This is a genomic window from Andreprevotia chitinilytica DSM 18519 (assembly GCF_000711875.1).
Lineage (GTDB): Bacteria > Pseudomonadota > Gammaproteobacteria > Burkholderiales > Chitinibacteraceae > Andreprevotia > Andreprevotia chitinilytica.
The window spans coordinates 345,152-402,683 of record NZ_JONM01000002.1 but is presented as its reverse complement, the minus strand read 5'-3'; the positions used below and the strand labels follow the sequence as shown (position 1 = coordinate 402,683).

54 protein-coding genes and 2 pseudogenes (2 of these 56 cut by a window edge) are annotated in these 57,532 nt (G+C 59.6%); 19 read left to right on the top strand and 37 right to left on the bottom strand.

Features of this window, described 5'->3' with window-relative positions; translation table 11 throughout:
- The 3 genes in view from BR41_RS04595 to cyaY are tightly spaced (at most 23 nt apart) and all read right to left on the bottom strand, a layout consistent with a single transcriptional unit that may run on beyond the window.
- Positions 1–952, bottom strand: partial view of a M48 family metalloprotease gene (locus BR41_RS04595; RefSeq protein ID WP_035053297.1) — the 5' portion only. The gene continues 524 nt to the left of window position 1, outside the view; 952 of the gene's 1,476 nt are visible here — the first part of the coding sequence; it begins with the start codon at positions 950–952; its stop codon lies beyond the left edge, outside the window.
- A gap of 19 nt (positions 953–971) precedes the next feature.
- Positions 972–1,364, bottom strand: a complete 393-nt coding sequence (locus tag BR41_RS04590; protein ID WP_245615808.1) for a YqaA family protein — start codon at positions 1,362–1,364, stop codon at positions 972–974.
- 23 nt (positions 1,365–1,387) lie between these two features.
- Positions 1,388–1,699 carry an iron donor protein CyaY gene (gene cyaY / locus BR41_RS04585; protein WP_035053293.1) on the bottom strand — a complete coding sequence of 104 codons (312 nt, stop codon included), beginning with the start codon at positions 1,697–1,699 and terminating at the stop codon, positions 1,388–1,390.
- A 64-nt stretch (positions 1,700–1,763) separates the two neighbouring features.
- Here cyaY and lptM point away from each other — a divergent pair, with 64 nt between their 5' ends.
- Complete coding sequence (gene lptM, locus BR41_RS23995) at positions 1,764–1,922, top strand: LPS translocon maturation chaperone LptM (RefSeq protein ID WP_156970562.1); 159 nt, start codon at positions 1,764–1,766, stop codon at positions 1,920–1,922.
- A gap of 33 nt (positions 1,923–1,955) precedes the next feature.
- Here the strand turns inward: lptM and BR41_RS04580 are convergent, their stop codons facing one another.
- Both BR41_RS04580 and hpnC read right to left on the bottom strand, forming a co-directional pair.
- Positions 1,956–2,567, bottom strand: coding sequence for a thermonuclease family protein (locus BR41_RS04580; RefSeq protein WP_035053292.1), 612 nt, complete (start codon positions 2,565–2,567; stop codon positions 1,956–1,958).
- 13 nt (positions 2,568–2,580) lie between these two features.
- A complete protein-coding gene (hpnC, locus tag BR41_RS04575) occupies positions 2,581–3,414 on the bottom strand; it encodes a squalene synthase HpnC (protein WP_035053289.1) in 834 nt (277 codons plus the stop codon).
- A gap of 87 nt (positions 3,415–3,501) precedes the next feature.
- Here hpnC and BR41_RS04570 point away from each other — a divergent pair, with 87 nt between their 5' ends.
- Together BR41_RS04570 and BR41_RS04565 are read left to right on the top strand one after the other, a co-directional pair.
- The gene (locus BR41_RS04570) at positions 3,502–3,822 is read left to right on the top strand and encodes a ComEA family DNA-binding protein (protein ID WP_035053287.1); all 321 of its coding nucleotides are present in this window, start codon (positions 3,502–3,504) and stop codon (positions 3,820–3,822) included.
- 134 nt (positions 3,823–3,956) lie between these two features.
- A complete protein-coding gene (locus tag BR41_RS04565; protein ID WP_035053284.1) occupies positions 3,957–4,295 on the top strand; it encodes a P-II family nitrogen regulator in 339 nt (112 codons plus the stop codon).
- Between the two features lie 73 nt (positions 4,296–4,368).
- On the opposite strand, the gene BR41_RS04560 is transcribed toward BR41_RS04565, so the two are convergent.
- The gene (locus tag BR41_RS04560; protein ID WP_035053282.1) at positions 4,369–5,457 is read right to left on the bottom strand and encodes a PepSY-associated TM helix domain-containing protein; all 1,089 of its coding nucleotides are present in this window, start codon (positions 5,455–5,457) and stop codon (positions 4,369–4,371) included.
- A 288-nt stretch (positions 5,458–5,745) separates the two neighbouring features.
- On the opposite strand from BR41_RS04560, the gene BR41_RS04555 reads away from it, so the two are divergent.
- Entirely contained in the window at positions 5,746–7,827 is a 2,082-nt protein-coding gene (locus tag BR41_RS04555) for a TonB-dependent receptor (protein WP_035053280.1), read from the top strand.
- A gap of 235 nt (positions 7,828–8,062) precedes the next feature.
- Positions 8,063–9,202 (top strand): ABC transporter substrate-binding protein, encoded by a 1,140-nt coding sequence (locus tag BR41_RS04550; protein WP_035053277.1) that lies wholly within the window; start codon positions 8,063–8,065, stop codon positions 9,200–9,202.
- An 85-nt stretch (positions 9,203–9,287) separates the two neighbouring features.
- Here BR41_RS04550 and BR41_RS04545 read toward each other — a convergent pair.
- From BR41_RS04545 to BR41_RS04510, 8 genes and pseudogenes are all read right to left on the bottom strand, one after another.
- Positions 9,288–10,723: pseudogene (locus BR41_RS04545) on the bottom strand (L-lactate MFS transporter).
- Between the two features lie 237 nt (positions 10,724–10,960).
- The gene (locus BR41_RS04540) at positions 10,961–12,595 is read right to left on the bottom strand and encodes an alpha-keto acid decarboxylase family protein (RefSeq protein ID WP_211251657.1); all 1,635 of its coding nucleotides are present in this window, start codon (positions 12,593–12,595) and stop codon (positions 10,961–10,963) included.
- A gap of 292 nt (positions 12,596–12,887) precedes the next feature.
- Entirely contained in the window at positions 12,888–14,615 is a 1,728-nt protein-coding gene (argS, locus tag BR41_RS04535; protein WP_051710138.1) for an arginine--tRNA ligase, read from the bottom strand.
- Positions 14,616–14,642: 27 nt separating this feature from the next.
- On the bottom strand, positions 14,643–16,805 hold the full coding sequence (locus BR41_RS04530) for a primosomal protein N' (protein WP_035053272.1): 2,163 nt from the start codon (positions 16,803–16,805) through the stop codon (positions 14,643–14,645).
- Positions 16,806–17,113: 308 nt separating this feature from the next.
- Positions 17,114–18,190, bottom strand: coding sequence for a uroporphyrinogen decarboxylase (hemE, locus tag BR41_RS04525; protein WP_035053269.1), 1,077 nt, complete (start codon positions 18,188–18,190; stop codon positions 17,114–17,116).
- A 43-nt stretch (positions 18,191–18,233) separates the two neighbouring features.
- Positions 18,234–19,952 carry an ABC transporter ATP-binding protein/permease gene (locus tag BR41_RS04520; RefSeq protein WP_035053266.1) on the bottom strand — a complete coding sequence of 573 codons (1,719 nt, stop codon included), beginning with the start codon at positions 19,950–19,952 and terminating at the stop codon, positions 18,234–18,236.
- A 91-nt stretch (positions 19,953–20,043) separates the two neighbouring features.
- On the bottom strand, positions 20,044–20,445 hold the full coding sequence (locus tag BR41_RS04515; protein ID WP_035053264.1) for a hypothetical protein: 402 nt from the start codon (positions 20,443–20,445) through the stop codon (positions 20,044–20,046).
- The gene (locus BR41_RS04510; RefSeq protein WP_035053262.1) at positions 20,445–22,133 is read right to left on the bottom strand and encodes a glutamine--tRNA ligase/YqeY domain fusion protein; all 1,689 of its coding nucleotides are present in this window, start codon (positions 22,131–22,133) and stop codon (positions 20,445–20,447) included. Before BR41_RS04510 ends, BR41_RS04515 begins: the two co-directional genes overlap by 1 nt.
- Positions 22,134–22,328: 195 nt before the next feature.
- On the opposite strand from BR41_RS04510, the gene BR41_RS04505 reads away from it, so the two are divergent.
- Complete coding sequence (locus tag BR41_RS04505) at positions 22,329–22,898, top strand: YIP1 family protein (protein ID WP_084186834.1); 570 nt, start codon at positions 22,329–22,331, stop codon at positions 22,896–22,898.
- Between the two features lie 90 nt (positions 22,899–22,988).
- Here the strand turns inward: BR41_RS04505 and BR41_RS04500 are convergent, their stop codons facing one another.
- Both BR41_RS04500 and upp read right to left on the bottom strand, forming a co-directional pair.
- Complete coding sequence (locus tag BR41_RS04500) at positions 22,989–24,233, bottom strand: uracil-xanthine permease family protein (protein ID WP_035053259.1); 1,245 nt, start codon at positions 24,231–24,233, stop codon at positions 22,989–22,991.
- A gap of 74 nt (positions 24,234–24,307) precedes the next feature.
- Positions 24,308–24,943, bottom strand: a complete 636-nt coding sequence (upp, locus tag BR41_RS04495) for a uracil phosphoribosyltransferase (RefSeq protein ID WP_035053257.1) — start codon at positions 24,941–24,943, stop codon at positions 24,308–24,310.
- A gap of 222 nt (positions 24,944–25,165) precedes the next feature.
- On the opposite strand from upp, the gene BR41_RS25380 reads away from it, so the two are divergent.
- Together BR41_RS25380 and BR41_RS04485 are read left to right on the top strand one after the other, a co-directional pair.
- Complete coding sequence (locus tag BR41_RS25380) at positions 25,166–26,248, top strand: L,D-transpeptidase Cds6 family protein (RefSeq protein WP_035053255.1); 1,083 nt, start codon at positions 25,166–25,168, stop codon at positions 26,246–26,248.
- A 167-nt stretch (positions 26,249–26,415) separates the two neighbouring features.
- Positions 26,416–27,645 (top strand): L,D-transpeptidase family protein, encoded by a 1,230-nt coding sequence (locus BR41_RS04485; protein ID WP_169741248.1) that lies wholly within the window; start codon positions 26,416–26,418, stop codon positions 27,643–27,645.
- 90 nt (positions 27,646–27,735) lie between these two features.
- On the opposite strand, the gene BR41_RS04480 is transcribed toward BR41_RS04485, so the two are convergent.
- Together BR41_RS04480 and BR41_RS04475 are read right to left on the bottom strand one after the other, a co-directional pair.
- The gene (locus BR41_RS04480) at positions 27,736–28,476 is read right to left on the bottom strand and encodes a beta-ketoacyl-ACP reductase (protein WP_035053253.1); all 741 of its coding nucleotides are present in this window, start codon (positions 28,474–28,476) and stop codon (positions 27,736–27,738) included.
- Between the two features lie 207 nt (positions 28,477–28,683).
- Positions 28,684–28,971, bottom strand: a pseudogene (locus BR41_RS04475) (DUF3579 domain-containing protein); the annotation flags it as partial.
- A 206-nt stretch (positions 28,972–29,177) separates the two neighbouring features.
- On the opposite strand from BR41_RS04475, the gene argF reads away from it, so the two are divergent.
- The 9 genes from argF to BR41_RS23460 all read left to right on the top strand — a co-directional run bounded on the left by argF (position 29,178) and on the right by BR41_RS23460 (position 35,962).
- Positions 29,178–30,092: an ornithine carbamoyltransferase gene (argF, locus tag BR41_RS04470; RefSeq protein WP_035053248.1), complete on the top strand. Its 915-nt coding sequence runs from the start codon at positions 29,178–29,180 to the stop codon at positions 30,090–30,092.
- A 7-nt stretch (positions 30,093–30,099) separates the two neighbouring features.
- The gene (leuE, locus tag BR41_RS04465; RefSeq protein ID WP_245615797.1) at positions 30,100–30,726 is read left to right on the top strand and encodes a leucine efflux protein LeuE; all 627 of its coding nucleotides are present in this window, start codon (positions 30,100–30,102) and stop codon (positions 30,724–30,726) included.
- Positions 30,727–30,845: 119 nt separating this feature from the next.
- Positions 30,846–32,063, top strand: a complete 1,218-nt coding sequence (locus tag BR41_RS04460) for an argininosuccinate synthase (RefSeq protein WP_035053245.1) — start codon at positions 30,846–30,848, stop codon at positions 32,061–32,063.
- An 83-nt stretch (positions 32,064–32,146) separates the two neighbouring features.
- A complete protein-coding gene (locus tag BR41_RS04455; protein WP_245615796.1) occupies positions 32,147–32,368 on the top strand; it encodes a DUF2788 domain-containing protein in 222 nt (73 codons plus the stop codon).
- A 34-nt stretch (positions 32,369–32,402) separates the two neighbouring features.
- Positions 32,403–32,714, top strand: coding sequence for a pyrimidine/purine nucleoside phosphorylase (gene ppnP / locus BR41_RS04450; RefSeq protein ID WP_035053242.1), 312 nt, complete (start codon positions 32,403–32,405; stop codon positions 32,712–32,714).
- Between the two features lie 18 nt (positions 32,715–32,732).
- Complete coding sequence (locus BR41_RS04445; RefSeq protein WP_035053239.1) at positions 32,733–33,269, top strand: metal-dependent hydrolase; 537 nt, start codon at positions 32,733–32,735, stop codon at positions 33,267–33,269.
- 2 nt (positions 33,270–33,271) lie between these two features.
- Entirely contained in the window at positions 33,272–33,757 is a 486-nt protein-coding gene (locus BR41_RS04440; RefSeq protein WP_035053233.1) for a YajQ family cyclic di-GMP-binding protein, read from the top strand.
- A gap of 57 nt (positions 33,758–33,814) precedes the next feature.
- Entirely contained in the window at positions 33,815–35,701 is a 1,887-nt protein-coding gene (locus BR41_RS04435; RefSeq protein WP_035053231.1) for a sensor domain-containing diguanylate cyclase, read from the top strand.
- Positions 35,702–35,791: 90 nt separating this feature from the next.
- Positions 35,792–35,962 (top strand): DUF3149 domain-containing protein, encoded by a 171-nt coding sequence (locus BR41_RS23460; protein WP_084186833.1) that lies wholly within the window; start codon positions 35,792–35,794, stop codon positions 35,960–35,962.
- On the opposite strand, the gene BR41_RS04430 is transcribed toward BR41_RS23460, so the two are convergent.
- The 9 genes from BR41_RS04430 to flgJ form a co-directional block, all read right to left on the bottom strand.
- Positions 35,956–37,620 carry an ArnT family glycosyltransferase gene (locus BR41_RS04430; protein WP_051710130.1) on the bottom strand — a complete coding sequence of 555 codons (1,665 nt, stop codon included), beginning with the start codon at positions 37,618–37,620 and terminating at the stop codon, positions 35,956–35,958. The genes BR41_RS23460 and BR41_RS04430 overlap by 7 nt on opposite strands.
- A gap of 96 nt (positions 37,621–37,716) precedes the next feature.
- The gene (locus tag BR41_RS04425; protein ID WP_035053230.1) at positions 37,717–37,980 is read right to left on the bottom strand and encodes a type B 50S ribosomal protein L31; all 264 of its coding nucleotides are present in this window, start codon (positions 37,978–37,980) and stop codon (positions 37,717–37,719) included.
- Between the two features lie 87 nt (positions 37,981–38,067).
- Positions 38,068–39,324, bottom strand: a complete 1,257-nt coding sequence (gene rho / locus BR41_RS04420) for a transcription termination factor Rho (RefSeq protein WP_035053228.1) — start codon at positions 39,322–39,324, stop codon at positions 38,068–38,070.
- Between the two features lie 200 nt (positions 39,325–39,524).
- A complete protein-coding gene (trxA, locus tag BR41_RS04415) occupies positions 39,525–39,854 on the bottom strand; it encodes a thioredoxin TrxA (RefSeq protein ID WP_035053226.1) in 330 nt (109 codons plus the stop codon).
- Positions 39,855–40,020: 166 nt separating this feature from the next.
- The gene (gene radA, locus BR41_RS04410; RefSeq protein WP_035053224.1) at positions 40,021–41,373 is read right to left on the bottom strand and encodes a DNA repair protein RadA; all 1,353 of its coding nucleotides are present in this window, start codon (positions 41,371–41,373) and stop codon (positions 40,021–40,023) included.
- Between the two features lie 72 nt (positions 41,374–41,445).
- Positions 41,446–41,823, bottom strand: a complete 378-nt coding sequence (locus BR41_RS04405) for a hypothetical protein (RefSeq protein WP_156970560.1) — start codon at positions 41,821–41,823, stop codon at positions 41,446–41,448.
- A 104-nt stretch (positions 41,824–41,927) separates the two neighbouring features.
- Positions 41,928–43,304, bottom strand: coding sequence for a flagellar hook-associated protein FlgL (gene flgL, locus BR41_RS04400; RefSeq protein WP_035053220.1), 1,377 nt, complete (start codon positions 43,302–43,304; stop codon positions 41,928–41,930).
- Between the two features lie 23 nt (positions 43,305–43,327).
- Positions 43,328–45,520 (bottom strand): flagellar hook-associated protein FlgK, encoded by a 2,193-nt coding sequence (flgK, locus tag BR41_RS04395; protein ID WP_035053217.1) that lies wholly within the window; start codon positions 45,518–45,520, stop codon positions 43,328–43,330.
- Between the two features lie 37 nt (positions 45,521–45,557).
- Positions 45,558–46,505, bottom strand: coding sequence for a flagellar assembly peptidoglycan hydrolase FlgJ (gene flgJ / locus BR41_RS04390; protein ID WP_051710127.1), 948 nt, complete (start codon positions 46,503–46,505; stop codon positions 45,558–45,560).
- Positions 46,506–46,687: 182 nt separating this feature from the next.
- Here flgJ and BR41_RS04385 point away from each other — a divergent pair, with 182 nt between their 5' ends.
- A complete protein-coding gene (locus tag BR41_RS04385) occupies positions 46,688–47,674 on the top strand; it encodes a hypothetical protein (RefSeq protein WP_169741247.1) in 987 nt (328 codons plus the stop codon).
- 75 nt (positions 47,675–47,749) lie between these two features.
- On the opposite strand, the gene BR41_RS04380 is transcribed toward BR41_RS04385, so the two are convergent.
- From BR41_RS04380 to BR41_RS04340, 9 genes are all read right to left on the bottom strand, one after another.
- Positions 47,750–48,841: a flagellar basal body P-ring protein FlgI gene (locus tag BR41_RS04380; RefSeq protein ID WP_035053212.1), complete on the bottom strand. Its 1,092-nt coding sequence runs from the start codon at positions 48,839–48,841 to the stop codon at positions 47,750–47,752.
- A gap of 71 nt (positions 48,842–48,912) precedes the next feature.
- A complete protein-coding gene (locus tag BR41_RS04375; RefSeq protein ID WP_035053210.1) occupies positions 48,913–49,602 on the bottom strand; it encodes a flagellar basal body L-ring protein FlgH in 690 nt (229 codons plus the stop codon).
- Between the two features lie 9 nt (positions 49,603–49,611).
- Positions 49,612–50,397, bottom strand: coding sequence for a flagellar basal-body rod protein FlgG (flgG, locus tag BR41_RS04370; protein WP_035053208.1), 786 nt, complete (start codon positions 50,395–50,397; stop codon positions 49,612–49,614).
- A gap of 192 nt (positions 50,398–50,589) precedes the next feature.
- A complete protein-coding gene (flgF, locus tag BR41_RS04365; protein ID WP_035053206.1) occupies positions 50,590–51,327 on the bottom strand; it encodes a flagellar basal-body rod protein FlgF in 738 nt (245 codons plus the stop codon).
- A gap of 13 nt (positions 51,328–51,340) precedes the next feature.
- Positions 51,341–52,666 (bottom strand): flagellar hook protein FlgE, encoded by a 1,326-nt coding sequence (gene flgE / locus BR41_RS04360; protein WP_035053204.1) that lies wholly within the window; start codon positions 52,664–52,666, stop codon positions 51,341–51,343.
- 56 nt (positions 52,667–52,722) lie between these two features.
- A complete protein-coding gene (locus tag BR41_RS04355; RefSeq protein ID WP_051710120.1) occupies positions 52,723–53,421 on the bottom strand; it encodes a flagellar hook assembly protein FlgD in 699 nt (232 codons plus the stop codon).
- 19 nt (positions 53,422–53,440) lie between these two features.
- Positions 53,441–53,848: a flagellar basal body rod protein FlgC gene (gene flgC, locus BR41_RS04350; protein ID WP_035053202.1), complete on the bottom strand. Its 408-nt coding sequence runs from the start codon at positions 53,846–53,848 to the stop codon at positions 53,441–53,443.
- Between the two features lie 26 nt (positions 53,849–53,874).
- Positions 53,875–54,282: a flagellar basal body rod protein FlgB gene (flgB, locus tag BR41_RS04345; protein WP_035053733.1), complete on the bottom strand. Its 408-nt coding sequence runs from the start codon at positions 54,280–54,282 to the stop codon at positions 53,875–53,877.
- 292 nt (positions 54,283–54,574) lie between these two features.
- Positions 54,575–54,901, bottom strand: a complete 327-nt coding sequence (locus BR41_RS04340) for a DUF2325 domain-containing protein (protein ID WP_035053200.1) — start codon at positions 54,899–54,901, stop codon at positions 54,575–54,577.
- A 299-nt stretch (positions 54,902–55,200) separates the two neighbouring features.
- On the opposite strand from BR41_RS04340, the gene BR41_RS04335 reads away from it, so the two are divergent.
- Complete coding sequence (locus BR41_RS04335; RefSeq protein ID WP_035053197.1) at positions 55,201–56,784, top strand: mechanosensitive ion channel family protein; 1,584 nt, start codon at positions 55,201–55,203, stop codon at positions 56,782–56,784.
- Between the two features lie 157 nt (positions 56,785–56,941).
- Here BR41_RS04335 and BR41_RS04330 read toward each other — a convergent pair whose 3' ends face one another.
- Positions 56,942–57,532, bottom strand: the 3' portion of a protein-coding gene (locus BR41_RS04330; protein ID WP_035053195.1) for an NAD(P)H-quinone oxidoreductase. 369 nt of this gene lie beyond the right edge of the window; the window shows 591 of its 960 coding nt (coding positions 370–960); the start codon falls outside the window, past its right edge — the gene reads right to left on this strand; it ends in the stop codon at positions 56,942–56,944.

Below are 57,532 nucleotides of genomic sequence, written 5' to 3'. Positions count from 1 at the left end.
GCGCCAGCGCCAAACCATACAAATGGGCTGGCAGGTTGGTGTAGCGCTTTTCGATCAAGGACTTCTGGTAGTACTCGACCAGCTCCTTGGCCTGTCCTTGCAACACGCGGGCCCGCTCACGCATGAACAGGAAATCGGCCGAATCGGGGTATTGCTTGTAAGCACGATCCTTGAGCCGCGCCTCGGCATCCGCGATCCGCTTGTAGGTCACCGGGTGGGTGCGCAGGAATTCTGGCGCATTGGATTCGAACAGCCGGTTGCTCTTTTGCAGGCGCTCGAAGAAGGTCGGCATCGCGGCCGGATCAAAGCCCGATTTGGTCAGCGTTTGCATGCCGATGCGGTCGGCTTCCTGCTCGAATGCATAGGTGAAATCGAGCTGCTTCTGAATCGCCAAGCCCTGCCCTGTCGCAACCGCAGCCATACCAGCATCGCCATTGCCGGCCCGGGCCGCGAGGATGGCCAGGCCCAGCGAGGCCAGCATCATCCACGGGGTAAAACGCAGCCCTTCCACCATCCGTGCCAGATGATGCTGGGTGTTATGCGCGATTTCGTGGCTCAACACGGCCGCCAGTTCGGACTCGTGCTGCGCCATGACGATCAGCCCCGTATTCACGCCGACATACCCGCCAGGAATCGAGAAAGCGTTGACCTGTTTGTTGTCGACCGGGAAGAAAGTGAACTGGATATCGGAGCCCGAGGCATCCACCAGCTTGCTGCCGAGTGCGTTCACGTAGGCTTGCACTTGCGCATCATCGAGCAATTCGCCACTGCGGCGGATTTCCCGCATCGCCGATTCACCGATCTGTCGCTCCTGCGCGCCAGTCAGCCCTTCCTGCGAGCTAGCGCCCAGATCAGGCAGGCTAGGCAAGGTGGTGTTGAGATCATCCGCACCGGCCGGCAAGGCCAGCGCTAAACTCAGCGCGATCGCGCTCAGGCAGCGAGTGGATTTCAAGCGAACTCCTCGTTTCAAATCAATGAACCAGCCATGCATGGCTGGCTAAAGCAATCAGGCCGTAGCGGGCAAATTTGCCCAGAATCAGCCAAGGCCAGATCCGCCGCCACGGCCAACGCAACCAGCCGGCGGCCAGGCAAAGCGCATCACCGATCACCGGCAACCAAGTGCCCAGCAACAGCACCGAGCCCCAGCGTTGCAGCAGCTCGACGCGACGAGGCATTTGGCCGGTCGGAATCCGTCGCCCCATCCAGACCGTCACTGCGCCGCCCAGGCTATTGCCAACAGTTGCGATCAGCAGGGCTGGCCAGAGTTGCTGCGGCCACTTGAGCAGATAGGCGGCCAGCGCCGCCTCCGAGTTCCCCGGCAGCAAGGTCGCGGAGAGAAAAGCCGAAGCGAACAAGCCGCCCAGCCAGCCCCAATCTGCGAGCAGGCTCAGAACTGAAACGCCTCACCGGCGTGCAGGCTGACCGCAGCGGCGAGATCAGCAAAAAATTCGCCCTCGTCGCGCGTATTGCGCCAGGTTCCATCCACGTTGCGGTAATGGAAGCCACCGCTCTTGGCGGCAATCCATAGTTCCTTGTTCGGCACGTGACGGTTGACGATGATCTTGCTGCCGTCATCGAACTCGATTTCGAGCACATTGCCCGCCAAGAGGGTCTCGGCGTCCACGCCTGCGGTTTCAAGCGCGGTATCGATGCGGGTAAAGACGGCGTCGGTCAGATCGAGGAATTCGGATTCAGTCATTGGGAAGTCACATGAGGGAGGGAGGAGCGGCGTATCATGCCGATTTTGCCATCATTCCACGACCATGCGTGTTGTCATCCCCACCGTCTCTCCGCTGATCACACTCTTGATCGCCACTGCATTCATCGCCGGTTGCGGCTTCAAGGGCGACCTTTATTTGCCGAAGAGCCCGGCCCCGGCCAAGACCGCAAGCGCACCGGCATCCGCCCCGGCGAGCAAGTAATCCCGCAAAAATCCCTCGGCAATCCCTTGGTAATCAATCCGCGCTGCGCTGTGCGCGGCGGTAGTCCCACGGGGGAGTCGGATTGGCATCCTGCCACAGACCGGATTGCTGTTGTCGCGCGGTGGATTCGGCGACTTCAAAACGATCGAACTCGCCTGACGACTGCTTGCCCCGCGCATAGCGCTGATAGTGCCAAGCCAGCCCCGCCGCGACCTGCGCATAGTTCGCCGATGCACCGGCCACGTCGATCACGGCCACACCGCGCTGATAGCGATCCACATCGATCACCGTCGCGCTGACTCGCTTGCGATACACCAGATCGGATAGATGTTGCTTGGCGGCTTGGCCGAAAGGCTGGCTTTTCTCCGGCGCATCGATAAAGGCCAGGCGCAGCTTGTATTGCCGCTGCTCCCCATCCAGCAAGGTGACGGTATCGCCATCGGTGACCGAGACAACTTCCCCGCTCAGCACCTGCCCCGCCGCCATTGCGCCTGACGTGGCTGAACCGCTGCCGTGGTTCCACCAGCCCCACGCGAAGACCACCAGCACCACGATGGCACCGATACGCGCCGGCCAGCTACGCCCGGTCAGCAGTGTTTGCACCGCGCGAATTTCCCGCGTGCCAATTTGCCCGTTGCGTGCCATTACTTGCACTCCATCATTTGCGGGTGAGTGCGCGCCAGAACATGCGCGGCCAGTCGCCGGCGACGAGTTTGGGGCGATGGTTGAACATGTCGTAGCCGGATGCCTCCAGCTTGTCGAGAATCGCCGCGCCGCCAAGCACCGTCAGCCGCAACTCCAGGCCAATCCGCCCCGGCAGAATGTTCGCCAGCGGCGCGCCCGCTTTCAGCATCCGCCGCGTACGGTCGACCTGGAACGCCATCAACTGCTTCCAGTGCCCATCGACCTGGCCGCTGGCGATCTGCGCTTCGCTCACGCCAAAACGCGCCAGATCGGCTTGCGGCAGGTAAACCCGGTCTTTCTGCCAGTCCACCGCGACGTCTTGCCAGAAATTGATCAGCTGCAGGGCCGTGCAAATGCCGTCTGACATCGCCAGATTGCGCTCATCGGTCGCGCCGAAAATATGCAGCAGGATGCGCCCGACCGGATTGGCGGAATGGCGACAGTACTGCACCACCTCGCCAAAATCGGCATAGCGTGTTTTCACCACATCCTGCTCGAAGGCGGTGAGCAAGTCGCCGCACAGCGCCAGCGGCACGCCGTATTCCTTGATGGTCTGCGCCAGTGCCTGATAACGGGCCGTCTGCGGCATTGCGCCCGCATCGATCAGCGCCAGCTCGGCCCGGCATTGCGCCAGCCCGGCCAGGCGCTCGGCCGATGTTGCATCGCCCTCATCGGCGAGGTCATCGGCATGACGAGCGAAGTGATAGATGCTGGCTACCGGCTTGCGAAAGCATTTTGGCAGTAAAACGGAGCCAACCGGAAAATTCTCGTAATGAGAAACCGACTGTCCTGCGGAAATATTCACCATATGAACTGAATCGAAGCTGACACGTACTAATATTCGCTCCACGCGCAATTGCCGCGTGCAACCCGCAATGACATTGGAGTCGTAAAAATGAAGAAATGGTTTATCGCGCTGATCGGCGCATTCATGTTGGCCGCCGGCGCTTTCGCCGCGGTGGATATTAACACCGCTACCGCACCGCAACTGGAGGCCATCAAGGGCATCGGCCCGGCCAAGGCCAAGGCGATCATCGATTACCGCACCAAGAACGGCCCGTTCAAGACCACGGAAGACCTGCAGAAGGTGCCGGGCATCAAGGAAGCCACCTACAAGAAGATCGCCGCTGAAGTCAGCGTTGGCGGCAAGGCCGGCGCGGCACCGGCAGCACCGGCCAAACCGGCGGCATCGGTCACCCCGGTCAAGAAGAAGTAAACGCCACTTCGCTGCAGCTTAATCCGGCTGCAGTTGGTCAGCGTAAAACGGCGTCGCTCGACGCCGTTTTTTCTGGGCGCGCTATACTGCTTTCACCGCCAATTGACCTGTCGCCAACGCGCAAGGAGATAACAATGAAAAAAATCGAAGCAGTGATCAAGCCGTTCAAACTCGACGAAGTGCGCGAAGCGATTTCCGAGTTGGGCATTTCCGGCCTGACCGTGACCGAGGTCAAGGGCTTTGGCCGCCAGAAAGGCCACACCGAGCTGTACCGTGGTGCGGAGTACGTGGTCGATTTCCTGCCCAAGACCAAAGTGGAAGTCGTGGTTGCCGACAATCTGGTCGATCAAGCCATCGAGGCCATCGTGAAAGCGGCCCACACCGGCAAGATCGGTGACGGCAAGATTTTCGTAACGCCAGTTGAACGCGTCGTCCGCATCCGCACCGGTGAGACCGACGAAGCCGCGCTGTAATCAGCGGCATGCCTCACCAGAAGCCCGGCCCAATGCCGGGCTTCTGCCATTTCAGACCCTCAAATACGCCCGATCACGCCGCAACGTGCTGCTGGCCTGCCAGCGATGCAGTTTTGCGACGGCGACGCGCCCACCACATCCACAAGCCAGTCGCGCCGAAGTAAATGCCAGCCAGGGCGCCGGCAAACATCAGGCAACGCAGCAGCAGCCCACCCAGTTCGCCGGTGTGCAGCGGATACACCCACTGCGTCAACCGCCGGCCAGCTGGCGCGCGGTCGATCGGCTCGCTACGCAGCACGTGGCCGTTGGCCGGATCGATCTGTACCACGCTGAGCCCGTTCGGGTGCATCTCGCCCGGCAATTTCTTGCGGAATTGCCACGGCTCACCGGGTTTGGCTGGTATGCGGATATCGACCAGCCGCCCGCCCGGCAACGCTCGATCCGCACTGGCGACGAGTTCCGACAGTGGCAGCGCCTTGCCCGGCGAGGCCTTGAGCCTGGGGGCCGCTCGCTCACCAGCAGCTTGATCGATCCAGCCTTGTACCGGCTTCGAGAACACCAGCAGCGCGCCGGTCAGCGCCGACATCAACAAGAAAACCGCCGCCAGCGCACCAGCCGACCGGTGCAGGCTCTTGTGCCAGGACAACGAACCGGTGTCGGGATGCAGGCGTAGCGCGCCACGCCAGCGGCGCGGCCACCAGAAGATCAAGCCGGCCAGCACGCAAAGCAGCAGGCCGATGCCGATGATGCCGACGGCCGTCTTGCCCTCCTCGCCCAACAGCAGGGCCTCATGCAAGGCGAGCAGCCACGGAAAGAAACCGTCGCCAGAACCGGCATCGTTGAGCACCGCCCCGGAGCTCGCCACCAGCGTCATCACCCGTTTTTCTTCGCCGACGCGCACAAACGCGCGCACGGGAGCCCCCGGATCAGCGGCGAAACGCAGGTTGATCGTGGCATGTGGGTAACGGGTCCGCACGGCATCGAGCAGTGCTTGGTAGGCAGGCGCTCCAACGACGGAAGCCGTAACGGGAGTCCCCAAGCGCTGGATTTCCGGCTTGAACACCATCAACGCGCCAGTCAGCCCCAGCACGATCATGAACAGTGACAGATACAAGCCCAGCTGCCGATGCAGCCACAGCGCAGCGGGCTTAAGCGCCTTCATGACGCAGCTCCTGGCTTGCATGACAGACGGGGAAACGGGGTGGGCGGGATCGGGCGGCGGTAACGGGCAAGAAGCGGGATAAGGATCTGGATGATTTCGCGAACATGATTGATTGTAATATTTGCAAATAGGAATTATTCCCATTACATTCTGCGCCTTTGCCGGCCCGAAGAAAAGCCGCAGTAACCCGCACAGGTTCGCCCTTCCAGGGCTGTATCGGCTGCAAACACCGGCGCCAGCCCGCTGCACATCCATTCCAGAAAGCCCGATCCCAAGGTTCATCGCAACATGAAAACCCGCCTGCATCCCCTCGCCCAAGCCATTGCGCTGGGCTTCACCCTGTTTCCCTGCGTGGTCCATGCCGAAGACACGGCCCTGCCGGAAGTCCACGTCACCGCCCAGGCCAACGGCAGCTATGCCGAGCCGGTCAGCAGCACCGCCACGCGCATTCCGCTGGAACTGAAAGACGTGCCGCAAACCGTGAACGTGATCAATCAGGCGCTACTGCACGATCAGAACGCCACATCGATGCAGGATGCACTCAGCAACGTGGTCGGCATTGGCCAGAGCGTCGGCGACGGCCAGCGTGACCAGATCACCATCCGTGGCTTCACCGCCATCAACGACCAATTCATCGACGGCGTGCGCGACGACGCGCTCTATTTCCGCGACTTGTCCAACATCGAACGCGTCGAAGTCCTGAAAGGGCCGGGCTCAGTGCTGTACGGGCGCGGCTCGGCGGGCGGCCTGATCAACCGCATCACCAAGAAACCGACGGCCACGCCGGAACAGACAGTCGGCGTGCAACTCGACGAGTTCGGTCAAAAACGTGCCGAAGTCGATGTCGGTGCCGCCGGCAAAGCCGCCCAGCTCCGCCTGACCGGCGCATACGAGCGTAGCGAAGGCTTCCGCAATCAAAGCTTTCTCGATCGCGAAGCCATCGCCCCGTCGCTGGCGCTACAGCTGACCGACCGCACCCGCCTGCTCGTTCAAGCCGACTACCTGCACGACCGTCGCCTGGCCGACCAAGGCGTACCGGGCTACCACGGCTGGCCGGTCGATGTGCCGATCGAGACTTACTACGGCTCGGCCGACGGGCGCGACGATACCTTTATCGACTCCAAGGTGACCTCGCAAACCGCAACGCTGGAGCACGATATCGCGGCGGAGACGCACTTCAAGCAGCTGGTGCGCCACTACCAATACGATCTCTCGCGCAATTACACCAATATCCAGAAGATCACCGATGGCGCCACGCCAACCGTCACGATCTCGCAGTCCAAACGACTGCGCGCCGACAACGGCTGGTTCAGCCAGTCCGAACTCAGCCACGCCTTCGACACCGGCGGCCTGCGCCATGATCTGCTGACCGGCATCGAACTCAGCCAGCAAACCAAGACCGAGCGCTTGTGGAGCAAGAGCAACGTGGCGACGTACAACTTGTTCAATCCGCAGCTCAAAGTGCTTGGCCCGATGTCGACCACTGGCAAGCCGTCCAACGACAACGTGACCGATATCGATGTCAGCGCCGCCTATCTGCAAGACCTGATCAGCGTCGGCCACTGGAAAATCCTCGCCGGCGTGCGCTTCGACCATATCCGCCAGAAACGCGATGACCTGACCGCCGCCAACCTTGATCTGGAACGCACCGACAACGTGTGGAGTCCGCGCCTCGGTGTGACTTATGAAGTGACGCCGGCGGTCTCGCTGTATGGCTCGATCAGCCGATCGTTCCAGCCGCTGGCCGATAGCTACACCTTCCGCAGCAATAGCGACGAGCTAAAACCGGAACAAACCACCGCCTATGAATTCGGCACCAAGGCCGATCTGTTCGATGGCCGCGCCAGCGCCACGCTGGCCGTGTTCCAGATCGACAAGAAAGACATGCTGACTGGCGACCCGACCGACGCAACGCGCTACATCCCGGTCGGCCGCCAGCAAAGCCGCGGCGTTGAGATGTCGCTCGCCGGCCAGCTGCGCCAAGGGCTGGAGGCCAGCATTGGTTACGCCTATCTGGATGCGATCATCAAGGAAGCCAGCGATGGTCTGGCCGGCAAGCGCCCATCGCTCACACCGCGCCACACCGCCAACGCCTGGCTCAAGCAAGCGCTCGGCGGCAACTGCTATGCCACTGCTGGCGTGCGTTACGTGGGTGAGCGCTATGCCAGCGCCGGCAATGCCGTGCGGCTGCCGGGCTATACGGTGGGCGACATCGGCCTGATTTACCAAGGCAAAAAATTCGATGCGAACCTGATGCTGAAGAATGTTGCCAATGTGAAGTACTACGTTGCCGGCCACAGCGGCGCGGACGACTACAACATGCCGGGCGCACCGCGCACGGTGAGCGTATCGGGCCGCTGGCATTTCTGAGCCACCCGCTCGGCCATCCCCCTCTCGCTCAAGCAGTCCCAAAAGCCCGATTTCCATCGGGCTTTTTCCTTTTATACAAACACGTCTGTCTCCTCCCGATTGCCAGCAGCGCGCCCGCCCGGTATATCAGCATTTCATGACATGGCAACGAAGCAGCCAAGTTGCCCGGTCGATCTGGAATCGACTTGCTAAATGCATTCAGCAATATTGCGCAATGAGTAATGAGGAAAAAAGTATGCAGAGAAAACGACTAAGAGCCTTGTGGCTGGCTTGCCTGGCTGTGCTGGCGATATCCGCCCATGCCGAGACCGGCATCACGGACAGTGAGATTCTGCTTGGTCAATCGGCTGCCATGAGCGGCCCGGCCGCCGAGCTTGGCAAAGGCGTGAATCGCGGCGCCAAGGCCTACTTTGACTGGATCAACCAGCACGGCGGCGTGAATGGCCGCAAGATCAAACTGGTGGCGCTCGACGATGGCTACGAGCCGGATCGCGCCGAAGCCAACACCAAGACCTTGATCGACAACCAGCAGGTGTTTGCACTGTTCGGCTACGTGGGCACGCCCACATCGAATGCCGCACTGCCGCTGGTTTCCAAAGCCAGCGTCCCGTTCATCGCCCCGTTTACCGGTGCCGATAGCCTGCGCACACCGCTCAATCGTGCCGTATTCAACGTGCGCGCCAGCTATCGCGATGAAGCCGAGGAAATCGCCGAATCCATGGTCAAGATGGGCATGAAGACCGTGAACGTTTTCTACCAGAACGATGCCTATGGCAAAGCCGGCCTGACCGCCATGCAAGCCGCCGCCAGCAAGCACGGCCTGACCATCCAGGCGCTGGCGACCGTGCAACGTAATAGCGTCGATGTGGCCAAGGCGGTGGATGAACTGGTCGTCAAGAAGCCGGCCAACGCGGTGTTCATGGTGACGGCGTATAAATCCAGCGCCGCCTTTGTGGCCGCTGCGCGGGCGCAGAACTTTATCGGGCCGTTTTACAACGTGAGCTTCGTCGGCACCGAGGCTCTGATTACCGAGCTACAGCGCAATGGCAGTGGCCTGATCGTGTCGCAAGTGATGCCCTCGCCCTACAGCCCGACCAAACCGATCACGATGGACTATGTGAAGGTGATGAAAGCAGCCGGCGTCAACACCGTCGACTACCCCAGCCTGGAAGGCTATATCGGGGCGCGGGTAATGGTCGAAGGGCTGAAGCGGGCCGGCCACGGCCTGACGCGGGAAAAACTCGTCAGCGCGCTCGAAGGCCTTGGTGATTACGATCTGGGCGGCTACCGGGTCCGATTCTCCAACGCCAGCCACAACGGCTCGCAATTTGTCGACCTGACCGTGATCAGCCGCGATGGCGGCATCTTGAACTGAGTCGTATGAACCAAGGGGTACGCCCCAATAAAAACGCCCGGCCAATGAGCCGGGCGTTTTTATTGGGGACGATCAGACAACGCAATCAGCTAAACAGCGCCAGCGTCTTCTTGATGGTCTGGAATACCCCCCAAGCCAGTGGCAGCAACACGTACAGCCACAAGACAATGCCCTTGATCTGCGAACTCATGCGAAAGCCTCCTTGGTCACAAAGCGCGCATCGGTGCTCTTCACCAACGCGTTGCAAATAAAGCCCACGATCAACAAACCCGCCATCACGTACATGGTGCTGCTGTAGGCCGATGCCTTGGCAACGCCATGGGCGATCTGATAGTCGCGCATGTAATTGACGATTACCGGACCCAGCACGCCAGCCAGCGACCAGGCAGTGAGCAAGCGGCCGTGGATCGCGCCGACAAAGCGCGTGCCGAATACATCGGACAGATACGCCGGGATGGTGGCAAAACCGCCGCCATACATCGACAGGATCACCGCGTAGAGCAGCACGAACAGCGCCACGCTGCCAGCCGCCCCGGCTGACGGCACCAGCGCATACAACACCGCACCCAGCAGGAAGAAGATCAGGTAGGTATTACGACGACCGATCAAATCGGACACGCTGGACCACACAAAGCGCCCGCCCATATTGAACAGCGACAGCAAGCCGACGAAGCCCGCTGCAGCGGCAGGCGTTACCGACCCCTTGAACACTTCCTGAATCATCAGCGACGCCTGGCCCAACACCCCGATGCCAGCGGTCACGTTCAGGCACAGCACCGCCCACAGCAACCAGAACTGCGGCGTTTTGTGCGCATCATCGACATGCACGAATTGCTCGCTGGAAAGCTTGTTGCTGCTTTCCTTCTCCACGAACCCGGCCGGTTTCCAGCCTGGTGCCGGCAGCCGTACCGTGAACGCGCCAATCAGCATCGACACGGTGTACACCAGCCCCATCACCACGAACGTTTCGGCAATGCCGGACGAATCAGCGCTCTTGAATTTATCCATCAGCATCACCGCCAGCGGTGCGCCAATCATCGCCCCACCACCGAAGCCCATGATGGCCATACCCGTCGCCATGCCGCGGCGATCCGGGAACCACTTGATCAGTGTGGAAACCGGCGACACATAGCCCAGCCCCAGACCAACGCCCCCCACCACGCCATAACCGAGATACAGCAACCAGAGCTGATGCAAGTGCACGCCCAGCGCCGAAATCAGCAAGCCACCGCCAAAGCACAATGCGGCGGTAAACATGGTGGCGCGCGGGCCGACCCGCTCCAGCCATTTGCCACCAAACGCGGCCGACAGGCCCAGGAAGACGATTGCCAGCGAGAAAATCCAGCCCAGGTCTGGAATGCTCCAGCCCAGCGCTTTATTGAGCGGCGCATTGAACACCGAGAAGGCATACGCCTGCCCGATACAGAGGTGAGTCGCCAATGCGGCCGGCGGAATCAACCATCGATTGAACTGTGGTGACGCGATGCTGTGACTTTTGTCCAGCGCGGCGAACAGACTCATTTGCTATCCCCTATTTATTCTTGATAAGCCGGTTATGAGCGGGCGTACGGCAATGCCATGACCAACGCGAACGCGAGACCACGCTACTTACGCCGTAAGCATAATAACGCGCTTATATATGGGTGGGGTATATGGGTTTGTGGCACGGGGGCTGGCTGTGAAGCAAAGCTTCTCCCCTCTCCCATCCCGTGCAAGGCTTTAGCCTTGTTCAGGGAAAGTGGGAGAGGGGATGGAACCTCACCCCGCCCGCACCCGTTTCCCCAAATGCTCACCCAAACGTCGCATGGCCGGGGATGGGTCATCCGGTGCGAGATGCACATTGAGCAGCGACGGCCGATCCGTCTGCGCCAACGCCGAGCGCCACGCACTATCGAAGCTCTCTTCGTCATGCACATCGAACCCCGCCAGCGGCCCGAACAACTCACCCAGCCGATGGAACTGCCAGCTCGGAATATCGTTGAACGGTCCATCCAGAATGAAGCGTTCGGTGCTGTAACCGGCGTTGTTGAACACGATCACGATCGGGTTGAGTCCCTTCCACGCCGCAGTGGCCAGCTCGGTGCCGGTCATCTGGAAGGCACCATCGCCCACCAACACCAGCGGACGACGACCGCTGCCCAGCTGCGCCCCCAGCGATGCCGGTACGGCAAACCCCATCGTGGTGTAGAAGGCCGAAGCCAGGAAGGCGGTACGGGCGTGCACGCGCAATTCCAGCGAGGCAAACAGGCAATCGCCGGTATCACAAACCACGATCATGTCTTGCGGCAGGGTGTCGTTCAGGCGGCCAATCAGCCGCGCCACGGTCATCGGCTGGCTGGTGATCGGGAAACCGATGGCGGCCAGCGGGGGCTCGACCACCGGCAAGCTCCGCCCGCTGCGCTCAATACCCGCCGTCAGTGCCCGCACATAATCGCCGAGGGGCACGCCGGTATAGCGATGATGATGAATCTGTACCCCATCCGCGGTCGCTTGCACCATGTGCTGCACGTCGAGCTTGGCGGTGAAGATGCCCAGATCGACATCATTGAGCGTCGCCCCGAGCAGCAGCAGCACGTCGGCGCGTTCAATCAACTCACGCGTGCGTGCACCGCCCATCGCGCCTTCGTAGATGCCCATATAAGCCGGGTGGCGCTCGGCAATCACCGATTTGCCGGTCAGCGTAGCGGCCACCGGCAGTGCGCCACGTTCAACCAGTTGCGTCAGTTCATCCTGCAATTGATAACGATGCAGCTCAGACCCGGCCAGCACGGCCGCCGATTTTGCCTTGGCCAGCAAAGACAGCGTTTCGGCCACAGCTTCTTCCAGGGCATCCCAATCGCTAATCGGCGCAGAGGAAGTGGGGGGCGACAGCGCCGGTGGCAGCTCGGCATCGACCAGATCACGTGGCAATTCGAGATACACCGGTTTGTGATGCAGTTGCGCCAGCTCCAACGCACGGTCGATCTGCCGTCGTGCCAGCAAGGGGTCATCCAGCGCGGCGGCGTAGCAGGTCATCCGCTCGAAAATCTCCCGCTGGAAGCAGAACGGCCCGAAGCGGTGATGCAGCAGCGGATTCTGCCGCTGCTCGGCCACGCCCGGCGCACCGCTGATCACCACTACCGGCGACGATTCCGCATTCGCCCCCGCCACGGCGTTGACCACATTCAGCGCCCCCACGCCATATGTCACGGCCAGTGCGCCCAGTCCATGGCAGCGCGCATACCCATCCGCCGCAAACGCCGCGCAGTCCTCCCGGCTAGTGCCGACATGCTTCAGGTTCGACTGGCTGAGCAACTGGTACCAACGCAGGATGTAATCGCCCGGCACGCCGAATACGTGGCGCACCCCTTCCCGGTGCAGCGCCTGCAACAGGTATCCCCCCATCGTGTCCATGTCCGTCTCCCGCATGTGTATGACTGCAATCTAGCAGCGGGCAATCGATCGCCTGGACGGGAATTGAAGTGCCTGCCAGACCGGCGGGTGTGGCGGGATATACAAGCGCAGGACAACAAAAAACCCGACCGAAGTCGGGTTTTGCAAGTCAGAGTTTGAACCACATCGAGGCAAGAGAAAGGCACATGCGTGAGATTCTTGTAGGAGCGAGCTTGCTCGCGATAGCAGCATCGAATGATCCACCGCAGCCATCGCGAGCAAGCTCGCTCCTACAGGGATTCCGCTCAAGCGTTTACATCGCCTCCAGCGCCTCAATCCCCAGCAACCCCAAACCGGTCTCCAGCGTCTTGCCGGTCAGCTTGGCCAGCTGCAGGCGGCTTGCCAGCACCGTGCCTTCGCTCTTGAGGATCGGGCAGGCTTCATAGAAGCGCATGAACTGCGTGGCGAGCTGATAGAGATAGCCGCAGAGGAAGTGTGGCAACGCTTCGGCGGCCGTGGCGTTCACCACGTCGGCAAAGCGGGCCAGCTCCAATGCCAATGCGTGCTCGGCCGGCTCCGTGATCGCGATTGGCGCATCCACCGCCAGTTCGCCGGCCTTGCGGAATACACCAGCGATCCGTGTGCAGGCGTATTGCAGGTACGGCGCGGTATTGCCTTCGAACGACAGCATGGAATCCCAGCTAAACACGTAATCGCTGGTGCGATGCTTGGAGAGATCGGCGTACTTCACGGCGCCGATGCCGACGGCCTGCGCCACCTGCTGGCGTGTTGCTTCATCCAGATCCGGGTTCTTTTCCGATACCAGCGCATGAGCGCGGCTGACGGCTTCGTCCAGCAGCTCCACCAGTTTCACCGTATCGCCGCTGCGGGTTTTGAACGGCCGGCCGTCCTCGCCCATCATGGTGCCGAAGGCGACGTGCTCCAGTTGCATGTCGGCCGGCACATAGCCCGCCTTGCGGCCCAGCGTGAACAGCTGCTGGAAGTGCAGGCCTTGGCGTGCATCCACCACGTACAGCGAACGATTGCAGTGCAGCGTACCGCTGCGGTAACGCAAGGTCGCCAGATCGCTGGTGCTGTAGAGATAGCCACCATCCTGCTTCTGCACGATATAGGCCGCCGGCTCGCCTTCCTTGTTCTTGAATTCATCCAGAAACACGACTTGCGCGCCCTGATCTTCGACCAGCAAGCCTTGCTGGCGCAGGTCCGCCACTACGCGCGGCAGGTCGTCGTTGTAGGCCGATTCGCCGCGCACGTCAGCACGCGTGAGCTGCACGCCGAGCTTGCGGTAGATCGCTTCGCAATGCGACAGCGATACATCGAGGAATTGCTGCCACAGCGCCCGCACTTGCGCGTCGCCACCTTGCAGTTTCACCACGTATTCGCGGGCGGTATCGGCAAAGGCCGGATCGGCATCGAAACGCACCTTGGCGGCGCGATAGAAGTTTTCCAGATCGTCGAGGGCGATGGCAGTGTTGCCAGCGCGATCCTGCTCGACCAGATAGGCGGTCAGCATGCCGAACTGCGTGCCCCAGTCGCCCACGTGGTTCTGGCGAACGACATCGTGGCCAAGGAAGGCCAGCAGGCGCGCCAGCGCATCGCCAATGATGGTCGAGCGCAGATGACCGACGTGCATTTCCTTGGCCAGATTCGGCGAGGAGTAATCAACGACGACGGTCTGCTTGGCCGGCAACGGCACGCCAAGCTTGGCATCGGCCAGCGCAGCATTGGCGCGGCTGGCGAGAAAGGCGTCGGACAACTTGATATTGATGAAACCGGGGCCGGCGATTTCCAGCGTGTCGGCAATGCCGCTCACGTCCACGTGATCGATCACCGCTTGCGCCAGTTCACGCGGGTTTTTCTTGAGCTGCTTGGCCGCGCCCATCGCGCCGTTGGCTTGGTAATCGCCGAATTCCGGGCGGGCTGCCGGCTGGATCACCGGGTTGGCGCCGGGCGCGCCGGCGGCGGTAAAGGCAGCGGCAAAGCGCGCGTTCAAGAGTTGCAGCAGGGTTGAATCATTCAATGGAAGTGCTCCGGTATTTCAGGGAATTCAAAACTCTTGCGGATCAATATCGGCCGTTACGCGAACGCCCGATGGAATAGGTGCGCTATTGAGCCATTGGCTGAGCGCATTTTGCAAAATACCGCGCTGTGCGGCAGCCAATACCAGCTGCCCACGTTCGACATTGGCCTTGCGCACCAGCGAGGCCGGTATCGGGTCATTTACGGTCAGGCCCGTCGCCGCCAATTCATGCTGCGCGGTTTTCAACAGCGCCATCGCGCGCGGCAATTGCTTGGCTTCGGCCCGCAACATCGCCCAGTGGCTAAACGGCGGTAGCTGCAAGGATTGCCGCACAGCCAATTGCTCATCAGCAAATGCGGCATAGTCGCCCCGGATCAGCGAACCGTAGAACGGATGCTCCGGGTATTGCGTTTGAATCAGCACCCGCCCCGGTTGCCCGGCACGGCCAGCGCGGCCGGCGACTTGCAACAGCTGGGCGTACATGCGCTCTTCGGCACGGAAATCGACGCTAAACAGCCCCGCATCGGCATTCAGCACCAGCACCAGCTGCAGATTGGCGAAATCGTGCCCTTTCGCCAACATTTGCGTGCCGACCAGCAGGTTCACCTCACCGGAATGCACCTTGTCCAGCATGGCTTGCAAACTGCCTTTGCGCCGCGTGTTGTCGGCGTCGATCCGCAGCGGCGTTGCAGTTGGAAAGCGCGCCGCAAGCGCATCTTCGATCCGTTGCGTACCCTGCCCCAACGGCTGCAAATCCTGGTTGCCGCAATCCGGACATGCCGGTGGAATTGCCGATTCGTAGCCGCAATGATGGCAGCGAAGCCGCCGCTCCGACAAATGCAGTACCAGCTTGGCGTCGCAACGACGGCAATTGGACACCCAACCGCAATCCCGGCACGACAGCACAGGCGCATAGCCACGGCGGTTGATGAAGACCAGCGCCTGTCCACCGGCGTTCAGTGTGCTGGCAATGGTATCCAGCGCCAGCGGATGCAGCCCGTCTTGCAAATGGATGCGCCCGGTTGGCAGTAACTCAATCTTTGGCGCGACCGCACCGGCAACCGCGCGTTGTTTCAGATCCAGCCGGCGATAACGGCCTTCCTGCGCGTTTTTCCAGCTTTCGAGGCTGGGCGTGGCCGAACCGAGCAGCACAGGCACGTCCCGCAAGCGGGCGCGGTACACCGCCAGATCACGCGCCGAATAGCGCACGCCTTCCGCTTGGCGGTATGAGGTGTCGTGTTCTTCGTCGACCACAATCAGCCCCAACGTCGGCAACGGCGTAAACACCGACAGCCGCGTGCCCAGCACGATGCGCGCCTCGCCACGGGCGGCCTGCAGCCAATTGCGCGTGCGCTCGCCATCCGCCAGGGCGCTGTGCAGGCTGACGATGGTTTCCGCCTGGAAGCGGGCGCGAAAACGTTGTTCAAGTTGCGGCGTGAGGTTGATCTCCGGCACCAGCACCAGCGCTTGCCGGCCTTGGGCCAGGCAGGCCTCAATGGCCCGCAGGTACACCTCGGTCTTGCCGCTGCCGGTCACGCCGAACAGCAAAAACGGCTGGAAACCCTTGGCAGCGGCCAGAGCCGAAACGGCGGTTGCCTGTTGCGTGGTCAACTCCGGCTTTGCGCCAAGCTGCTGTAACTCGACGGCGGCTGGCTCATAAGGAACGGCAGCGACCAAACCCGCCTCAATCCATTCCCTGAGCCAGCGGCCCGCATCGCCAGCAACAGCGCGGATCACGTCCAGCCGGTGCGGTTCACGTAACAGTTCGGCCAGTTCCCGCTGCTTGCGGGCGCGGGGCGAAACGCTGGCGAGCAAGGCATCTGCATCGTTCGCCACAAAAGCCAGCTCCGCTTCCGCCCCCGACCACGGTTTAGGCTGGCGGAACGCGACCGGAATCGCACCGGCCAGCACTTGCCCCAAGGGCGCGAGGTAGTAATCAGCGCAGAAGCGGCATAGCGCGAGCACATCTTGTGGCAGCGGCGGCATATCGCCAGGCGCGGCTTCGATATTGCGAACCTTGGCAAAGTCGGGGGCGACATCCGAAATCGCAGTGACGATGCCGGACAAACGCTGCCGCCCGAACGGAACGATCACCCGTGCGCCAACCTGCGGCAGCTCGCCCGGAACCCGGTAATCGAAGCTGCGGCCAAGTGGGACGTCAAGCGCGACGGAGGCAAAAAAATCGGTCATGCCGTAAGAATATTTTCACACTGGGAACCATCCACAGAACCTGTGGATAATTTTGTGGGCAGCTTGGGACTATGTGCCCCGAAGCCACGTGGGGGCTAGATTGCGGCTAGATTGCTTATTTTTTAAACCGACTAAATTTATCGTTTTAAATCAACAACTTGGAAATATTGCTGATATTTCAACAAACTGCTGCCAACGTATTGACAGCCCTTGTTTCTTACGCTCCAGAACTGTGCATAACTTAGCGGCCATATCCAACGCGTCGCTTGAGAAAAGTCCGCCAAGTCCTTGTTGTGCAATGTGAATTCTCACTGGTGGTATGGTCTAGACAATTGATGCAGCGAATCGACAAGAACCGTCACATGCTCAGGATTGGTGAACTGACTGATGCCGTGTCCGAGATTGAAGACGTGGCCGCTGCCGGCGCCGTAAGCTCGCAGTAGCCGAGCTACCTCCGCTTCGATTGCGGCTGGCGACGCGAACAAGGCATTCGGGTCGAAATTACCTTGCAGCGCCACTTTGTCGCCGATGCGGCGGCGGGCATCGCCCAAATCCACCGTCCAATCCAGACCGACCGCATCGCAACCGGATGCAGCGATTTCTTCCAGCCACAGACCGCCGCCCTTGGTAAACACGATCACCGGCACACGGCGGCCGTCTTTTTCGCGGGTCAGCCCGGCGATAATGCGTTGCATATAAGCCAGCGAGAATTCCTGATACTTGCCGAACGCCAGAGCCCCGCCCCAGGTATCGAAAATCTGCACCGCCTGCGCGCCGGCTTCGATCTGCGCATTCAGGTAGTCCGTCACCGTTTGCGCGTTGATGGCGAGGATGTGGTGCAGCAGCTCCGGCCGGTCGTACATCAGCGTTTTAACGCGGCTGAAGGTATCCGAACCGCCGCCTTCGATCATGTAGCACGCCAGCGTGAACGGGCTGCCGGAAAAACCAATCAACGGCACGCGGCCATCGAGCGCCTTGCGGATCGACGACACGGCATCCGTCACGTACTTCAGCTCAGTGCCCACATCCGGCACCGCCAGCGCCTTGATCGCCGCTTCATCGCGCAGCGGCCGCTCGAACTTCGGGCCTTCGCCTTCCGCGAAATACAGCCCCAAACCCATCGCATCCGGGATGGTCAGGATGTCCGAGAACAGGATGGCGGCATCGAGCGGGAAGCGTTCCAGCGGCTGCAGCGTGACTTCAGTAGCCAGTTCAGTCGATTTGCACAGATCAAGGAACGACCCGGCGCGTTCGCGGGTGGCACGGTATTCCGGCAGGTAACGCCCGGCCTGACGCATCAGCCAGACGGGGGTGTATTCGGTCGGCTCACGCAGCAGCGCGCGCAGGAAAGTATCGTTTTTCAACGTGGTATTAAAAGCGGTCATAGCAGTCATCCAGACCGGCCGCCCAGGCGGCCGGCAGTCAATATCAGGCCAACGCCCAGCGGCCTTCGCCCTGGCAATCGAGGAAACGGTTGTGGAATTGCTTGAGTGACGAGCGATGGCCGACGCTGATCAGGATGCTGTCCGGCAATTGCTCAATCAGTGCTTGGTAAAGCGTTGATTCGGTCGCTTCGTCGATGGCGGACGTGGCTTCGTCCAGCACCAGCAGCGCCGGCTTGCGCAAGAGGGCGCGGGCGATGGCGATGCGTTGTTGTTCGCCGAGGCTCAAGGTGTGCGACCAAGGCCGGACTTCATCCAGTACGTCAATGAAGGGCTCCAGCTTCATTTTGGTCAGTACTGCACGCAACGCGGCATCATCCGTGATCGTCTCACCGGGGTAGGACAAGGCATCACGCAGGCTACCTTGTGGCATATAGGGCTTTTGTGACAGGAAGAGCACACCATCATGCTTGGCATATTCCAGACTGCCTTCGGCATAGGGCCAAATACCGGCCAGCGTGCGCAACAAGGTGCTCTTGCCACTGCCCGATACCCCTTGCACCAGCAATCTTTCGCCAGCGACCAGCGATAGGCCCAGGTCTTCAAACAATTTGCTGCCGTCCGGCTTATTCACCACAAGCTGCTGCACCTGCACGCCAGCCGGCACGTCTTTCGGCATCAGAACGGGCAATGCGGTCGCGGCCTTCATGCCGTCATCAAAGGTGGAAAGACGATCAATGACGGCTTTCCACCTGGCCAGCGTGCCGAAACTGCCAATAACGAAATCCAGTGCACCATAAACTTGGCCAAACGCCGAGTTGATCTGCATCAGCCCACCCAGCGGGATTTCCTTGGCAAGGTAACGCGGCGCGGCAACCAGCATCGGGAAAATGATCGCCAGCTGCCCCCAGAACGAGGTGAACCAAGTCAGGCGCTTGGTCATGCGCATGATTTGCCAGAAGTTGTGGTAGGCGAACATAAAACGGTCTTTCAAGCCGGCTCGCTCTTGCGGCTCACCTTTGTAGAGCGCAATCGATTCGGCGTTTTCCCGCACCCGGATCAAGGAGAAGCGGAAATCCGCTTCACGACGCTGCTGCTGGAAATTCAGGCCAACCAGCGGTTTGCCGATGAGTACCGTCAGCGTGGAACCGATCAACGCATAAATGATTGCCACCCACACCATATAGCCGGGGATGTTGATCTCCACGCCACTCAAATGGAATTTCAACGGGCCGGATAGTGCCCACAGGATCGCCACGAAGGAAACAAAAGTCACCACCGCGTTCATCAGGCCCAGCGTGATGCCCAGCGTCATCTCCACGAACTGACTAACGTCTTCGGCAATCCGTTGATCGGGGTTATCGGTACCGTGATCAGTCAGCGCCAACCGGTAATAGGTTTGGCTGTTTGTCCAACGCGAAATGAAGGACTCGGTCAACCAACGCCGCCAGCGAATTTGCAGCATCTGCTGCAGATACAGTGCATAGACGCCAATACAAATGGCAATCGCCGCCAGCCAGGTGAACTTCGTGATCGAGGCCCAGAACCCGGCCGTGTCGTAGTTCTGCAGCGTGTTGTAGAACACGTTGTACCAGCTGTTGAACTGGACACTCATGAACACGCTGCCGAGGTTCAGGGCGACCACCAGCGCGAGCAGGCCGAGCGCCTTCCACTTCTCGTCGGACGTCCAATACGGTTTCGTCAGCCGCCAGAAGGCTTGAAATAGTTGCCGCTTGCTGAGTCTTTGCGCTTCTTGCTCGCTCATGCCTGCCTCTTCAATTCGCCAAATATCCAACATCAAAACGGGCGGCAATGCCGCCCGTTTTTACGGGGTTCAACCTAATTCCTGCCACCGCTTACTTGCACGGCCATTGCGTCCAGCCCTTGCCGCCACGCTTGCACTTCCAATCCTGCCGGGCGCTGTCGATTTCCCAACCGTTATCGCCCACGCTCATGCCGAGTTGGTAGCGTTGCGAGGCGACCGAGTCGTCCTGCAAACCATTCATGACCACTTCGACACGCACATGCTCACCATCGTCTGAAGTCGCGACCTGATTGATCGTCAGCGACTTATAGTCGCCAAAGCCGCGCTCGTCGGCGATGCGGTCTTTCAGGTAGTCATAGACGACCGGCACCGGTGCAAGACCGCGCTCGCCCTTGTAGATGGCGGGCTTGCTGACCGGCTTCGCATCTTCCGCAAAGACGGTCACGGCACACAGACAAAAGACCGCTGCCACGCCCTTCGTCAGCCATGTCATCACTTGGCCTCCTTGGCCGCCCAGGTGTCCTTCAACGTGACAGTGCGGTTGAACACCGGCTTCTGGCCCGGCACATGCTCCTTGCGATCAGTCACGAAGTAGCCAAGACGCTCGAACTGGTAACGTGTTTCCGGCGGGGCATCTTTCACACTGGCTTCGACATAGGCAGTAACGGTCTTGAGCGATTCAGGATTGATGAATTGCTTGAAGTCGACGTACTGGCCATCCTCGCCACGCACCGCATCCGGGCGGGCTTCGGTGAACAGGCGGTCGTACAGGCGCACATCGGCTTGAATGGCGTGTTCGGCGGAGATCCAGTGGATCACGCCTTTGACCTTGCGGCCCACCGGGTTCTGGCCGAGCGTGGCCGGGTCGAGGCTGCATTTGAGTTCGATCACGTTGCCGGCGGCATCCTTGATGACTTCGTCGCACTTGATCACATAGGAGTAACGCAGACGCACTTCACCCCCCGGCGTGAGACGTTGCCAGCCAGCAGGCGGCACTTCGGCGAAATCTTCGCGTTCGACGTAGATCACCGGGGCAATCGGCACTTCGCGCTCGCCCCATTCGGCATGGTGCGGGTGGAACGGTGCGGTCCGGCTGGTGGTAACACCGGCTTCGAAATTGGTGAGAGTGACTTTGATCGGGTCGAGCACGGCGATCACGCGTGGGCTGGATTCTTCCAGCTCTTCACGTACAGCACCTTCCAGGGCGGAGAAATCGACCACGTTCGGCGTCTTGGAGACACCGGCGCGCTGCACGAACAGGCGCAGGCCTTCCGGGCTGTAGCCACGGCGGCGCATGCCGGTGACGGTGGGCATGCGCGGGTCGTCCCAACCGGTGACGAGATTCTCGTCCACCAGTTGCTTGAGCTTACGCTTGGAGGTGACGACGTACAGCGTTTCCAGCCGCGAAAATTCGATTTGTTGCGGGTGGCAAGGAATGGTGATGTTGTCCAGCACCCAGTCGTACAGCGGGCGGTGGTCTTCGAATTCGAGCGAGCACAGGCTGTGAGTGATGCCTTCCAGCGCATCCGAAATGCAATGGGTGTAGTCGTACATCGGGTAGATGCACCACTTGTCGCCGGTCTTGATGTGATGTTCGCGCTTGATGCGGTAGATCACCGGGTCACGCATGTTGAGGTTGGGCGAACCCATGTCGATCTTCAGGCGCAAGGTCTTGCTGCCGTCCGCGAACTCGCCGGCCTTCATGCGGCGGAACAGATCGAGGTTTTCTGCCGGGGTACGGTTGCGGTAGGGGCTTTCCTTGCCCGGTTTGACGAAGTCGCCGCGATGTTCGCGCACTTCTTCCGGCGTGAGGTCGCACACAAAAGCCTTGCCGGACTGGATCAGTTCTTCGCCATAGGCGTAGAGCTGGTCGAAGTAATCGGAGGCGTGGCGTACGTCGCCGCTCCATTTGAAACCGAGCCAATGCACGTCTGCTTCGATCGCGGCAGCATATTCGTCTTCTTCCTTCTCCGGATTGGTATCGTCCATCCGCAGATTGCACAGACCCTGGTAATCCTGGGCGATGCCGAAGTTGATATTGATCGCCTTGACGTGGCCGATATGCAGATAGCCGTTCGGCTCAGGCGGGAAGCGCGTGACAACGCTGGTGCGCTTACCAGAAGCGAGATCGCTGTCGATGATGTGGCGAATGAAGTTGCTGACCGGTAGCTCGTTGCTCATGACTTGGGGCGGGAACGCGGATTCAAAGGACGGATTGTAGCGGAAAGGGCCTGCCGACGGCGGCCGCGCACGGCGGGAATGATCCGATGAATGGAAGAAAACGAAGGAAATCAAGTACTTCGCCTGGGTCTAAGCTAATGCCATAGGCCGCCAATTCGGCGACTACGGCAAACGCTCTCATAGAGGAGGTTCCCAATGAAAGCTTCCGCCTACCCTCACATGCTCACCTCCTTTCATGACGGCTGGGATGAATTGCATACCGCGAAGCCACGGGAGCAAAACATCTTCTTCAAACTGGTCTTGCCGCTGTCCCTGCTGCCGGTGTTGATGGTGCTGTATGCCGGCAACTTCCACGGTGCGTATTACAGCAGTACCGCCATGGGGCGCTGGGAAACCCTCGCCGCTGTGTTCTTCGTCGCGGAAATGATCACGGTGCCGGGCATGGCCTGGATCATCCGCCAGCTCGCCAAGGCACACATGGCGCATAGCGATTACGACGGCAGCTACCTGCTCGCCGCCGTGGCTGCCGTACCGATGTGGTTATCGTCGCTGACGCTGTTCGTGCCCTTCCTGCCGTTCAACATTGCTTGCGCCGTCACTGGCCTCGTACTGGCTTGCGCATTGGTCTACCACGGCATCCCGGTGATGCTGGGCAAGGATCGCGATGACGATGTGCGCGACATGACCTATCTGGTGATGTGGATCGGGGTCGGCGCATGGGCGATCCTGTCCTCGCTAATTGCGCTGTTGTTCGTCGCCGGATAAGCCTTTAGTGAATTGAGCGCTCTGCTCGTAGAAACAAAAAGCGGCCTTTCGGCCGCTTTTTGTTGAGTGACGCCGGAGTCAACCAGCGCCCTAGATGTCCTGCCCTTCGGCAATCCCCTCATGACTCGCCGATTGATACGGCAGCACCAGATGCAGCAGGATCGCGAGCAAGCTCACCAGACCGACGCCAACCATATTGAACGCGCCGATCTTGAGCGTGAGCCCGCCAATGCCGCAGGTCAGCACCACTGCGACAATGACGAGATTGCGCGGCTCCATCAGATCGACCTTGGCATCGATCAGCGTCTTCAAGCCAATGCTGGCGATGGTGCCGAACAACAACACCATGATGCCGCCCATGACCGGCATCGGAATCGATTGCAGCACGGCGTTGAATTTGCCGAAGAACGCCAGAATAAGCGCCAGCACCGCCGCCCACGTCATGATCACCGGGTTGAAGTTGCGGGTAATCATCAGCGCGCCGGTCACTTCGGCATAGGTGGTGATCGGCGGGCCACCGATCAGGCCGGCAAAGCAGACGCCAAGACCGTCACCAGTGAGCGTGCGATGCAGGCCAGGGGTCTCGGTGAAGTCCTTGCCGGCGACCTTGCCGACCGCCATCACACCGCCGATATGCTCGATCGCCGGGGCAATCGCCACCGGCAACATGAACAGCGCCGCCGCCCAATTCACCTCCGGTGAGACGAAATGCGGCACCGCGAACCACGGGGCATTCGCCACATGCTGGAGATCGACCACGCCCAACAGCGCCGCGGCGATATAGCCGACCACCACGCCGGAGAGAATCGGCACCAACCGCAACATGCCACCGGCAAAGACCGCCACCACGATCGTCGTCGCCAGCGAAATCGCTGCCAGCAGGATCGAGGTGGTGTACGGGATCACCTGATGACCGCCGGCCTGCCCCATCGCCATGCCGGAGGCGGCCACCGCGACGGACATGCCGATCACGATGATCACTGGCCCGATCACGACCGGCGGCAAGATGCGGTGAATCAGCGCCATGCCGCGCCATTTAACGATGGCCGCCACGACGAAATACATGAAGCCGGCTGCGAACAAGCCGAATTGCGTTGCCGCCTGGCCCCAGGTTTGCATGGCAAAAATGATCGGTGCGATGAAGGCGAACGAGGAGCCAAGAAAAATCGGCACCTGACGTTTGGTCACCAGCTGGAACAACAGTGTCCCAACGCCCGCGCCCAACAGCGCCATCGCTGGGTTCAGGCCGGTGAGCAGGGGCACCAGCACCAGCGCGCCGAACGCGACGAACAGGATCTGTGCGCCGGAGACGGCCGTTTTTATGGTTTGCAGCATTGTTTCTCTTCCTCCAATTTCTACAAATCGCGGACAAGACAAAGCCGGGCGTTTGCCCGGCTGTCGTGATGGTTCTACTTGTTATGGGTGGTGCCGAATATCTTGTCGCCGGCATCCCCCAGGCCCGGAATGATGTAGCCCTGCTCGTTCAGGTGGCTATCGAGCGAGGCCGCGACGATCTGCACATCCGGGTGCCTTTCGTTGACGAGCTTGACGCCCTCCGGTGCTGCCACCATCACTACCGCCTTGATGTCAGTACAGCCATTGCGCTTGAGCATGTCGATGGTCGCCACCAGCGAGCCACCGGTTGCCAGCATCGGGTCGATGATGATCGCCAACCGGTTTTCCAGATTGCCGACGAACTTCTCGAAATAGGGCTCAGGCTGCAGTGTTTCCTCGTTGCGGGCCAGGCCCACCACACTGATCTTGGCCGACGGCACAAGGTCGAGCACGCCGTCGAGCATGCCCAGCCCGGCACGCAGGATCGGCACCACGGTGAGCTTCTTGCCCTTGATCTGCTTGACGGCTACGGGGCCGCACCAGCCTTCAATCGTGCGCTCTTCCAGCACCAGATCGCGTGTCGCCTCATAAGCCAGCAACCGCGCGAGTTCGGCGGTCAACAGGCGGAATTTGTTAGTGCTGACATCCGCTTCGCGCAACAGCGCAAGCTTGTGTTGCACCAAGGGATGGTTGACGACGTTGATCTGCACGGCAGCTCCTCAAGAAAAACAAGTGATCGAATTCTAGCTGGCGACCCGACTGCCGCCATTGGCGATACGCCCTAAGCCCGGAACATAAAGCAATCCGCCTTCCCTTGATCGACGACCGAGACAGCCGTCAATCCGGCCGACAGGTTCATAAGACGGCAATACCTAGGTTTTGGTAAACTCCGCAAGTTTAATTCCAAGCATGATCTGCCGGAACCCGTCCCAATGCCTGCGCACCGCCCCCATCGCCTTCGTTACTCCGCCCTGATCGGCCTGCTGTTGTGCGCCTTCGCACACGCTGGCGACGCCGATGACATCCAGGTGTTGCTGCGCAACAAGCAATTCGGCCCGGTGGTCGAGAAAGCCGACAAGGCCCTCGCCAAGAACCCCAAGGATGCGCAAATCCGCTTCATGCGCGCCATTGCCCTGACTGAGCTTAACCGGCCCGATGAAGCGATCAAGGCATTCGTCAGCCTGTCTGAGGACTATCCGCAGCTGCCGGAACCATACAACAACCTCGCCGTGCTCTACGCCCAGCAAAACCAGCTCGACAAGGCTCGCGCCGCGTTGCAGATGGCGATCCAGACCAATCCGAGCTACGCCATCGCCCATGAAAACCTTGGCGATCTGTACGCCCGACTGGCCTCCCAGGCGTATAGCAAGGCACTCCAGCTGGAAAACAACAACGGTGTGCAAACCAAGCTGAAACTGGTTGGCGAACTATTCAGCCAAGGCGGCGCAACCGTACCCAAGCTGCCGGCTACGGCTGTGGTCAAGGCTGCGGCCAAACCAACGCCAGCACCAACACCGCAGGTCGCGGCAGTTACTCCTGCCCCGATCGTCGTTGCAGCCAAAGCAACACCCAAACCCGTAGTAGCGACACCAGCGCCAATCGCTACGCCTGCACCGACCCCTGCCCCGGTCGTCGAGACACCGGCCCCGGCAAAATCCGAAGACCACAACGCCGAGCGCCAGAAGTTGATCGCGGCGGTAGATGGTTGGGCCAATGCGTGGGAAAAGAAAAACGTGAACGGCTATCTGGCAGCCTACAGCCATCAGTTCAAAGCCCCGGGCGGCCAGAAATTCGATGCATGGGCGAAGGAGCGGCGTGACCGCATTACCGGGCCGAAGTCGATCAAGGTGGATATCAGCGACGTCCGCGTCGACTTCACTGACGACGAGACCGCCAAGGTTCGCTTCCGCCAGAGCTACAAATCCGAACGGCTGTCGAGCAGCACCGGAAAAACGCTCATCATGAAGAAATCCGGCGGCCATTGGCTCATTATTGAAGAACGCGCCGGTTCTTGATTCACAATTCGCGTAAAAAACGATAGTTTGTCATTTTCGCTTGTCGAATGAATTCGGACTGTCGTTTTTCAGATTTCGCCTCTCGTTGTTACTGCAAATCGGAATAATGCGGATTGCCTGATTCGATGTCGTTATTTGCATGGGCCAAACGGCTCCCCTGCTTTGTATTGCTCATACTGGTCGCACCAGCAGCCAGCCCGAAGTTCGCCAACTTCGAGCCGAGTTCCATCGTGCCCGAAAAAGCCCCCGGCCTCGCCCGGCAAGGCACGCCGGAGCAAATGATCGTATCGGCCATCGACGCGATCCGCTCCGGCCAGATGAACAACGCCCGCGCCACGGTCGATGCGCTGCTCAAAAAAGAGCCGAACTATCGATTGGCCCACCTGCTCTCCGCCGACCTGTATGCAATGCGCGCCATGCCGCTTGAGCGTATCGGTGGCGGCGTGAGTGCACCGGCAGACCGCCTGGAAGACCTGCGACGCGAAGCATTGGTGCGTAATCAGCGCGAAACAGCACCTCCGCCCGTCGATAAACTGCCGGCTCCCCTGCTGATCCTGTCGCCAAAACAAAAGTACGTCGTCCTGGTCGATGCCGGCTCATCCCGCATCTACGTGTATGAGAACGAACAAGGCATGCCACGTTATGTGACCGACTATTACGCCACCATCGGCAAGTTCGGCATGGGCAAGCAAACCGAAGGGGATCAACGTACCCCGCTCGGCGTGTACTTCGTTACCAGCCATATGCCGCGTGCGCAGATGGACAAAACAATGGGCGAAAAAGCGGCGCTGTTCGGCATCGGTGCCTGGCCGATTTCCTACCCCAACGAATGGGACAAGCGCGAAGGCCGCACCGGCCACGGCATCTGGTTGCATGGCGTGCCGTATGACACCTACGCTCGTGCACCTTGGGCATCCAACGGCTGTGTCGCCCTCACCAATCCGGAAATGCTCGAAGTCGCGAATTACCTGCAGATCGGCGTCACGCCCGTGGTCATCGTGCCAAGAATCGAATGGCTGGCGACCGATAGTTGGCGTGCACGCCACCAGGAAGCCATGCAGGCAGTGGAAGACTGGCGCACGGCTTGGGAAAAGCTCAATACCCGCCGCTACCTTGATGAATACAGCCCACGCTTCGTGAGTGAAGATGGCAGCAATTTCGACAAGTGGGCGAGCCAAAAAACCGGCGTCAACGCAGGAAAACAATGGGCCAAGGTCAAGCTGGACGATTTGAGCCTGTTTGTTACCGGCACTGACGACAAACGCATGTGGGTCACCACGTTCGACCAGGACTACCGCAGCAACAACCTGAACAACCACATGCGTAAACGGATGTACTGGGAACACGATGGTCGTGGCTGGAAAATCGTATGGGAAGGTACGGCGAATTCGGGCTGATGCCGGCATCCTTTTCATACGCAAACACGCACCACAAATAAAAAACCCGGATCGCAATCCGGGTTTTTTATTTGTGGTGCGTGATGCGAATTACAGCGTCAGACCACCGGTCACTTCAATGGCTGCACCATTGATATAGCTTGCTTCGTCCGAAGCCAGGAAGGCATACACATTGGCGATTTCTTCCGGCTGAGCCAAGCGGCGCATCGGCACCCGGTCTTCCATCGCTTGAATCACCTTATCCGGCATCGACTTCAAAATCGGCGTAGCCACAAAACCCGGACAAACCGCGTTAGCGCGAATGCCTTTCTTGCCGAGCTCCTTGGCCCACGTCTTCACGAAGCCAATCACACCGAACTTGGCTGCGGCGTAATTGGTCTGGCCGAAATTGCCGTAAAGACCAACCACCGACGACGCATTCAGAATCACGCCACCGCCCTGCTCGATCATCGTATCGACCACGCCCTTGGCGCAGTTGTAAACGCCCTTGAGGTTGATATCGATCACGCGATCGAACTGCTCATCAGTCATCTTGTAGAACTGCGCATCGGCAACGATGCCAGCGTTGTTCACCAAGATATCGATACGGCCGAATTTTTCCTTTACGCCCGCAACCATGGCAGCAATCTGCGCCTTGTTGGTTACGTCAACGACGAAACCGGCGGCAGTCGCACCACTTGCGGTGAGCTCCGAGACGACTTGATCGATCCCGGCTTGATTCACATCACAGACGACAACCTTGGCGCCTTCGGCTGCGAACTTGACAGCTGTCGCATGGCCGATACCGCTGGCCGAGCCGGTGATGATGGCTACTTTATCTTTGAGTTTCATCGGCTTACCTCTTTTTGCAATGTGCACCAGCACTAAGTGTTAGTAAGCATAGCGTCTATTGTGCAACGCAACAACGGCGATCCGATGAAAACGGTAATTTGACGCGTGTAAACAACTAACGACATCCGCGAGCATGTCCCGGCAAGCGTGGAAAGCCCGGTAATTACACGTACTTCAAGGGGATCAGGTATTTGCGTCGGCTTGATATTGATCAAGCAGCGTGCGGCAATCGACGATGCGTAGATCGTTATCGCGCGCAAAAGTCATGATGAAGTCGAACACGCGTGGGTCGATCTTCTCCAGCTGCTTATCCACCGCTACACAACGTACGTTCTCATGAACCATGGGCCGAACATAGGGTGCGTAAGACAGTTTCTGGTCGAAACCGAAGGTGGAAAGAATTCCGGAAAGACGCTCTGCCCAGTCGCTGGGACGGAATTCACGACCGTTGCTGGTAATCCCTTGAATGATGATTTCGTACGGGTTACAGATCATGGGAGCATTAAACCGGCAAGGGCATCTCAAATTGCTTCAAACGCGGATTATACACTGCAGCCCTGATGCGGTGCGACATAAAAAGCGCCGCCCGCCGGGGTGAACGGCGCTAAGGTCGGCACGGGCTTGCCGGACCTACCCAAATCGCTGAATAATGTGGGTTTTTCCAGAAAATCGCCGCCTCAAGGCCGAGCGATCCGACGCCGATGCGCCATTACCTGCAATTTTCCGATTTCACGCGCGAAGAATATGAATACCTGTTCAAGCGCGCCGGCATCCTCAAGCAGCGCCTGAAGGCCGGCCAGCTCTACCAGCCGTTCATTGGCCGTGTGCTGGGCATGATTTTCGAGAAATCGTCCACCCGCACCCGCGTCTCGTTCGAAGCCGGCATGGCCCAATTCGGCGGCCACGCGATGTTCATGCAATCCAAGGACACGCAACTGGGTCGCGGCGAGCCCATCGAAGATGTGGCACAGGTTATCAGCCGCATGGTCGATATCGTGATGGTGCGCACCTTCGAGCAAAGCATCATCGATCGCTTTGCCGAAAACTCGAAAGTGCCGGTCATCAACGGCCTGACCAACGAATATCACCCCTGCCAGATCATGGCGGACATCTTTACCTACACCGAACGCTTCGGCTCGATCGAAGGCAAGACCGTCGCGTGGATCGGCGATAGCAATAATGTGTCGCGCACCTGGCTGCAAGCCGCCAAGATTTTCAACTTCAAGCTCAACCTGGCCTGCCCGCGCGGCTATGAGATGACTGTGCTCGACGGCCAAACCTACGGCCCGGAACATTTCGAAACGTTCAACGATCCGTACCAGGCCGCACGCAACGCCGATATCGTCACGACCGACGTCAGCGTATCGATGGGCTACGAGCGCGAAACGCTGCAACGCAAAAAAGACTTCATCAATTACAAGGTCAGCGAGAAGATCATGCTGCAGGCCAAGGCCGAAGCGCTCTTCATGCATTGCCTGCCCGCGCATCGCGGTGAGGAAGTCGATCCGGAAGTGATCGACGGCCCGCAATCCGTGGTCTGGGATGAAGCCGAAAACCGCATGCACACCCAGAAAGCGGTCATCGAATACCTGTTGCTAGGCAAAATCGAGGATTGACACCCCTGTGAGCATTCTCGGCATTACCGACCTCGCCACCTACATTCTCGGCACCGTCGTCATCATCCTGACGCCAGGGCCGAACTCGCTGTTCGTGCTCAGCACGGCCGGCAAGCACGGTGCGCGGGTCGGTTTTGCTGCCGCTGGCGGTGTCTTTTTCGGCGATCTCACCTTGATGCTCGCGGCGGCGCTTGGCGTTGCCTCGCTCATGCACGCCTACCCGATTGCCTTCGACGTCGTACGCTATGCGGGCGCGGCTTATCTGGCATGGCTCGGTCTCAAGCTGCTGTTTACCCGAGGCGGTCAAACGCAAGTCACAGCGGAAGCGGGCAGCCCGCAACAGGCATTCAAGCAAGCCTTCGGCATTTCGCTCATCAACGTGAAAGCCATTCTGTTCTTCATGGCTTTCTTTCCACAGTTCGTCGATCCGACCTACCCGCAGGTAGCGCTGACTTTCGGCCTTCTGGGGCTGATCGTGCAGATCACCAGCCTGAGTTACCTCACGCTGCTCATTCTCGCGGGCAGCCAGCTCGTGAAGCGCCTGGCGCAACGACGATGGTTGGCGACCCTGGCAGCCAAGCTCACCGGCATGCTGTTTGTCAGCTTTGGCCTCAGGCTCGCCACCAGCAAATAACGCTCGATCGCTTTGGTTTGCAGTGCCTTGGCTTGATCGATTCACCTTTCGCAGATTTGCCGCCGTCGTTGCGCCAGAAACGACGGTTCTGAAACAACTGGCTTTGATTGGGGAATTCCATGTCTGACGTTAAGAAAGTCGTCCTCGCCTACTCCGGCGGCCTTGATACCTCCGTGATCCTGAAGTGGCTGCAAGACGAATATCAATGTGAAGTCGTTACCTTCACCGCCGACCTCGGCCAAGGTGAAGAACTTGAACCGGCTCGCCAGAAAGCGCTGCAGTTCGGCATCAAGCAAGAGAACATCTTTATCGACGATCTGCGCGAAGAATTCGTGCGTGATTTCGTGTTCCCGATGTTCCGTGCCAACAGTATTTACGAAGGCGAATACCTGCTCGGCACCTCGATTGCCCGTCCGCTGATCGCCAAGCGCCAGATTGAAATCGCCAACGCGACCGGCGCAGATGCCGTATCGCACGGCGCAACCGGTAAGGGCAACGACCAAGTCCGTTTCGAACTGGGTTATTACGGCCTCAAGCCGGGCGTGAAGGTCATCGCCCCGTGGCGCGAATGGGATCTGCTCTCCCGTGAAAAGCTGCTGGCCTATGCCGAAAAGAATGGCATCCCGGTCGACATGAAGCACAAGAACGGCGGCGCGCCGTATTCGATGGATGCCAATCTGCTGCACATCAGCTTTGAAGGCCGCCATCTGGAAGACCCGAAGGCCGAAGCCGAAGAAAGCATGTGGCGCTGGACCGTATCGCCGGAACAAGCCCCGGATGCGCCGGAATACCTCGACGTCGAGTTCGAAAAGGGTGACGTGGTTGCACTGAACGGCGTGCGTCTCTCGCCTGCACAAGTGCTCACCAAGCTGAACGAACTCGGCGGCAAGCACGGCATCGGCCGGCTGGATCTGGTTGAAAACCGCTACGTCGGCATGAAGAGCCGCGGCTGCTACGAAACCCCGGGCGGCACGATCCTGCTCAAGGCCCATCGCGGTATCGAATCGATCACGCTCGATCGCGAAGTGGCCCACCTGAAAGACGACCTGATGCCGCGCTACGCCAGCCTGATTTACAACGGCTACTGGTGGAGCCCGGAGCGCAAGGCGCTGCAAGTGCTGATCGACCACACGCAAGAACGCGTGAACGGCTGGGTGCGCCTGAAGTTGTATAAGGGCGGCGTTTCTGTCGTCGCACGCGATTCGAAAGACACGTTGTTCGACCAGACCATCGCCACCTTCGATGATGACGGCGGCGCGTACAACCAGGCAGATGCAGGCGGCTTCATCAAACTGAATGCGCTGCGCATGCGGATCGCCGGGCGCAAAGGGCGTTAATCCCTGAAACGGCACAGGGCGCTCTGCGATGAAACCCGTCACATAGCGCCCTCCTCCATCCCAATCAGCCGACGCGAACATCCATGCTTGATGCTTTTCTGCATATGGACGAAGAGACCTTCACCAAGCTCTCTACCGCCATACTCTGCACCGGCCTGATCGGCTATATGTGCTTCATCATTTATCGGCTGGCCAAGGATTCGAAGGCCGGCAAGTACGGCACGATCGTGCTGGCTTTCGTACTCGGTTTTGGCATGTTCGGTTTTATCGTCAAGACTATCCTGACCGAAGTACTCCAAAAATAACGACTACAACGATTCAACTGACCGGAGATTCACCATGCCCCAATTCAAGAATGTCGCCGTCGTCAAACGCGCCAACGTCTATTTCGACGGCAAGTGCATTTCCCATACCGTGATCCTCGACGATGGCTCAAAGAAAACCATCGGTGTGATCCTGCCTGGCACCTACACCTTCAACACCAACGCCCCGGAATTGATGGAAATCATCGAAGGCCGTTGCGTGATCAAGGTCGCTGGCGACAAGCATCCGAGTGAAATCATCGCCGGCCAGGGCTTTAACGTGCCGGGCAATTCCAGCTTCGATATCGAAGTGTCAGAAGAGCTGCACTACGTCTGCCATTTCGACTAAGCCATCGGCCCACGCTCGATGACGACCATTTTCACGCATGCGCTGGTCGGCGCGACGCTGGTGCGTTGCTTGCCGCCAACGTGGCGTGAAAAACGCTTGTATGCGCTGGCCGCCATCGGCGCGATGCTGCCGGATCTGGATACGATCACGTTCCGTCTCGGCATTCCCTATGCCAGCCCGTTCGGCCATCGGGGCGCCTCGCATTCGCTGGTATTTGCACTGATCGCGGGCCTCGTCCTCGCCACCGGTTTTTATGGCCGTGACGGCTGGCACCGCTGGCTAGGTGCCAGCGCAATTCTGGCGGCGGCGGTGGCAACGCACCCCCTGCTGGATGCCTGTACCAATGGCGGGCTCGGCGTCGCGTTGTTCTGGCCATTCAGCACCGAACGCTTTTTCTTTTCCATTCATCCGATCGCCGTGTCGCCCATTGGCCACCGCTTCTTTTCGGCTAGCGGCCTGCATACATTGTCCAGTGAGCTGGTCTGGGTCGCCCTACCCTGCCTGGCCCTATGGCTGATTTTGGCAAGCTACCCGCACAGCACCCGCAAGGAATAACCATGCCCTCTTTCGATATTGTTTCCGAAATCAACGAAGTTGAAGTCCGCAACGCAGTCGAGCAAAGCAGCAAGGAAGTCGGCACGCGCTATGACTTCAAAGGTTCGGATGCCCGGATCGAGCAGGCCGACAAAGTGCTGACTCTATTTGCCGACAGCGATTTCCAGCTGGACCAAGTGAAGGACATTCTGGTGACCAAGCTGGCCAAGCGCGGCGTGGATGTCCGCTGCCTGGATGAAGCCAAGGTCGAAAAAATCTCCGGCAACAAGGTCAAACAAGCGATCACCGTGAAGACGGGCATCGAATCGGAGTTGGCCAAGAAAATCGTGCGGATGATCAAGGATTCCAAGCTCAAAGTCCAAGCGGCAATCCAGGGCGACGCCGTGCGAGTGACCGGGGCCAAGCGCGATGTGCTACAAGAAACAATCGCGCTTGTTCGCAAGTCAATCGACGATTTTCCGCTGCAGTATCAGAATTTTCGCGACTGAATCAAATTTTAGCTGTGGCTAATGCAGCAGGGTATGACGTCGAGCTAAACTAGTCGGATGCGCAAATCTTTCCACTTCTGGACGTCCCGCCAATCCACCTGGCTCTCGCTGATCGGCATGGTGTTCGGTCTCGGGATGATTCTGCTGCTGAGCTATCAGGTCAGCAGCTCCTATCACGCCGAGGTAGGCCGGAAACGCACCGAAGTCGAGAACCTCGCGCAGGTTCTGGAGGGACAGCTCTCCTCGGCATTACGTGAAACCGATCTGGTGCTTCACGACTTGGCCCAGCAGCTGCACGACACCGACTTTACCCGCACCGATGCTGGCGACGAGCGTACCAAGGCGCTGCAAGCCATGTTGGTCGACAAGCTGGGGCTGATCCGGCAAGCCGACAATATCGCGCTGGTTGGCCCGGATGGATCAATGATGCATCGGGCGCTGGAAACGCCAACCGGCAGCAGCCTGATCGATCGCGACTACTTTTCGATGATCCGCAACAACCCGTTTCAGGAACGGGTGTTCTCGCGCCTGATCGTCACCAACAAGGCGCAGAAACAAGGCATTGTCATCGGTCGGCGCTTTGACAAGGCAAATGGCGAATTCGCCGGCCTGATCGCCGCCAGCCTGACCACCAACTATTTCGATCACTTGCTCGGCACACTCGACCTTGGGCCACACGGCGCGGTACTGCTCATTGATGACAGCCTTGGCCTGATCACCAGCTATCCGAAAAATGCCGGCAAATTGCAGTTCACCCCTGATGCGGACATGGTCAAACGGCTGGCCAGTGGGGTAGTCACCGGCACTCAGGTGCTGCAAACCCGGGACGCGGACGCAACGCGGCTGACCAGCTATCAGCTCGTGACCGGCACACCGTTCTTGGTCGTGGTCAGTGCATCCTCCGAGGACTACCTCGGCCATTGGCGCAATGCCACGGTCTACTACTTGATCGGCGGTGGACTACTGCTGGCGATGGCGCTACTGATGACCTACTTTTTCTGGCGATCGCACCGATTGGCACGCAATCTCGTCCAGAAAGAAATCAAACTCAATGCGAGCGAGGCACGTTTCCGGCAGATGATCGAGACCACACCGGTCGCCATCGTGCTGGCCCGCCTGCCGGACTACTTCATCACCTATATCAACCAGCGCGCCGCTGAATTGTTCGATATGCCGCAGGCGACCGCACTATCGATGCGCGCCTTCGAGCTGTATCTGGACCGGATCGATTTCCTCGGGCAACTGGAGCAATTGCGTGCTGGCCAGACGGTACGCGGCAGCGAAATACGACTGCAGCGCTTCAACGGCGACGCTTTCTGGGCGACGGCCTCGCTCTCGATCGTCACCACGACAGAGGGCTCGACCATCGTTCTGGGTCTGGTCGACATCACCGAGCGCAAGCGGCTGGAAGAAGAACTCAAGCGTCGCGCCACGACGGATAGCCTGTCGGGTCTGTTCAACCGTGCGCACTTCATGGAAACGGCCAATCAGGAACTGGGTCGCGCCCAACGCTATCGTCGTCCCTTGAGCTTGTTGATGGTCGACATCGACTTCTTCAAGCGCATCAACGACACCTATGGCCACGATGTTGGCGACAAAGCCATTCAGGCCTTGGCACGCATCTGCAAAGCCACGCTACGCGATGTCGATCTGGTGGCGCGCATGGGCGGGGAGGAATTTGCGGCGCTGCTACCGGAGACAAATCTCATCGACGCGGTATCGGTTGCCGAACGTTTGCGCATCGCCATCGAGGCCCACTCGATCACGACGGATGAGGGGCAAGAGGTACGCTTTACATCGAGCATCGGTGTGACCGAATTGCGCGAGGATGACCCGCTCGTAGACGATCTGCTCAAGCGGGCCGACAAGGCGCTCTACTACTCCAAGCACCACGGCCGCAATCAGGTATCAGTGGCAGAAGCGATTACCGACGAAGAGACCTGACCCCAGCCGTACGTCCTTGATGCCGATCAATACGGGGATCCAACAAGACTGGCAAGCTAAAGCCAGTCTTCTCATCACCGGAGCTCCATCATGGAAAATACACCGCTGGAAACACTGTTCATGTCGGATATCGGCCTACTCAGCCTGTTCACCATTTCGTTCGTGCTGGTGATGGCCGGCTACATCGGCTGGTTCGTCCACAAGAATGTAATGAACGCTACGCCACCGCAAGACGATGGCAAGTCAGCACAACATCACTGATTCTCTGACTGCCCCGCCTCATCCGCCCCATCCAGTTCCGGATTGGGGCTGAGATAAAACTGCTCTCGCCGCTCACCGGGCCGGTTGTCGTGCCACACCGCGACACCGCCCGCCGGCAACTGGTCTTGCGTTAATAGCCACGGACATGACTCCGGGTCAACGCGATTGACCGCAATCCCGACAAAGTAATCGAGTGATGCGGCAATCGAATCGGATACGCCCAGCCCACCGATGCACCCCGTACGCTGCTTCATATCCCGCGCGAGTGATTCACTCACGCTGCGATAGCTTTTCTGTGCATCGAGCCAAGGCTGCCAGAGGCCGATCAGCACACCCCACAGCAACGTCACACCACACGCCCAATTGGTCACTGCACGCCGTCCGAGCGGCCGTTTGCGCGACAGCACCCAGATCCACACCGCAGTCAGCAATAGCGCAAACAACATGCCTGCAGCATGCCAATCCACACGGTATGCAGGACTTTGTTTTTGCAATTCGCTCGCCCAGCTCAGCGGAACATTCAAATGCAGGACCAGCCAACCTAGCCACAACAACCCCGCCATCAGACCCAGCGTCAGCACGCCAAACCAGTTAAGGGCTGCCGCCGCGCCGCGCCGCAAGCTCTCGATGCCCGGCGTTGCCAGCAACGCTAGCGGTGGCAATACGATGAGCAGATACGACTCATCTCCTTCAGCCGCCGAGATCAACCACAAGGTATGCAGCGCCAACAGCGTAGCCGGCAGCAAGAATGCCGGAGCGCGCAAATCCCGGCGCAATGCCCACGCGCCCCAAACCGCCAATGGCAATACCGGCCAGGTAAACCAGGGCGCAACCGCCAGGAAATAGCCAAAGGCATGAAAAAACCCGAACCGCGCTACCCCACCAAACGGGCCGAACGCATATTGATCCATCCACACCCGGAACAGCGCTGGATTGGCTTGGTAGAAATCCGCCAGCCAGATTGCACCGATCGGTAGTGCCAACACCAGCCCGGTCACCAAGGTGACCAGATAGCCCGCTCGCCGCCACGGCGCATACAGCCCCACCACGCCAGCGGCAACCACGGCCAACAGAAACTCAGCCAGCGACGACCCCAACAACAGAACCAACCAGGAAAACGCCAGTGCCAAACCGGCACTCAACGGTTGGCGTCGGGCAAGTGCCAACGCATACGCCTGCCACGCAAACCCCGTCAGCAGCAATATCTTGGCGGAGAGCTGATGCCCCCAAATGATCAACCCGATGCAGCCGATCAGCAGAATGACCGACATGCGCCCGTGCCGGCGGCCAAAGAGCTCACGGCCGGCGAGCCCCGTCCCCCACAAGGCGAGTGCCGCCCACACACCGGTCGTCATCCGTGCCGCATCGTGGATCGACATCCCCAACTTGGAAGCCGGCCAAGCCACCAGCGCGGCAAACCAGTAATACAGCGGAGAGTCGATCAGATAGGGGGCATCGGCAAACCAGGGAATCGACCAATGCTGCCCAGCCAGAAAACGGCCGATGACGGCGGCGGTTTCCAGCTCACGCGGCTTCCACGGATCATGCCCCACCAACCCCGGCAACAACCAGACGAGGCAAAGCAATAACAGCAACCAAGGCCGCTCAGCCGTTGTAGCAGGCGCGGTGCGATCGGTATCCGGGGAATAGGTCAGCATTTATTTTTGTGGAAGCCGGGAACGGGAGGAGCATAAACCGGAGACAACAAAAAAGGCAGCGTAAAAGCTGCCTTTTCTGCGAAGCAAAGGTACGGATTACTTGTTGCTGCTGTACATGCCGTACTTGCTGCGGAACTTCTCGATACGGCCGGCGGTATCGACGATCTTTTGCTTGCCGGTGTAGAACGGGTGCGATTCAGACGACACGTCCAGACGCACAACCGGATAATCCTTACCGTCGGTCCACTTCAGGGTTTCGCCGCTCTTGGGTTTGAGGGTGGAGCGGGTCAGGAATTTGAAGTCAACGCTAGCGTCGTAGAAGATGACTTCGTTGTATTCGGGATGGATATCGGCTTTCATTTCATTTTCCTTTGAGTGCGCGCCGGGATTGTGCCGACGCAAAACACAGCATTATTCCAGAACAGGCTTGGCGCAGCAAGCGATGACTTATCTACGCATCGAATCGAAGAAGTCGTTGTTGGTCTTCGTCGCCTTGATCTTGTCGAGCAGGAATTCCATCGCCTCGAGATCATCCATCGGGTAGAGCAATTTACGCAGCACCCAGATCTTCTGCAGTTGATCCTGCGGGATCAGCAACTCTTCGCGGCGTGTGCCGGAACGATTGATGTTGATCGCCGGGAACTGGCGCTTTTCCGCCATACGACGATCAAGATGCAATTCGTTGTTACCGGTGCCCTTGAATTCTTCGTAGATCACGTCGTCCATGCGCGACCCGGTATCGATCAACGCCGTGGCGATGATGGTCAGGCTACCGCCTTCTTCGATATTGCGCGCGGCACCGAAGAAACGCTTTGGGCGCTGCAGCGCATTGGCATCGACACCACCGGTCAATACCTTGCCGGAGGCCGGCACGACGGTGTTGTAGGCGCGGGCGAGACGGGTAATCGAGTCGAGCAGGATAACGACGTCTTTCTTGTGTTCGACGAGGCGCTTGGCCTTCTCGATCACCATCTCGGCAACCTGCACGTGCCGGGTTGCCGGCTCATCGAAGGTCGAACTGATGACTTCACCCTTCACCGAGCGCGTCATTTCAGTCACTTCTTCCGGGCGCTCGTCGATCAGCAATACGATCAGCACCACATCCGGGTGATTGGCCGTAATCGCATGGGCGATGTTCTGCAACATCACCGTCTTACCGGTCTTGGGCGGTGCCACCAGCAAGGCACGTTGGCCCTTGCCGATCGGCGCGATCAGATCGATCACGCGGCCGGTGATATTTTCTTCTGCCTTGATATCGCGCTCGAGACTTAAGCGGCGGTTCGGGAACAGCGGCGTGAGGTTCTCGAACAGGATCTTGTGCTTGGAAGCCTCCGGCAATTCGCCGTTGATCTTGTCCACCTTCACCAAGGCAAAATAACGCTCTCCATCCTTCGGCGTACGAATTTCACCTTCGATGGAGTCGCCGGTATGCAGGTTGAAGCGGCGAATCTGGCTCGGGCTGACGTAAATATCATCCGGGCCGGCCAGGTAGGAAATATCCGGGCTGCGCAGGAAACCGAAGCCATCCGGCAGCACTTCCAGCGTGCCATCGCCGAAAATAGCCTCGCCTTTCTTGGCCTGATTCTTCAGGAGGGCAAACAACAGATCCTGCTTGCGCATCCGATTTGCGCCTTCGATCTGGCTTTGGGTCGCCATTTCGAGCAATTCGGAAACGTGCAGGTGTTTGAGGTCGGACAAATGCATGGGCTGGACTCGTCAGCGATGAGGCGGGAATGAAAACGGAGGGAATCGGAATGGAGCTGCGCGTGAATAACGCGGCGGGATGCTTGTAAGGTTATAGGCGGCCGGCGCGAAGTGTCAAGACGCCGTGCACGCAGCGAGGCGGAGTGTACCGCCCGCGCCACGGTTTAGCCAGGGCAGGCGCCCTGGCCATCACACAACGATCAGAGGTTGCTATCGAGGAACGCAGTCAGTTGCGACTTGGAAAGCGCACCCACCTTGGTGGCCTTCACTTCGCCATCTGCAAACAGCATCAGCGTCGGGATGCCGCGAATGCCGTACTTCGGCGGCGTAGCCTGATTTTCGTCGATATTCAGCTTGGCGATCTTCAGCTTGCCGGCGTATTCGGTTGCGACTTCATCCAGGATCGGGGCGATCATTTTGCAAGGGCCGCACCATTCAGCCCAGTAGTCGACCAGAACCGGGTTTTGCGCTTGCAGCACGTCGGCCTCGAAGCTGGCATCGGTAACGTGCACGATATGTTCGTTGCTCATGGAAAATCTCCGCAGTGAAGGTTGAAATTCAATGACGCCGAAGGTGCGCGTCTTGAAAAAAACAATTGCGTCATTTTATCGGCTTTCAAGGCAAAGCCGGGTAAAAACTAATCAATGCACTTGATAGCTTGGCTCTGTCGGCACGCGCAGCATCGTCGAACGAACCCTACAGCGCAGCCGTGACAGCCTCTTCCAGCCGCTCGACTGCCGTGACCGTCATGCCTTCGATCGGCTGGCGCGGCCGGTTCGCCTTGGGGACAATCGCATGCGTGAAGCCGAGCTTGGCTGCCTCACGCAAGCGCTCCTGGCCACGCTGCACCGGTCGCACTTCGCCAGCCAGACCCACTTCACCGAATACGACCAGCTTGTCCTGCAAGGGGCGGTTGCGCAGGCTGGAGACGATCGACAGCAACACGGCCAGATCGGCGGCCGGCTCGTTGATGCGCACGCCACCGACCGCGTTGATGAATACGTCCTGATCGAAGGTGGCGACACCCGCGTGGCGGTGCAAGACCGCCAGCAGCAGCGCCAAGCGGTTCTGCTCCACGCCCACCGCCAAGCGCCGGGCCTGCGGTGCATGCGCATCGTCGACCAGCGCCTGTACTTCCACCAGCAGCGGGCGCGACCCCTCTTGTGTCACCAGCACGCAACTGCCGGCCACCGGCTCGGCGTGCTGGCTCAAGAATAGCGCCGACGGGTTGGAGACCTCGCGCAAGCCCTTGTCGGTCATGGCGAACACGCCCAGCTCATTCACCGCGCCAAAGCGGTTCTTGATGGCACGAATCAGCCGGAAACTCGAATGGGTATCGCCCTCGAAATACAGCACGGCATCGACGATATGTTCCAGCACGCGCGGGCCCGCCAGCGCGCCGTCCTTGGTCACGTGACCAACCAGAAGGATGGTCGTACCGGTGCGTTTGGCAAAACGCGTGAGCTGCGCGGCACATTCACGCACCTGCGCCACGCTGCCTGGAGCGCTGGTCAATGCCTGCGAATAGAGCGTCTGGATCGAATCGATGACCGCGACTTGCGGCTGGACTTGATCCAGCGTCATCAAGATGCGCTCCAGCCCGATCTCGGCCAGCAGGTTGATCGCACCCGCATCCAGCTGCAGCCGCCGGGCTCGCAATGCGATCTGCTGCGGGGATTCCTCGCCAGAGACATAAAGCGTCTTGGTATGCCCCGATAGTTGCGTCAATGCTTGCAGCAAGAGCGTTGATTTGCCGATGCCGGGATCGCCGCCAATCAGCACTACGCCGCCCGGCACCAGACCGCCACCCAATACGCGATCCAGCTCACCGATGCCGGAGGGTGTGCGCGGCAGCTCGGCCATTTCGACATCGGCCAGCTTGCGGATCGCGCCATCGGCTGCCAAGGCTTCGAATCGCGTCGGCGCCTTTGGCTCGTCAATCGCTTCGATGAGCGTGTTCCACTCGCCGCAGTTCGGGCACTGGCCCTGCCACTTGGGGGACAAACCGCCACAGGAGGCGCAGCTATAAACGTTCTTGGCCTTGGCCATGGTGGATTCCGCGAGATGAACCGATTTGGATAGGCGGATTCTACCCGATGCCTGCCGGACTCGATCCAGCCGCTACGGACGGACCCGCCCGGCAAGTCGCTGCGCCAGCCATTCTGCTGCCAGTGGCAGCAATGCAAAAAACGGAATCAGGCAGACAATGCCGATCCACCCCAGCCAACGCGACGGAAGCCAGTCCAGCCAGTCCGGCATGGGATCGGGAACGATCTTGTCGATCAGCCGCAGCAGCCCAACGCCGTAGCCGATCAGCAGTGCCAGGCCGACATGCTTGAGTCGCTCGACCCGCCAGTACGCAGCAGCCAGATACACCAACCAGCACAGCAACAGCAATCCGGCGGCCCACGGCAAGCCCTGATTGAACGCAACACCGCTGAACACCAGCCCGCAGAACCAGATCAACAGCATCAATACAAACCACAAGAGACCAAGCAAATCGTCCTCCGCAATGAGAGTCAGTATTCAGAACAAAACCGCAGCAACAAAAAGCCCGCTCCGAAGAGCGGGCCGGGGCGATCACGCGGCACTAAGCTGCGTGTTCAGATGTATTTGAACAAACTCAAACCCTGCACTGCCGCAAAGCTCTGCTGCGCCGCCGTCAGCAGTTGCTGATTCTGCGTGAAATCGCTGATGGCCTTGGTGTAGTCGAGGTCTTGCAAGCCAGACAACGTGGTCTTGTATTGCAGGGTCACGTCCGTGTTGGTGGTCTTGACCTCGCTCACTTCATTCATCCGCGCGCCTTGTGACGCACGGGTAGTGAGTACGCTGTTCAACCCATTCGCCAGATCAGAAATCACACTATTGAGCTGGTTCTGATACGCCGCCTGCCCCTTGCCCGTACCATCCGGCGCGTAGCTTTTCAGCGCAGCGGAGAAATTAGCCAGAATCTTGAACATGTCGACGTTCTGGCTGGCCTGGGTAGTGAAGCTATCCCCTGCCTTCGGCGTACCGGAAATGCTCACCTTCGCGCCGAAATCCCAGTTGGCGATCAACGGCGTCGCCTCGCCAGCCTGCTGCGCAAACACGATGTCGCCACCCGACGTATAGGTACGCGGCAGGGATACACCCACCGGCCGCGGGCCAGCGGTGTAATTGAAGCTGTCGATCATCGACTTGTTGAAATTCGGGTTGGCGGTGGCCGTGCCCGGCAAGAAGGGCTGATTGTCGATGATGTCGTAGCTGGTGATCGTCTTGGTCGGATCGGTCGGGTTCGGGATCGTCTGGAACGAAATCTTGTAGCCCTGCAGATTGGCCGCGTTATTCCACTTGGACGGATCAGTCACTTCGCCGGCACTGATGATGCCGCTACCAGTATTGGTCGCGGTGTAGCCGGATTCGAACGTGCCGTTGCCCGTCTTGATCTTCTGGAACACATCGCTGCCCGCTTCCGAAATCGGGATGCTGCGCGAGGCGGAAATCTGCACCAGCCGCTGACCGTCATCACCGTTGTAGGTGACGTTGCCAAAGCTGGTTTCGGTGAATGGCTTGACGTTGCCCTTGAAGCCCGAGAACAGGTACTGACCATCACCATCCGTCTGGTTGGAAAGCCCCAGCAACTGTTGATACAGCCCTTGCAGCTGGCTATCGAGCGCGGCCTTGTCCGAGGCGGTCTGGGTCGGGTTGCCTGCATCGACTGCGAGCTGCTGCACGTTTTGCACCAGCGTCGTCAGCTGCGTCATCGTGGCTTCCGATGAGCTCAAGGCAGAATTGGCGCTGTCGGAGTTGGTCGTGAACTGAGTCACGATCGAGCTGGATTCGGTCAGTTGCAGCGCCCGGGCCGAGGCGATCGGATCATCCGATGGCGACAGGATCTTGCGGCCGGTCGAGAGTTGGCTCTGCAGCTTGAACTGGTTCTGCTGCAGGTTTTGCATACCGAAAACGCCGGTATTGAAAATCGTGGAGGTTGCGACGCGCATGATATTGCTCCTTAGCCTTCCGCTCAGACGATGTTGGCAATAGCCTGGAAGGCCTGGTTCGCGATCTGGATCACTTTGCTCGATGCTTGATATGCCTGCTGATACCGCAGCAGGTTGGCGGCCTCTTCATCCAGATTGACCCCGGACGAGGAATCGCGCTGTGTTTGTGCTTGTTGCAACACGACCGCCTGCGCCTTGAAGCTCACCGTGGCCTGATTGGTCAGGGTGCCGATCTTGGAGACCAGACTATCGTAGGTGTTCTGATAGGTTGCGGTGCTGCCACCCATCAGTTTCGTCGTCTGCAGCGCCGCCATGGCCAAGGCGTTGCGGTTATCGGATGCACCGCCGGTATTCTGGCTGATGTTGACCACGTCGCCGGTCTTCGGCTGGCCATCGAGCTTGGTGCTCCAGCCATTCTGCGACACCGTCATGCCCGCTACATAAGCATTGCCGGCGCTCAGCGTGACCGGCGCAAGCGGGTTGGTCACATCCAGCACATCAAAGGTGTTGGCCGAGGTGAACTTGATTTGCACCGGGGTCTTGATCGCCGGGTTGATCGCCGAATCGGTGGTCAGGGTCGTCAAGGCAGCGGTTTGCGGCTGCGTGGCGGTCAAGGTGCCGGTATTGGTCGTCGGCGTTTTGGACGACACGGGAGCAGCGGCGGCGACTTCACGCGGATCAGTCATCCGTACCGACAGGCTGCGGATAAACCCGGCGGTCGGCTGGATGGTGAAGTGATCGCCGGCGTTCATCACGCCACTCGTCTGGCTGATGGTAAAGCCGTCCTGCGTGAGCGGCAGCGACGCATAGGTCGTCTTCTGCCCGTCAGAGAGCCGCGTCACGGTGTAATTCGCGCCATCGAAGCCGAGATCGTAATTGCTGGCCGTCAGCTGATTCACGTCGCTGATGTAGCCAGAGAGCTGGGCGGTGCCGGTGTTCTTGGTATTGAAGTTGATGTTGCCAACTGCGGGCGGGAACGACATGCCAGTGGTGGCCGATGCGGCAGGCGCGGCCCCCGCGTTCTTCACTGTCACCCCGAGCGCCGTGAAACCGGCCGTCATCTGGGCGGTGGTAATCGTCTGGGCTTGATTGTCCGACAGGCGGGTCAGCGTGTAATTGGTGCTGACCGAGTCATACGCGATCGAAAAATCACTGGACGGAATCGTGGTGCCCGCCGCCGTGAAATTGACCGTCGCGCCGGACAAGGTCACGTTCTGCGTACCGGAGCGGTTGAAGTCGAAGAAATTCAAACCGATGTTGTTGTTCAGATCCTGACCGGCGCGCTGCTGGTCATTCACCGTCTGAGCAACCGTCAGCGCAACCTGATTCAGCGTGTTGGTGGCCGGGATCAGCGCATTGTTGCGGAAGTCGAACAGCCCTTGCAGCTGGCCGCCGGACAAGCTCGACTCCGGCAAAAAGATCGTGTTGCCGTTCTGCTGATAAGCCACGGTGGTTTGCTGCGGATCGGACGGCGACGGCACGGCCGCCAAGGTGAATTGCGATGCGCCGACCACCAGATTCTGGCCATTGCCGATGAACACATTGATCGAGCCATCACCCTGCGAAATCGTCGTGGCTTTGACGTACTTGTTCAGCTCCTTGACGAGATTGTCGCGCTGATCCAGCAAATCATTCGGCGGCTGGCCGGTGCCGTTCACTGCGGCAATCTGCTGATTCAGATTGGCGATCTGGCTGGACAGCGTATTGATCGTACCCACCGTACTGGAAATTTCGCCGTTCAAGGTCGAGGACTGCTCGGTCAGCTGGGTATTGAACGATTGCAAGCGGGTCAGCAAGGTCTGGCCGCCGCTGATCAGCGATTGGCGTGATGGGATATCGGCCGGGTGCGTCGCCACATCCTGCACGGTACTGAAAAAGCTTTGCAGCGCCGGGGCAAGGCCCGCAGTCGGGTCAGCCAGCGTGTTGTCGATGCCGGACAAGTGCGTGGAATAAGTATCGAGGTAGCTGTTCTGGGTTTGCGCAGTTTGCAGCTGGCGGGTCAGGAACTGGTCGAAGACGCGGCGGATGCTGTCCACCTGCACGCCCATGCCGATGAAGCCGCTGCCCGACTGCAACGGATACGGTGCGCTTTGCTGGATGGTCTGGCGCGAATAGCCATCGGTATTGGCGTTGGAAATATTGTGGCCGGTCACCGTCAGGCCAAGATTGGCCGCGTTGAGACCGGAAACACCGATATTGAATACGCTGGAACCCATGATGTCACTCCATCCTTAACTTGTTTCGGCCCATCACTCAGGCGAGCGAAGCGCTACTTGCGTCATTCATTTGGCGGGTGACCCTGGCAACCCGATCCGCCACGTGGGCCAGCTTGCTGGCGTAGTTCGGATCGGTGGCATACCCGCTTTGCTGCAGCGCCTTACCGAAACCCAATGCATCGCTGCCCTGCCCGACTGCATCGCCAAAACGCTTCTTGATCAATTGCGCGTAGTCGGTAAACGCCGCCGAATACGAGTCATAAGCGCGGAATTTCTCCACCCGCTTTTGCGCCTGACCGTTCACGTATTCGGTTGTGGTCACATCGACCGTCTTGCCCTGCCAGCTACTGCCGGCCTTGATGCCGAACAGGTTGTGGCTATCGCTGCCGTCATCGGTCTTGATCGGCTTCTTACCCCAGCCGGTTTCAAGTGCCGCATGCGCTGCCAGCACTTGCGGCGAAACGCCCAGCGAGTCGGCTACATCGCCTGCGGCGCTGAGCACTTGCGACAGGAAGTCGCTCGACGCCGGCTTTTGTGCTGTGACAGCGGCATCTTTTGCCGCCGCAACGTCGTTCTTGCCGGTCAGCGCAACCTTGCCGCCACTTGCCAAGGCAATGCCGTTGGCCAGATTGGTGAGCTGATGCAGCGGCTTTTTCAACAGACTTGGGTCTTGCTGCACCTGGATTTGCCGCACGATGGAATCAGCTAGGCCGACACCACCGTTCTGGGACCAAGAGGTGGAAAGCTGCTGATCCTGCAAACCACGAAACATCTTGCTGGCCGAGGAATCCAGCAGGTCGGAGGCCGGCGAAGCCGCGCGCATGCTGGAAAGCATCTGCTGCATCAACAAGCTCTCGAACTGCTGCGCCGCTGCCCGTGCCGCCTTGTCCGGCGATTGCTTGGCCAGCAGGCGCAAGCTATCGGTCGAACGCACATCGGCGGCGAGGCTATTGGTGTTGAGATTGGATGAACCCAGGGTAAGCATGGCGGCAATCCGGTGGCGATTGCCTTAGGTGGAGCAATTGCCATGCCAGGGTCTTGAATGCGGCAGTACTCGGCTTACAGCGGTCATTCAGGCACTATTGGCACCGCAATGCCAAGAGCATGGTGCTCACGAAAAAACCCGCGACGGAACACAGCCGGCGCTTCCCACCTCCGGAGGTTCCCTTGATAGATACCGTTACCCTATCCGCCGCCAAGGAAAAGCTCCTGAAGATCGATACCGGCGTGGAGCGCCGGCTGCTTTACCTCGGCGCCGGGGAGGATCTGGGCTGTTCGCTCGGATTGTTCTGGGACAAATGCGATAGCTTCTATCTGGTCGACCCCCTCTACAAGGTCACCAGAGAGACAGGCTACTCGCGGATGATCACCAAGCTGGCCGAAGGCTCCGTCACATACCTGGAAGGCATAAGGATCACGGCCAGCCCTGCCGAAATAGGGCAATGGGCAAATTACTTCGCCATGCCGGGCCGGCGCTATCAGGTGGAGTGGGAAGGGGCGCCGGGCCTGTTCAAGCGACTCTGTTTCGTCGAAGCTGGTGACGGCGCGTGGCTAACTTCAACCAACTGCCATTACAACGTTGTGCTCAACAAGGACTGGGCCGGCTCCGGGGTCCCTCAAGACTTCCCCTATGAAACGGTCTGGGGGCGGCTCAATCGCCACGGTATCTATGCAGAAACCCTCGCCCCCGCCCGTGCATCGGCCGAGACCGACTTCGGCGCCTATCGTTTCAGGGGATTCGAGCCGCTTTACAAAGTGACCGAAAACTCGGGGAACCAGATTGGCAACAACGACGGATTGCATTTCTTCCAGAAAACGATCGATGCCGACACCGCATACTATGAAGCCAAAAAGAAGGAGTTGGGGAGCCCCTTTGAAGACTTGTATGAGAGGCTGCGTGTCGATTTTCTGATTGCGGGCGACTACGGCCCCGATGCGGTCAAGGGCAAACCCGGTTATGACGGGCTGCTTAAACTGATGTCGGGGTTGACTCCTCCACGTGACAAATGGGTCTTCCTCATCGCCATGCCGGAGTTTGCCGAATGGCTTGTGTCTCAACTCCCCCCCCAATACGCCAAAATCAATCCACGGTTCCTACTTGATCGCCTTAGCGGGTTGGGCATGGAAAATTGGGGGCCATTTGAGTCCATTTAGCCCAATGAGCCGTGAGGCGCGCATTTTGCGGGAGGAATCTGGCGCAGGCCCCTCTTTCCCTAGGGCCTAGCGCCACTAGATAATTTCCAACTCCGCCTTCAAACTCCCTGCCGCCTTCATCGCCTGCAAAATCGCCAGCAAATCCTGCGGCGTTGCGCCGACTGCATTCAGCGCACGAACCACGTCCTTGAGCGAACTGGCCTTGGGCAAACGCACGATCGGGCCTTTGTCGGCGTCGATCTGGACATCGGCGTTCTGTACCGCCTTGGTCTTGCCGCCGGAGAGCGGGGCCGGCTGCGATACGGAGTTGATGGCGCTGATGGTGATGGTGAGATTACCGTGCGAAATCGCGCAGCTATCGAGCGTCACAGCCTGGTTCATGACCACTGAGCCCGTGCGGGCGTTGACGATCACCTTGGGCCCGACCGTGGCCGGCGTGACGTCGATGTTTTCCAACCGGGATAGAAAGGTCACCCGCAGGTTCGGGTCTTGCGGCGCCCGTACCTGCACAACGCGCCCATCCAATGCGGAGGCGACCGGCCCCAGCGCACCGTTGATGGCATTGACGACTCTGCTTGCCGTGGTGAAATCGGTTTCCAGCAATTCGAGTTGCACGAATTCACTGTCATTCATTCCGTTCGGCACCACGCGTTCCACGGTGGCACCGCCCGGAATCCGCCCGGTGGCGAGTTGATTGATCTGGGTGCTTGAACCGCCGGCCGATGCGCCGGCGCCGGCCACCACGAGGTTACCTTGCGCCATGGCGTAGATCTGGCCGTCCGCGCCCTTGAGCGGCGTCATCACCAGCGTACCGCCGCGCAAGCTCTTGGCATTACCAATGGAGGAAACGGTGATATCCAGCGGCTGCCCCTGGCGTGCAAACGCCGGCAGCTTGGCCGTCACCGTGACCGCAGCCACGTTCTTGAGCTGCAGATTGCCGCCGGTTGGCACCTGAATGCCCAGATTGTTGAGCATGTTGATCACCGACTGCACGGTAAACGGCGTCTGCGTGGTCTGGTCACCGCTGCCATCGAGGCCGACGACCAAACCGTAACCGACCAGCTGGTTCTGCCGCACGCCGCCGACCGAGGCAAGTTCGCGCAGTTTTTCGGCTTGGGCGATGCCGGAGCAGGCAAGCAGAAGTGAGAGAACAACGAGAATGCGCATTACAGCTCCGTGGCGAGGTGCCAGGGCGGGCACAGCCCGCCCCATATGTATTCAAACGTATTCAAAACGTATTAGAACGGCAGCACGTTCAAAAAGAAACGCTGCAACCAGCCCATCGTGTTCGCATCGGCAATCGCCCCCACACCCACCTGCTCAATGCGTGCGTCGGCCACCTTGGTGGACGAAATACTGTTGCCAGCCTTGATATCGTTCGGATTCACCACGCCGGTAAAGCGCAGCGTATTGATCTGGCCGTTGATTGAAATCTGCTTTTCGCCGCCGACGATCAAGTTGCCATTGGCTAGCTGATCGACCACGGTCACCGTGATCGTGCCCTTGAAGGTATTGGCGTTGTTGGTCGCACCCTTTGCTTTCAGGTCGTTGTTGCCGGCGAAACCAACGGCAGTGGAGCGATCCAGATATTGCTCGATCGACCAAGGCAGCAGCGGCAGATTGCCGGTCGTCTTGTAGCTCAGGCTGGAAGTGCGGTTGGCGGCGTTATCGCTGCTATTGCTGGCGGCCAGGGTTTCTTCCAACGTGATCGTCACGGTGTCGCCGATGTACTTCGCGATGCGCTCTTCAAACAGCATGCGCCCGGAGGTCGGCTGGAAGATCGCGCCGGCATTCTGCTTGCTGGCCAGCATGGGCTGCGGCTTGGCCGTGGTCGGGCCGGTGACAACGCTGGGCGGGTTGGCACATGCAGCCAGTAACAGCACGAGACTGGCGGCAGAAAACCGGTAGAGGGTCTTGATCCGTTTCATCGCGTCACCTCACAGTTGGGACAGTTTCTGCAGCATCTGGTCGGATGCCTGAATGGCCTTGGAATTGATTTCATACGCCCGTTGCGCAGTGATCATGTTGATCAATTCTTCGGTCACGTTCACGTTGGAGGTTTCGACAAAGCCCTGATTGATCGCACCCAAACCATTGGTACCCGGCGTGCCGACCGTTGGCGCGCCAGATGCGGAGGTCTCCAGCAGCAGGTTGTCGCCAATCGATTGCAGGCCCGGCGGGTTGATGAAGGTAGCCAGCTGGATCGTGCCCAGGGTGACCGGCGCGGCCGAGTTGTTGTTGACGACCGCCGATACGGTACCGTCCTTGCCGATGGTCAGGCTGGTGGTGCCCGCCGGCACTTGCAGCGCCGGACTGATCGACAAACCGTTGGCGGTGACGACATTGCCTTGGTTATCGAGCTGGAAAGAGCCATCGCGGGTATAGGCGGTGGTGCCATCCGGCTGGGAAATCTGGAAAAAGCCATCGCCGTTGATCGCCATGTCCAGATTGTTGCTGGTCTGCTGCAAGCTACCCTGAAGGTGGATGCGCGAGGTAGCAACGGTGCGCACACCGGTGCCCAGTTGCAGGCCGGTCGGCAACTGCGTGGTCTGGCTGGTCGAACCGCCCGGCTGGCGCAGGTTTTGATACAGCAGGTCTTCAAAGACCGGGCGCTCGCGCTTGTAGCCGTTGGTGTTGACGTTGGCCAGGTTGTGGGAGATGACGTCGATGTTGGTCTGCATCGCGTCCATGCCGGTCTTGGCAATCCACAGTGAGCGCATCATGGCAATAAATCCTTGTATTTCTTATTGACCGAGCCGCTGTTTCAATCAGCTTGGCTTGCTAATCACTCCCCGCGCCCACTTGTGGGAGAGGGGCTGGGGGAGAGGGTGCATGGCATGGAAACATCGCCTTTGCCCTCTCCCTAACCCTCTCCCACAAGTGGGCGAGGGAACAAAATCCATCAACAGCCGCGCTTAAGCGAACTGGATCAACTGCGCGGCAGAACGGGCATTGGTATCCGCGTTCTGCAGCATCTGGATCTGCATATCGTATTGGCGCTGGCTGGAAACCATGTCGACAAGCTGATCGACCGAGTTCACGTTGCTGGTCTCCAGCATGCCGCCAGCCAGCTTTACCGTGGCATCCGGTTGCGCCGGGTCGCCGTTGCGCTGGCGGAACAAACCATCGCTGCCCTTCTCCAGCTCGCTCGCCGCCGGGTTCACCAGCTTGAGGCGCCCCAACTGGTTGGTCTGCGTCGGGTTGGCGAGATCGGTCGCGCTGACAGTGCCGTCCGGCGCGATGATGACCTTGGAGTTTTCCGGGATCGTAATCGGACCGTTTTCGCCCATCACCGTTTCGCCGTTGCGCGTCTTCAGCAGGCCCGTCGCATCGATTTCGAAGCTGCCATTGCGGGTGTAGGCCTCGCCGGTCGGTGTCTGCACCGTCATCCAGCCATCGCCATTCACCGCTACATCCAGATCGCGACCGGTGGCCTGCAGGATGCCGGGGCTCAGGTCTGCGCCCGTCGTTTGCTGCACCACGAAGGAACGCGTCGGCAGTGTGCCACCGCCAAACGCCGGCACGGCGCGGAACGACGCCAGCTCGGCGCGAAAGCCGGGCGTGGAGGCGTTGGCGAGGTTGTGCGCCACCGTCGCCTGCTTGTTCATCATGTGGCGGGCGCCGGTCATGGCGGTGTAGATCAAGCGATCCATAACTCAATTCGCCTTAGAGACCGTTCACGAGAGTTTGCATGATGGTGTCCTGCGCCTTGATCGTCTGCGCATTCGCCTGATAGGTACGTTGCGCGGTAATCAGATTGACGAGTTCACCGGTCAGGTCGACGTTGGAATCTTCCAGCGCGGACGATTGCAGCGACCCCAGATCGGAGGTGCCCGGGTCGCCGGTACGCGCCGCGCCGGAGGCAAAGGTTTCCACCCAGCGGTTGTCGCCCTGCGGCGCCAGACCCTGAACGTTGGCAAAGTTGGTCAGCACGATCTGGCCGATCGGCTTGGTCTGACCATTCGAATAGTTGCCCTGTACCGTGCCGTCCTTGGAAATCGTCAAACCGGTCAGGCGACCATCAGCGTAACCATCCTGCGTCAGCGAGCTGACGCCGAAGGCACTACCGAACTGGGTCGATTTGGCAAAGTTGACGGTGAATGCAAACGGGCTGGTCGCCCCGTTTGGCGCCACCAGATTGGTGGTGAAATTGAATGCGGCCACGTTGGTTGCCGCAGTGGCGGTGAGCGGATCAGTCGGCACGGTGGCGGCATCCAGCTTGCCGTTGCCATCGAATACCAGATAGCCGTTGGTACCGGCCGGCGAGCCGGTCTTGACCGGTGCCGCGCCATCAAAGCTGGTCTGCACTTCCCATTGGTTGGAGGCCACCTTGGTGAAGTAGTAGCTCAACGTATGCGACACGCCCTGCGCATCGTAAACAGTGGCGGAGGTCGAGCTGGTATAGGTGGTCGGATCGGTGATCGCCAGCGGCCCCACACCGGCCGGCGCTGCGGCACGACTGATCACCGGCTTGGAGGCATCCAGATTCATGATCATTTGCAGACCGGCATTCGCAACACCGGAGCCGCCAGTCGCACGCGCGCCGATATTGCCGACGGAGACCTGCAACGGCACCGGGTTGCCACCCTTGACCAGCAAGCCGGTGGTCGGATCGGCCATCCAGCCGGTCAGGAACTGGCCGTTGTTGTTGATGAAACCGTTCTTGTCCAGCTGGAACTGACCGTTGCGCGAATAGGAAACCGCGCCGCCGACCGATTGCAGCCGGAAAAAACCGTTACCGGTGATTGCCACGTCCATGCCGTTGTTGGTGGTCTCGGTATTGCCCTGCGAAAACTGCTGCGCGATGTCTTGCACCCGCGTACCGATACCAGCGACGTTATTCGACGATGCAAAGCTCGATGCGTAGATATCGGCAAACTCGGTGCGCGAGCTCTTGAAGCCCACCGTGGTGGAGTTGGCGATATTGTTGCCGATGACGTCGAGGTTTTTGGAAGCGGCATTCAGACCGCTCAACCCTTGCTGGAAACCCATTTTTGCCTCCCGATTGGCAATTGTTGCCGGCCATTCTTGCCGGCTGCCGAACTGGCTTATTGAATCTGTGTGATCTTGCTGAAATCGACTTTGTCGCCCGATGCCAGCTGGACTTGTACGCCGCTGCTACCGAGCAGCACGCTGGTCGCTTTTTGCCACGTCTGTGTATCCAGCGTGATCTGCTTGCCGTTCTGATCCAGGCCAGCGGCGGCGATGGTGTATTCACCGGCCGGGTAATAGGTGCCATCCGCTTTCTTGCCGTCCCAGCTCACCGGGATCGACGTCGCACCATTGGGTGTCAGCACGGCCTTGTCGACCACTTCGCCCGTGCTTGAAACGATATTGACCTGAACCGCCGTCGTGCCCGCCGGCACGGTCACTTGCCCGCCTACCGTCGTGTTCTGGCCACCGAATTCCAGCTTGTTGCCACTGCTCAGCACGCTCTTGCCGATCAAGCCGGAGGCTTGCAGGCCTTGCGATGAGGAAAACGCCGTGAGCAGGTTGTTCGTCGATGCGTTGAGCTTTTGCAGCTGGGTCACCGTGTTGATCTGCGCCATCTGGCTGGTGAACTGGGCGTTATCCATCGGGTTCATCGGGTCTTGGCTTTGCAGCTGCTTGACCAGAAGCTTCATGAAGGTGTCTTGCTGACTCGACACCGCACTATCCGCGGCAGACGTGGACGACGAGGAAGTCGAATTGGTCTTGTTCAGGCTGGTGTAGTCGAAACTGGTGCTGCTGGGCGCGGAGGTAGTCATCGCGGTGCTCCTTCAATCATCACTGGCCGAGCTGCAGGGTGCGCAGCATCAGCGTCTTGGCGGTGTTCATCACGTCTGCATTCGTCTGGTACGAACGCGAGGCGGAGATCATGTTGGTCATTTCTTCCACCACATCGACATTCGGCATGGCGATGTAGCCATTGCTGTCAGCCAGCGGGTTTTTCGGGTCGTACACCAGCTTGGGCGGTGTCTGGTCTTCCAATACCCCAGCAACTTTCACGCCAACCGCCTTGCGATCACCGCCAATCGGCGCAGCCTGAAACACCACTTGCTTGGCGCGGTACGGCTGACCGTTCGAACTGGTGGCAGATTCGGCATTGGCCATATTGCTCGCCACCACGTTGAGGCGGATCGACTGCGCCGTCATGGCGCTGGATGCGATGTCGAAGACCTTGAACAAAGACATGATTCAGTTTCCTTGGTCAGCGACGGTTATTGGGTGGACAGCGCGGTTTTCATGGTGCTGATCTGCCCTTGCATGAAGGTGATCGCAGCTTGGTAACGGATCGCGTTATCGGAAAACTCGCGCATTTCCGTATTCATTTCGACCGTGTTGCCATCGATCGACGGCTGGAAAGGATTGCGGTACTGCAGTTGCGGCGACAGCGGATTGGCCACGCCCGACTTCGGCTGCAGGTGGTGCGCATCGGTCGTGGCCATTTGCCCTGCGTGTTGCTTGGCCGTGGCGGCATCGAAAGCGGAGCGGAAGTCAAAATCACGCGCCTTGTAGTTCGGCGTATCGGCGTTGGCGATATTGGCGGCGATCACTTCCTGACGTTGCGAGCGCAATTTGAGCGCCGTTTCTGAAGTGCGGAAGTAATCGTTGATCTGTCCAAGCATGGCCATCTCCGGTTGGGTTAGGCATAGCTAAGCAGGAATCATGCCATTGGGAAGTTGGCAGTCGGCGGCCATCAAATGCAGAAAAACAGCAGCAAAAAGGCCCGGAAGCATGTCCGGGCCGATCAAGTGCGGAGTGTTGCTGTGATGCCAGCGGCAAGCTTTGCCGGGCGCAACGTTTAGAGCCGCCAACAAAACCCAGCGTAGCGGTGCTGGCTAGGCGTGCGAAGCGCAGACAGTACAACTGGTACGGCAAGCAAACACAACAACGCCAGCAGGGTTTTGTTGGTGGCGCTCAGTGCAGCTTGCGATTCGGGCAGGTATCGCACGTCTTCTGGCAAGCGCCAATCTTGTCGAGCGACTGCGAGAGCGAACACACCGAGCGCCGACAAGCGACGAAACGGATTTTTTCCTCGTTCGCCAGATCGCGGTAATGGCGCATCACGTTATGCCCCAGAAAATCGGTAAACAAGATGATGAGATCAACGCCCTTGAGGCTGGCTGGCTTGCGCTGATGCGCGGCGTGCCGGCCCGAGACGTGTTTGTGGATGGTGATGCCGTATTGGGTGAGCAGATCCGGAATATTGCCGAGCACGTCCGCGCCAACGAGGTATGCGTTCACATCCGTTCTCCTGAAATGAAGGGAAATTGCGGTGGGCTGCACCGCGATGGAGGCGATTACAACACAAATGAGAATCGTTATCAAATTGGTGAGGTGTGAGGTGGCGAGTGTATTAACGCTACGTGCCAAGACAAGCGCCTTATTTGAAAAATAACGGGTTTACCCCTCATTCCTCACACCTTTCCCCTCACATCTCTTACCCTTTTCCTCCGTTTGCAGCGAAAATCGCGACATCCTCTGGCAAGACATGCCACCGTCCTGTCTCGCCGACCACGACCCAACTTTCCGGTTTTCCTGCCATGCGCGCTCTGTTTGTCCTGTTGTTCACCCTGCTCTACGGCCCGGCGTTGGCCGATGTCGCGACGCCAGCGGCCCCTGCCGACGCCAATGTGACCGTCAACAACCGCATCGTCGTCACCATGCACGCCACCTTGCTGGGCTTCACGCCGGAACAACGGGCCGAAGCGGCGGCCAAGCGCATCCGTCGCCTGCTGGGCCACGGCTCGCCGACCAAGCTGGCGGTCACAGCCGATGCGACCGGCGCCATCGTCCAATACGACGGCGACATGCTGTTCATCGTCGGCCGGGACGATGTCGACATCCCTGCCGGCGAAACACTGACCGGCAAGGCGGAAGCAGCCAAACAACAAGTCGCGCAATTGCTGGAAGACAGCAGGGGCTTCGATAACGCCAGCCAGTACGTCACGGCGATTGCCAAGGCGATGCTCGCCACCGTGCTGCTCGCCGCCGCGTTCTGGGCGCTCTCCCGACTGTGGCGTTTGTGGTTGCGGCTGACGCGTTATCTGCTGCATCGGCTGGCCGGCCCGAAGCATTGGCGCAAGGTGCTGCCGCTGCGGCTGATCAGGACCGTGCTCAAAGTGGTGAGCCATTTGTTGCTGTGGCCCACCGTGCTCGCGGTGGTCTACGTCTGGCTCTCCACTGTGCTGCGCCTGTTTCCCTATACCCGCGTGTGGGGCGAGGAACTCGACGCGCAGGTCATCGGTCTGCTGACCCGTTTCGCGCTGGCGATCATCAGCGCGCTACCCAGCGTGACCGTGGTGCTGTTGATCCTGCTGATCACGCGCTGGGCGACCAAAGGCATCAACTACCTGTTCCGGCAACTGGAAAGCGGCCGGGTACAGCTCACTTTCTTCGACCGCGATACCGCCGAGACCACGCGCAAACTGCTCACCGTCGCGGCCTGGCTGTTCTCGATTGCGATGATCTACCCGTATCTGCCCGGCGCGAACACGGAGGCGTTCAAGGGTCTCTCCGTCATGGTCGGGTTGATGGTGTCGCTGGGCGCATCCAGCGTCGTCGGCCAACTGGCTTCGGGGCTGATCCTGATCTACTCGCGGGCTATCAAGGTGGGGGAATACGTGGCGGTCGGCGCGGAAGAAGGCACCGTGGCCGAGATCGGCCTGTTCGCCACCAAGATCCACACCAATCTGCGTGAAGAACTGAGCATTCCCAATTCGGTACTGGTGAGCCAGAGCGTGAAGAATTTCTCGCGACTGGCACGCGGCGGCGGCGTGATCTGCAAGATTTCAGTCACCATCGGCTACGACACGCCGTGGCGGCAGGTGGAGGCGATGTTGCTGGAAGGCGCAACACGTACCGATGGCATCCGCAACGTGCCCGCGCCACGTGTCTTCCAGACTGCCCTCTCCGACTTCTACGTTGAATACCATCTGCGCTTCGCCATCGATGATCCGGCGCAGCGCATCTTCGTGCTGTCAGTGCTCAACGGCAATGTGCAGGACGTGTTCAACGAAAACCGCGTCCAGATCATGAGCCCGCATTATGTGGAAGACCCGCAAGCGGCCAAGATGGTGAAGCCGGAGGATTTCTATCTCGCCCCAGCGAAGAAGCCGGAGGGGTGAGGCGTGAGGCGTGAGGCGTGAGGCGTGAGGCGTGAGGCGTGAGGCGTGAGGCGTGCAGATTGTGTGTCCGAGAAACCTTGTAGGAGCGAGCTTGCTCGCGATAGCAGTGGTGAATGACACGATGCCATCGCGAGCAAGCTCGCTCCTACAAAATCAGCTACGCCGCACGCAAAACGACTTTGCCTAGATTGTGACCACCCCGCACCCAATCATGCGCAGCCTGCGCCTCGGCCAGCGGGAATACCCGGCTGATATGGATACCGATCCGCCCATCCAGCACACCTGGCAACACTTCATCCCGCAATGCCGCCGCCAGTTTCGCCTTCACCGCCAGTGGCTGTGGTCGCAGGGTTGAGCCGCGAATCCGCTGGCGTTTGACCAGCATCACGCCGAGGTTGATCTCGGCACTCGTGCCATTCAGCAAACCAATCAGGATCAACCGGCCATCGGCGTTAAGGCAACTCTGGTTACGCGGCAGGTAATCGCCGCCGACGCCATCCAGAATGAAGTCCACCCCACCAGCGGCTTTCACCTCGGCGGCGAAATCCTGCTCGCGATAATTCACCACCAGATCGGCCCCGAGCGCGCGGCAAAACGCAGCCTTCTCCGCGCTGCCCACCGTCGTCGCCACCCATGCTCCGCGTGATTTCGCCAGCTGGATCGCCACCGCGCCAACGCCGCTCGCGCCAGCATGAATCAACGCGCTCTCGCCGGATTGCAAACCGCCGAGTTCGATCAGGTTGAACCA

Excerpts from the sequence above, each read along its gene's own strand:
- BR41_RS04560 (WP_035053282.1), bottom strand. The coding sequence starts at position 5,457 with ATGAAGGCGCTTAAGCCCGCTGCGCTGTGGCTGCATCGGCAGCTGGGC.
- flgK (WP_035053217.1), bottom strand. The coding sequence starts at position 45,520 with ATGGGTTCCAGCGTATTCAATATCGGTGTTTCCGGTCTCAACGCGGCC.
- trxA (WP_035053226.1), bottom strand. The coding sequence starts at position 39,854 with ATGAGCAACGAACATATCGTGCACGTTACCGATGCCAGCTTCGAGGCC.
- BR41_RS04455 (WP_245615796.1), top strand. The coding sequence starts at position 32,147 with ATGCTTGATGCTTTTCTGCATATGGACGAAGAGACCTTCACCAAGCTC.
- flgG (WP_035053208.1), bottom strand. The coding sequence starts at position 50,397 with ATGATGCGCTCACTGTGGATTGCCAAGACCGGCATGGACGCGATGCAG.
- radA (WP_035053224.1), bottom strand. The coding sequence starts at position 41,373 with ATGGCCAAGGCCAAGAACGTTTATAGCTGCGCCTCCTGTGGCGGTTTG.
- BR41_RS04500 (WP_035053259.1), bottom strand. The coding sequence starts at position 24,233 with ATGCTGCAAACCATAAAAACGGCCGTCTCCGGCGCACAGATCCTGTTC.
- BR41_RS04480 (WP_035053253.1), bottom strand. The coding sequence starts at position 28,476 with ATGAAACTCAAAGATAAAGTAGCCATCATCACCGGCTCGGCCAGCGGT.
- BR41_RS04435 (WP_035053231.1), top strand. The coding sequence starts at position 33,815 with ATGCGCAAATCTTTCCACTTCTGGACGTCCCGCCAATCCACCTGGCTC.
- BR41_RS25380 (WP_035053255.1), top strand. The coding sequence starts at position 25,166 with ATGCCTGCGCACCGCCCCCATCGCCTTCGTTACTCCGCCCTGATCGGC.
- BR41_RS04335 (WP_035053197.1), top strand. The coding sequence starts at position 55,201 with ATGCGCGCTCTGTTTGTCCTGTTGTTCACCCTGCTCTACGGCCCGGCG.
- BR41_RS04440 (WP_035053233.1), top strand. The coding sequence starts at position 33,272 with ATGCCCTCTTTCGATATTGTTTCCGAAATCAACGAAGTTGAAGTCCGC.
- BR41_RS04530 (WP_035053272.1), bottom strand. The coding sequence starts at position 16,805 with ATGACCGATTTTTTTGCCTCCGTCGCGCTTGACGTCCCACTTGGCCGC.
- rho (WP_035053228.1), bottom strand. The coding sequence starts at position 39,324 with ATGCATTTGTCCGACCTCAAACACCTGCACGTTTCCGAATTGCTCGAA.
- BR41_RS04375 (WP_035053210.1), bottom strand. The coding sequence starts at position 49,602 with ATGAAACGGATCAAGACCCTCTACCGGTTTTCTGCCGCCAGTCTCGTG.
- BR41_RS04380 (WP_035053212.1), bottom strand. The coding sequence starts at position 48,841 with ATGCGCATTCTCGTTGTTCTCTCACTTCTGCTTGCCTGCTCCGGCATC.
- BR41_RS04445 (WP_035053239.1), top strand. The coding sequence starts at position 32,733 with ATGACGACCATTTTCACGCATGCGCTGGTCGGCGCGACGCTGGTGCGT.
- BR41_RS04460 (WP_035053245.1), top strand. The coding sequence starts at position 30,846 with ATGTCTGACGTTAAGAAAGTCGTCCTCGCCTACTCCGGCGGCCTTGAT.
- flgC (WP_035053202.1), bottom strand. The coding sequence starts at position 53,848 with ATGTCTTTGTTCAAGGTCTTCGACATCGCATCCAGCGCCATGACGGCG.
- BR41_RS23460 (WP_084186833.1), top strand. The coding sequence starts at position 35,792 with ATGGAAAATACACCGCTGGAAACACTGTTCATGTCGGATATCGGCCTA.
- BR41_RS04570 (WP_035053287.1), top strand. The coding sequence starts at position 3,502 with ATGAAGAAATGGTTTATCGCGCTGATCGGCGCATTCATGTTGGCCGCC.
- BR41_RS04580 (WP_035053292.1), bottom strand. The coding sequence starts at position 2,567 with ATGGCACGCAACGGGCAAATTGGCACGCGGGAAATTCGCGCGGTGCAA.
- BR41_RS04510 (WP_035053262.1), bottom strand. The coding sequence starts at position 22,133 with ATGAGCAACGAGCTACCGGTCAGCAACTTCATTCGCCACATCATCGAC.
- hpnC (WP_035053289.1), bottom strand. The coding sequence starts at position 3,414 with ATGGTGAATATTTCCGCAGGACAGTCGGTTTCTCATTACGAGAATTTT.
- argF (WP_035053248.1), top strand. The coding sequence starts at position 29,178 with ATGCGCCATTACCTGCAATTTTCCGATTTCACGCGCGAAGAATATGAA.
- BR41_RS04430 (WP_051710130.1), bottom strand. The coding sequence starts at position 37,620 with ATGCTGACCTATTCCCCGGATACCGATCGCACCGCGCCTGCTACAACG.
- flgJ (WP_051710127.1), bottom strand. The coding sequence starts at position 46,505 with ATGCTTACCCTGGGTTCATCCAATCTCAACACCAATAGCCTCGCCGCC.
- BR41_RS04515 (WP_035053264.1), bottom strand. The coding sequence starts at position 20,445 with ATGACATGGCTGACGAAGGGCGTGGCAGCGGTCTTTTGTCTGTGTGCC.
- flgB (WP_035053733.1), bottom strand. The coding sequence starts at position 54,282 with ATGCTTGGACAGATCAACGATTACTTCCGCACTTCAGAAACGGCGCTC.
- BR41_RS04555 (WP_035053280.1), top strand. The coding sequence starts at position 5,746 with ATGAAAACCCGCCTGCATCCCCTCGCCCAAGCCATTGCGCTGGGCTTC.
- flgE (WP_035053204.1), bottom strand. The coding sequence starts at position 52,666 with ATGGGTTTCCAGCAAGGGTTGAGCGGTCTGAATGCCGCTTCCAAAAAC.
- flgL (WP_035053220.1), bottom strand. The coding sequence starts at position 43,304 with ATGCGCGTCGCAACCTCCACGATTTTCAATACCGGCGTTTTCGGTATG.
- BR41_RS04355 (WP_051710120.1), bottom strand. The coding sequence starts at position 53,421 with ATGACTACCTCCGCGCCCAGCAGCACCAGTTTCGACTACACCAGCCTG.
- BR41_RS04425 (WP_035053230.1), bottom strand. The coding sequence starts at position 37,980 with ATGAAAGCCGATATCCATCCCGAATACAACGAAGTCATCTTCTACGAC.
- BR41_RS04550 (WP_035053277.1), top strand. The coding sequence starts at position 8,063 with ATGCAGAGAAAACGACTAAGAGCCTTGTGGCTGGCTTGCCTGGCTGTG.
- BR41_RS04505 (WP_084186834.1), top strand. The coding sequence starts at position 22,329 with ATGAAAGCTTCCGCCTACCCTCACATGCTCACCTCCTTTCATGACGGC.
- lptM (WP_156970562.1), top strand. The coding sequence starts at position 1,764 with ATGCGTGTTGTCATCCCCACCGTCTCTCCGCTGATCACACTCTTGATC.
- cyaY (WP_035053293.1), bottom strand. The coding sequence starts at position 1,699 with ATGACTGAATCCGAATTCCTCGATCTGACCGACGCCGTCTTTACCCGC.
- BR41_RS04520 (WP_035053266.1), bottom strand. The coding sequence starts at position 19,952 with ATGAGCGAGCAAGAAGCGCAAAGACTCAGCAAGCGGCAACTATTTCAA.
- flgF (WP_035053206.1), bottom strand. The coding sequence starts at position 51,327 with ATGGATCGCTTGATCTACACCGCCATGACCGGCGCCCGCCACATGATG.
- hemE (WP_035053269.1), bottom strand. The coding sequence starts at position 18,190 with ATGACCGCTTTTAATACCACGTTGAAAAACGATACTTTCCTGCGCGCG.
- BR41_RS04540 (WP_211251657.1), bottom strand. The coding sequence starts at position 12,595 with ATGGACACGATGGGGGGATACCTGTTGCAGGCGCTGCACCGGGAAGGG.
- BR41_RS04565 (WP_035053284.1), top strand. The coding sequence starts at position 3,957 with ATGAAAAAAATCGAAGCAGTGATCAAGCCGTTCAAACTCGACGAAGTG.
- ppnP (WP_035053242.1), top strand. The coding sequence starts at position 32,403 with ATGCCCCAATTCAAGAATGTCGCCGTCGTCAAACGCGCCAACGTCTAT.